56 protein-coding genes and 1 tRNA gene (2 of these 57 cut by a window edge) are annotated in these 57,671 nt (G+C 32.4%); 28 read left to right on the top strand and 29 right to left on the bottom strand.

Annotated features, from left to right (window positions below; genetic code table 11):
* The 10 genes from FUA26_RS14520 to FUA26_RS14475 all read right to left on the bottom strand — a co-directional run.
* On the bottom strand, positions 1-107 hold the 5' end (the start) of the coding sequence (locus FUA26_RS14520; RefSeq protein WP_147137719.1) for a carboxypeptidase-like regulatory domain-containing protein. Its footprint begins 1,417 nt before the window's first position; only the first 107 of its 1,524 coding nucleotides appear in the window; the start codon lies at positions 105-107; its stop codon lies beyond the left edge, outside the window.
* Between the two features lie 78 nt (positions 108-185).
* Positions 186-911 (bottom strand): TIGR04283 family arsenosugar biosynthesis glycosyltransferase, encoded by a 726-nt coding sequence (locus FUA26_RS14515; protein WP_147137716.1) that lies wholly within the window; start codon positions 909-911, stop codon positions 186-188.
* On the bottom strand, positions 904-1,755 hold the full coding sequence (locus FUA26_RS14510; protein ID WP_147137713.1) for a DUF547 domain-containing protein: 852 nt from the start codon (positions 1,753-1,755) through the stop codon (positions 904-906). The genes FUA26_RS14515 and FUA26_RS14510 overlap by 8 nt, the downstream gene beginning before the upstream one ends.
* Before the next feature lie 10 nt (positions 1,756-1,765).
* Positions 1,766-2,734 (bottom strand): arsenosugar biosynthesis arsenite methyltransferase ArsM, encoded by a 969-nt coding sequence (gene arsM / locus FUA26_RS14505; RefSeq protein ID WP_147137711.1) that lies wholly within the window; start codon positions 2,732-2,734, stop codon positions 1,766-1,768.
* A gap of 71 nt (positions 2,735-2,805) precedes the next feature.
* A complete protein-coding gene (locus FUA26_RS14500) occupies positions 2,806-3,618 on the bottom strand; it encodes a purine-nucleoside phosphorylase (RefSeq protein ID WP_147137708.1) in 813 nt (270 codons plus the stop codon).
* The gene (locus tag FUA26_RS14495) at positions 3,612-4,241 is read right to left on the bottom strand and encodes a TIGR04282 family arsenosugar biosynthesis glycosyltransferase (protein WP_147137706.1); all 630 of its coding nucleotides are present in this window, start codon (positions 4,239-4,241) and stop codon (positions 3,612-3,614) included. Before FUA26_RS14495 ends, FUA26_RS14500 begins: the two co-directional genes overlap by 7 nt.
* Positions 4,234-4,725: a rhodanese-like domain-containing protein gene (locus FUA26_RS14490; protein WP_147137703.1), complete on the bottom strand. Its 492-nt coding sequence runs from the start codon at positions 4,723-4,725 to the stop codon at positions 4,234-4,236. The genes FUA26_RS14495 and FUA26_RS14490 overlap by 8 nt, the downstream gene beginning before the upstream one ends.
* Positions 4,726-4,736: 11 nt before the next feature.
* Entirely contained in the window at positions 4,737-5,792 is a 1,056-nt protein-coding gene (gene arsS, locus FUA26_RS14485) for an arsenosugar biosynthesis radical SAM (seleno)protein ArsS (protein WP_147138295.1), read from the bottom strand.
* Between the two features lie 225 nt (positions 5,793-6,017).
* Positions 6,018-6,353, bottom strand: a complete 336-nt coding sequence (locus FUA26_RS14480; protein ID WP_147137699.1) for an arsenosugar biosynthesis-associated peroxidase-like protein — start codon at positions 6,351-6,353, stop codon at positions 6,018-6,020.
* Positions 6,354-6,596: 243 nt separating this feature from the next.
* Positions 6,597-7,739, bottom strand: a complete 1,143-nt coding sequence (locus tag FUA26_RS14475) for an acyl-CoA dehydrogenase (protein WP_147137696.1) — start codon at positions 7,737-7,739, stop codon at positions 6,597-6,599.
* A gap of 88 nt (positions 7,740-7,827) precedes the next feature.
* On the opposite strand from FUA26_RS14475, the gene FUA26_RS14470 reads away from it, so the two are divergent.
* From FUA26_RS14470 to FUA26_RS14435, 8 genes are all read left to right on the top strand, one after another.
* Complete coding sequence (locus FUA26_RS14470) at positions 7,828-8,892, top strand: anhydro-N-acetylmuramic acid kinase (RefSeq protein ID WP_147137693.1); 1,065 nt, start codon at positions 7,828-7,830, stop codon at positions 8,890-8,892.
* A 158-nt stretch (positions 8,893-9,050) separates the two neighbouring features.
* Positions 9,051-10,277, top strand: coding sequence for a Glu/Leu/Phe/Val dehydrogenase dimerization domain-containing protein (locus FUA26_RS14465; RefSeq protein WP_147137690.1), 1,227 nt, complete (start codon positions 9,051-9,053; stop codon positions 10,275-10,277).
* A 12-nt stretch (positions 10,278-10,289) separates the two neighbouring features.
* Positions 10,290-11,765, top strand: coding sequence for a sodium/proton antiporter NhaB (gene nhaB, locus FUA26_RS14460; RefSeq protein ID WP_147137687.1), 1,476 nt, complete (start codon positions 10,290-10,292; stop codon positions 11,763-11,765).
* A 50-nt stretch (positions 11,766-11,815) separates the two neighbouring features.
* Complete coding sequence (locus tag FUA26_RS14455; RefSeq protein ID WP_147138293.1) at positions 11,816-12,502, top strand: MotA/TolQ/ExbB proton channel family protein; 687 nt, start codon at positions 11,816-11,818, stop codon at positions 12,500-12,502.
* 1 nt (position 12,503) lies between these two features.
* A complete protein-coding gene (locus FUA26_RS14450) occupies positions 12,504-12,896 on the top strand; it encodes an ExbD/TolR family protein (protein WP_147137684.1) in 393 nt (130 codons plus the stop codon).
* Between the two features lie 8 nt (positions 12,897-12,904).
* The gene (locus FUA26_RS14445) at positions 12,905-13,753 is read left to right on the top strand and encodes an energy transducer TonB (RefSeq protein ID WP_147137681.1); all 849 of its coding nucleotides are present in this window, start codon (positions 12,905-12,907) and stop codon (positions 13,751-13,753) included.
* Between the two features lie 3 nt (positions 13,754-13,756).
* Complete coding sequence (locus FUA26_RS14440) at positions 13,757-14,974, top strand: bifunctional folylpolyglutamate synthase/dihydrofolate synthase (RefSeq protein ID WP_147137678.1); 1,218 nt, start codon at positions 13,757-13,759, stop codon at positions 14,972-14,974.
* Between the two features lie 83 nt (positions 14,975-15,057).
* Positions 15,058-15,132 (top strand) — tRNA-Val (locus FUA26_RS14435).
* Between the two features lie 62 nt (positions 15,133-15,194).
* Here FUA26_RS14435 and FUA26_RS14430 read toward each other — a convergent pair.
* From FUA26_RS14430 to FUA26_RS14420, 3 genes are read right to left on the bottom strand one after another with little or no spacing between them, the layout of a single operon-like run.
* Positions 15,195-16,229: an ABC transporter permease gene (locus FUA26_RS14430; RefSeq protein WP_147137676.1), complete on the bottom strand. Its 1,035-nt coding sequence runs from the start codon at positions 16,227-16,229 to the stop codon at positions 15,195-15,197.
* A gap of 5 nt (positions 16,230-16,234) precedes the next feature.
* Positions 16,235-17,170, bottom strand: a complete 936-nt coding sequence (locus FUA26_RS14425; protein ID WP_147137673.1) for an ABC transporter ATP-binding protein — start codon at positions 17,168-17,170, stop codon at positions 16,235-16,237.
* Between the two features lie 2 nt (positions 17,171-17,172).
* Positions 17,173-18,324 carry a COG1470 family protein gene (locus tag FUA26_RS14420; RefSeq protein ID WP_147137670.1) on the bottom strand — a complete coding sequence of 384 codons (1,152 nt, stop codon included), beginning with the start codon at positions 18,322-18,324 and terminating at the stop codon, positions 17,173-17,175.
* Between the two features lie 342 nt (positions 18,325-18,666).
* Here FUA26_RS14420 and FUA26_RS14415 point away from each other — a divergent pair, with 342 nt between their 5' ends.
* Positions 18,667-19,437, top strand: coding sequence for a LuxR C-terminal-related transcriptional regulator (locus FUA26_RS14415; RefSeq protein ID WP_147137668.1), 771 nt, complete (start codon positions 18,667-18,669; stop codon positions 19,435-19,437).
* A 144-nt stretch (positions 19,438-19,581) separates the two neighbouring features.
* Here FUA26_RS14415 and FUA26_RS14410 read toward each other — a convergent pair whose 3' ends face one another.
* Both FUA26_RS14410 and gldJ read right to left on the bottom strand, forming a co-directional pair.
* The gene (locus FUA26_RS14410) at positions 19,582-20,856 is read right to left on the bottom strand and encodes a UDP-N-acetylmuramoyl-tripeptide--D-alanyl-D-alanine ligase (protein WP_147137665.1); all 1,275 of its coding nucleotides are present in this window, start codon (positions 20,854-20,856) and stop codon (positions 19,582-19,584) included.
* A gap of 88 nt (positions 20,857-20,944) precedes the next feature.
* The gene (gene gldJ / locus FUA26_RS14405; RefSeq protein WP_186826925.1) at positions 20,945-22,639 is read right to left on the bottom strand and encodes a gliding motility lipoprotein GldJ; all 1,695 of its coding nucleotides are present in this window, start codon (positions 22,637-22,639) and stop codon (positions 20,945-20,947) included.
* A gap of 264 nt (positions 22,640-22,903) precedes the next feature.
* Here gldJ and porU point away from each other — a divergent pair, with 264 nt between their 5' ends.
* The 12 genes from porU to FUA26_RS14345 all read left to right on the top strand — a co-directional run bounded on the left by porU (position 22,904) and on the right by FUA26_RS14345 (position 39,224).
* A complete protein-coding gene (gene porU / locus FUA26_RS14400; RefSeq protein WP_147137659.1) occupies positions 22,904-26,788 on the top strand; it encodes a type IX secretion system sortase PorU in 3,885 nt (1,294 codons plus the stop codon).
* A gap of 34 nt (positions 26,789-26,822) precedes the next feature.
* The gene (gene porV / locus FUA26_RS14395; protein WP_147137656.1) at positions 26,823-28,028 is read left to right on the top strand and encodes a type IX secretion system outer membrane channel protein PorV; all 1,206 of its coding nucleotides are present in this window, start codon (positions 26,823-26,825) and stop codon (positions 28,026-28,028) included.
* Between the two features lie 73 nt (positions 28,029-28,101).
* Positions 28,102-28,584: a cytidine deaminase gene (gene cdd, locus FUA26_RS14390; RefSeq protein WP_147137654.1), complete on the top strand. Its 483-nt coding sequence runs from the start codon at positions 28,102-28,104 to the stop codon at positions 28,582-28,584.
* A gap of 202 nt (positions 28,585-28,786) precedes the next feature.
* A complete protein-coding gene (pdhA, locus tag FUA26_RS14385; protein ID WP_147137651.1) occupies positions 28,787-29,785 on the top strand; it encodes a pyruvate dehydrogenase (acetyl-transferring) E1 component subunit alpha in 999 nt (332 codons plus the stop codon).
* A 3-nt stretch (positions 29,786-29,788) separates the two neighbouring features.
* Positions 29,789-31,423: a pyruvate dehydrogenase complex dihydrolipoamide acetyltransferase gene (locus tag FUA26_RS14380; protein WP_147137648.1), complete on the top strand. Its 1,635-nt coding sequence runs from the start codon at positions 29,789-29,791 to the stop codon at positions 31,421-31,423.
* A 123-nt stretch (positions 31,424-31,546) separates the two neighbouring features.
* Positions 31,547-32,545, top strand: coding sequence for a M28 family metallopeptidase (locus tag FUA26_RS14375; RefSeq protein WP_147137645.1), 999 nt, complete (start codon positions 31,547-31,549; stop codon positions 32,543-32,545).
* Positions 32,538-33,221, top strand: coding sequence for an SDR family NAD(P)-dependent oxidoreductase (locus FUA26_RS14370; protein ID WP_147137642.1), 684 nt, complete (start codon positions 32,538-32,540; stop codon positions 33,219-33,221). Before FUA26_RS14375 ends, FUA26_RS14370 begins: the two co-directional genes overlap by 8 nt.
* A 147-nt stretch (positions 33,222-33,368) precedes the next feature.
* Positions 33,369-36,002 carry a T9SS type B sorting domain-containing protein gene (locus tag FUA26_RS14365; protein WP_147137640.1) on the top strand — a complete coding sequence of 878 codons (2,634 nt, stop codon included), beginning with the start codon at positions 33,369-33,371 and terminating at the stop codon, positions 36,000-36,002.
* Positions 36,003-36,006: 4 nt separating this feature from the next.
* Positions 36,007-36,642, top strand: coding sequence for an HAD family hydrolase (locus FUA26_RS14360; protein ID WP_147137637.1), 636 nt, complete (start codon positions 36,007-36,009; stop codon positions 36,640-36,642).
* A gap of 135 nt (positions 36,643-36,777) precedes the next feature.
* Positions 36,778-37,344 (top strand): RNA polymerase sigma factor, encoded by a 567-nt coding sequence (locus tag FUA26_RS14355; protein WP_147138291.1) that lies wholly within the window; start codon positions 36,778-36,780, stop codon positions 37,342-37,344.
* On the top strand, positions 37,331-38,104 hold the full coding sequence (locus FUA26_RS14350) for a hypothetical protein (protein WP_147137634.1): 774 nt from the start codon (positions 37,331-37,333) through the stop codon (positions 38,102-38,104). Before FUA26_RS14355 ends, FUA26_RS14350 begins: the two co-directional genes overlap by 14 nt.
* Positions 38,105-38,144: 40 nt before the next feature.
* A complete protein-coding gene (locus FUA26_RS14345; protein ID WP_147137631.1) occupies positions 38,145-39,224 on the top strand; it encodes a hypothetical protein in 1,080 nt (359 codons plus the stop codon).
* A gap of 69 nt (positions 39,225-39,293) precedes the next feature.
* On the opposite strand, the gene FUA26_RS14340 is transcribed toward FUA26_RS14345, so the two are convergent.
* The 3 genes from FUA26_RS14340 to FUA26_RS14330 are packed head-to-tail and all read right to left on the bottom strand — an operon-like array spanning position 39,294 to position 41,265.
* The gene (locus FUA26_RS14340) at positions 39,294-40,256 is read right to left on the bottom strand and encodes an alpha/beta fold hydrolase (RefSeq protein ID WP_147137628.1); all 963 of its coding nucleotides are present in this window, start codon (positions 40,254-40,256) and stop codon (positions 39,294-39,296) included.
* Positions 40,240-40,650: a nuclear transport factor 2 family protein gene (locus tag FUA26_RS14335; RefSeq protein ID WP_186826924.1), complete on the bottom strand. Its 411-nt coding sequence runs from the start codon at positions 40,648-40,650 to the stop codon at positions 40,240-40,242. The genes FUA26_RS14340 and FUA26_RS14335 overlap by 17 nt, the downstream gene beginning before the upstream one ends.
* Before the next feature lie 51 nt (positions 40,651-40,701).
* On the bottom strand, positions 40,702-41,265 hold the full coding sequence (locus tag FUA26_RS14330; protein ID WP_147137623.1) for a TetR/AcrR family transcriptional regulator: 564 nt from the start codon (positions 41,263-41,265) through the stop codon (positions 40,702-40,704).
* Between the two features lie 108 nt (positions 41,266-41,373).
* Between FUA26_RS14330 and dnaG the strand changes: the two genes are divergently transcribed.
* The gene (dnaG, locus tag FUA26_RS14325; protein ID WP_147137620.1) at positions 41,374-43,332 is read left to right on the top strand and encodes a DNA primase; all 1,959 of its coding nucleotides are present in this window, start codon (positions 41,374-41,376) and stop codon (positions 43,330-43,332) included.
* Here dnaG and FUA26_RS14320 read toward each other — a convergent pair.
* The gene (locus FUA26_RS14320; protein WP_147137617.1) at positions 43,327-43,959 is read right to left on the bottom strand and encodes a response regulator transcription factor; all 633 of its coding nucleotides are present in this window, start codon (positions 43,957-43,959) and stop codon (positions 43,327-43,329) included. The two genes, dnaG and FUA26_RS14320, sit on opposite strands and share 6 nt — an antisense overlap.
* Before the next feature lie 96 nt (positions 43,960-44,055).
* Positions 44,056-44,844, bottom strand: a complete 789-nt coding sequence (nadE, locus tag FUA26_RS14315; RefSeq protein ID WP_147137615.1) for an NAD(+) synthase — start codon at positions 44,842-44,844, stop codon at positions 44,056-44,058.
* A gap of 74 nt (positions 44,845-44,918) precedes the next feature.
* Here nadE and gldB point away from each other — a divergent pair, with 74 nt between their 5' ends.
* Together gldB and gldC are read left to right on the top strand one after the other, a co-directional pair.
* Entirely contained in the window at positions 44,919-45,899 is a 981-nt protein-coding gene (gene gldB / locus FUA26_RS14310) for a gliding motility lipoprotein GldB (RefSeq protein WP_147137613.1), read from the top strand.
* The gene (gene gldC, locus FUA26_RS14305) at positions 45,899-46,234 is read left to right on the top strand and encodes a gliding motility protein GldC (RefSeq protein WP_147137611.1); all 336 of its coding nucleotides are present in this window, start codon (positions 45,899-45,901) and stop codon (positions 46,232-46,234) included. The genes gldB and gldC overlap by 1 nt, the downstream gene beginning before the upstream one ends.
* On the opposite strand, the gene FUA26_RS14300 is transcribed toward gldC, so the two are convergent.
* From FUA26_RS14300 to FUA26_RS14260, 9 genes are all read right to left on the bottom strand, one after another.
* On the bottom strand, positions 46,235-46,642 hold the full coding sequence (locus tag FUA26_RS14300; protein WP_147137610.1) for a GNAT family N-acetyltransferase: 408 nt from the start codon (positions 46,640-46,642) through the stop codon (positions 46,235-46,237). It abuts the gene before it with no gap.
* Complete coding sequence (gene def, locus FUA26_RS14295; RefSeq protein ID WP_147137608.1) at positions 46,629-47,243, bottom strand: peptide deformylase; 615 nt, start codon at positions 47,241-47,243, stop codon at positions 46,629-46,631. The genes FUA26_RS14300 and def overlap by 14 nt, the downstream gene beginning before the upstream one ends.
* An 18-nt stretch (positions 47,244-47,261) precedes the next feature.
* On the bottom strand, positions 47,262-48,539 hold the full coding sequence (gene rodA / locus FUA26_RS14290) for a rod shape-determining protein RodA (protein WP_147137607.1): 1,278 nt from the start codon (positions 48,537-48,539) through the stop codon (positions 47,262-47,264).
* Positions 48,539-50,476, bottom strand: coding sequence for a penicillin-binding protein 2 (mrdA, locus tag FUA26_RS14285; protein WP_147137605.1), 1,938 nt, complete (start codon positions 50,474-50,476; stop codon positions 48,539-48,541). The genes rodA and mrdA overlap by 1 nt, the downstream gene beginning before the upstream one ends.
* Entirely contained in the window at positions 50,473-50,979 is a 507-nt protein-coding gene (locus FUA26_RS14280) for a rod shape-determining protein MreD (RefSeq protein WP_147137603.1), read from the bottom strand. Before FUA26_RS14280 ends, mrdA begins: the two co-directional genes overlap by 4 nt.
* Positions 50,972-51,784, bottom strand: a complete 813-nt coding sequence (gene mreC, locus FUA26_RS14275) for a rod shape-determining protein MreC (protein WP_147137601.1) — start codon at positions 51,782-51,784, stop codon at positions 50,972-50,974. The genes FUA26_RS14280 and mreC overlap by 8 nt, the downstream gene beginning before the upstream one ends.
* A gap of 11 nt (positions 51,785-51,795) precedes the next feature.
* Positions 51,796-52,824: a rod shape-determining protein gene (locus FUA26_RS14270; protein ID WP_147137598.1), complete on the bottom strand. Its 1,029-nt coding sequence runs from the start codon at positions 52,822-52,824 to the stop codon at positions 51,796-51,798.
* A gap of 335 nt (positions 52,825-53,159) precedes the next feature.
* The gene (gene purH / locus FUA26_RS14265; protein WP_147137595.1) at positions 53,160-54,692 is read right to left on the bottom strand and encodes a bifunctional phosphoribosylaminoimidazolecarboxamide formyltransferase/IMP cyclohydrolase; all 1,533 of its coding nucleotides are present in this window, start codon (positions 54,690-54,692) and stop codon (positions 53,160-53,162) included.
* Between the two features lie 216 nt (positions 54,693-54,908).
* Entirely contained in the window at positions 54,909-55,364 is a 456-nt protein-coding gene (locus tag FUA26_RS14260) for a GAF domain-containing protein (RefSeq protein ID WP_147137592.1), read from the bottom strand.
* A gap of 68 nt (positions 55,365-55,432) precedes the next feature.
* Between FUA26_RS14260 and xrtF the strand changes: the two genes are divergently transcribed.
* The 4 genes from xrtF to FUA26_RS14240 all read left to right on the top strand — a co-directional run.
* Positions 55,433-55,981 carry an exosortase family protein XrtF gene (xrtF, locus tag FUA26_RS14255; protein ID WP_147137589.1) on the top strand — a complete coding sequence of 183 codons (549 nt, stop codon included), beginning with the start codon at positions 55,433-55,435 and terminating at the stop codon, positions 55,979-55,981.
* Complete coding sequence (locus FUA26_RS14250) at positions 55,974-56,417, top strand: exosortase F system-associated membrane protein (protein ID WP_147137586.1); 444 nt, start codon at positions 55,974-55,976, stop codon at positions 56,415-56,417. Before xrtF ends, FUA26_RS14250 begins: the two co-directional genes overlap by 8 nt.
* Positions 56,418-56,472: 55 nt before the next feature.
* Positions 56,473-56,883 carry an HYC_CC_PP family protein gene (locus FUA26_RS14245; RefSeq protein WP_147137583.1) on the top strand — a complete coding sequence of 137 codons (411 nt, stop codon included), beginning with the start codon at positions 56,473-56,475 and terminating at the stop codon, positions 56,881-56,883.
* A gap of 69 nt (positions 56,884-56,952) precedes the next feature.
* On the top strand, positions 56,953-57,671 hold the 5' end (the start) of the coding sequence (locus FUA26_RS14240; RefSeq protein WP_147137581.1) for a TonB-dependent receptor. It continues 1,522 nt past the right edge of the window; 719 of the gene's 2,241 nt are visible here — the first part of the coding sequence; the start codon lies at positions 56,953-56,955; the stop codon falls past the right edge of the window.

Here is a 57,671-nt window from a genome sequence, read left to right as displayed (position 1 = left end):
ATGGGTTTTTGAGTAGTTGAGTCTATTAATTTAGCACTAATAGTTTGTTGAGAAAAGGAATTTGTAATGGTGATTAAGCATATAAATCCCGTAATTAAGTATTTCATGTTTTTTGATTTTGTGATGAAAATAAAACATTACAAAAACACGACTGCCTAATTAACATTTTGTTACATGCTTTTTTGCTATTTTTTAACAGCTACATGCTTTAAATAGTAGTTGTTTAACGTTTCGGCATTAGCACCAAGCCATTTTTTTAAGTGAATGTTTAAAAAATGATATTGCAAGCGCCAAACGCCATTTTTGTTATAGCGCCTTGGAGATGTTGTTAGCCATTTTTGTATAACTACAAATTGCTTTTTTTGGTAAAGTTTGGCAATAAAATCATTGTCTTCATAAACAATAAAACGTTCATTAAAACCGCCAATAGTATTAAAAAGTGTGTTAGTTACAAATAAACTTTGGTCACCACCACGGGCACTTTTCCATGAAAACTGTGTAAGCCACCCCGTAAATTTTAACCACCAATGTTGGCTGTTAAACTTCATTTTAAAACAGCCGGCTTCATTACCTTTTTCAACTTCACTTAGTATGAGTTTATCAAAGTTTTTTGGCGGAAAAGAATCGGCGTGTAAAAAATATAAAATGCTGCCTTTAGCGTGTTTAACACCTGTATTCATTTGTTTTGCACGCCCTTTGGCTGCGGTTAAAATTTTTACATTAGTTTGGTTGAAACTATTAAAATTAATAAACTGTTTTACTAAAGTAATGGTATTATCAGTGCTGCCGCCATCAACTATTAAAATGTCTTTTATGTTTTTTGTTGAAGCATTTTGAAGCAGGTGGTTTAACAATTTTTCAATAAAAGCTTCTTCGTTTAAAGTAGGTATTATTATTGAAATGTTATTCATTTAAATTCCAGTTATAATCTAAAAAACTTTTTTTGGCATTAGCCGAAATTTGCACTGTAGAGTAGGTGTTTAAAAAATCTATTAAAGAGCCGTTAGTTTTAAAATCTTTTGAAAACCACTGAAATATTTTTGAAATTTGAATAGCATTTTTTGATATAATATTTTTTGAAGTATCTAATAAAAATGCTTTTGTAGCGTTTGTTAATTGCGTTTCTAAATTTTTAGAAGTAAACGCTTTGTTTTGCAATTTAGGGCATGAAATTGAAGCGCAGTTTATAGCAAAATGAATTCTAGGTTCATCCATTTTTCGTAAAATGGCATGTTCAATCTCATCAAGATTATACCATTTGTTTCCAAATTTCCAAAGGCGTTGTTTCCATGGGTCTTTTATGTTTCTAATGCTGGTAGTTGGATAATTTCGTAAAATTAAATCTACTGTTAAAGCATTGTAGGCATTAATCCAAAAGGCCAGTTTTTCTTCTTTTGTTAGTGTTTTAAAGCTTTCATGTTTATACATTAAATTTAAAGAATATAAGTAACCATAAAAATCTTCTTGGTCTTCTTTAAATCCTATGTAATCAACATTTCCATTTGTTGAAACATGCTTTTGTAAAAGTTCATTCCATAGCTGGTGGGCACTGTATGTTTTTTTACTTAAAACCTGATTAAATTTACTTACAACAGTATCTTGATTGGTTGGGTTTTGAATATTTTTAGTAACACTATCTTGCTGTTTAGCAACTTTAACAATGGGGTTGTTAGTGTTTTTTATGGTTGTAGCTTGCTTTTTTGTTTTACAAGAAATACAGGCTACACAAAAAAGTAACATGATAATACGCGCCATAATTATGTTTTTAGCAGCAACCACCACCATCATAATGGTAAGTAGATTTGCTTATAAAAATATCATCTCTGTTAAGCTTTGCTAAAGCGCCAGCAGTTTTATCACAAATAGCCAATGGCTGATTTTTAAGTAAAATATGGCCAGCGTTATCATCAAAGAAATCATTTTCACCAAAATAAATAGCAGCTTTTCCTGTAAATACACATGGGCCGTCTGCAGGCATAGGGTCTTTTATAGCAGCCACTTCAATAGATTCAATGTAAATTAATTCATTAGTATCATAATCTTTGGGGCTTAATATTCTGTAAGGCTTTCTGGCTCTAATTTCAATAGTGCCAAAACCAGCATCGGTTAGCATTTTTACGTATTCGTTAATTGGTAAACTACCGCTTAAGCAAAGGGCTCTTAAGCGTTCGTCATTACGTAAATTGTTGTTCATGGGTTGCTCACAAGTGGGATCGCTCATTACTAAACGTCCGTGAGGTTTTAGTACACGGTACATTTCGGCAATAGCTTTTTTTAAATCGGCTTCTTTAAAAATATTGAATAAACAATTTTGCGCCGCTACATCAATGCTGTTGTCTTCAACAGGTAAATTTAGGGCGTCACCTTTTCGTAAATCTACAAACTCACTTTTAAACCAAGGGTTTTGTGTTTCGGCTTCAATAAAATTTTTTCGTGAAGCTTCAAGCATTTCATCAACTACATCTATACCAATTACACCGCCTTTTTCTCTGTTGAAATATGAAAACTGAAGTAACTCCATGCCGCCACCAACACCAACATATAACATTTTAGGATTGTTTGATAAATCACGCGCATGCACTGTTGATCCACAACCATAATTCATTTCTTGCATTATTTTAGGAATTTTTAATCCGGGTAATTCCCAAATAGGATTGGTTGTACAACATAAACCAACATCGGGCGTTAATGCGGCCTCTTTATATACGTTTTTTGTGGTTTCTAAGTAACTCATGATTTAGTGTTTTGTTTTTAAGTATGCGTTTTTTAAGTTAAACTTTGATTAGTAGATAACTGAAAATGGCGCTATAAACTATTAATAAGTTCTTTAAACAAGGTAATCATATTGGGTTCTGCTTTGGCAGCATTTGCAATAATATCATCAATGTTTACAGGTTCTAAGTTATCTGGGTCGCATTCATCTGTTAAAACTGACACCGCAGCTACTTTTAAATTCAAGTGGTTGGCAACAATAATTTCAGGCACAGTACTCATACCAACGGCATCTGCACCTATAATTTTAAGCATACGGTATTCTGCTCTGGTTTCTAGTTGCGGACCAACTACCGATGCATAAACACCTTTGTGTAGTGTAATATTGTGGGTTTTTGCTATGCTTTCAAAAGTATTGTTTAATTTTTTATCATAAGGCGCGCTCATATCAGTAAAGCGTTCTCCTAAAAGCGATACGCCCTTGAAGGCAAGTGGCGAGCTACCTTGAAGGTTTATGTGGTCATCAATAAGCATAAGTTCGCCTTTTTTGAAATTTAAATTTATGGCTCCGGCTGCATTAGATACTAAAAGCGTTTTAATACCAAGTTTTTCCATAATTCTAACAGGAAATGTAACATCTTGTAACGTGTAGCCTTCGTATAAATGAAAACGCCCTTGCATTACAATTACTTTTTTACCTTCTAAATTACCGTAAATTAGTTTGCCTTTATGAAACTCTACCGTAGCAGTAGGGAAATTTGGAATGTGGTTATAGCTAACCTCTTTTAAAATTTCAATATGATTAAGCAGTTGCCCTAAACCTGTACCTAAAATAATACCAATTTCAGGAGATTTAAACCCTTTTTCTTCAAGGTATTCTGCGGTTTCTTCTATGTATTTTAACATGATTGTTTTTTAAGTTTTTCTTGTAATTCTACATTTAATTTGTAAAAGGTTGATGCTTTTAAATCATCAAACGTATCAATGTCATTTAAAGTTTCTAAAGTACTAAATGTAATGTTATTTTCTTGTAACTCTTTGGTGGTTTCTTGTAGTAAATTTGGCTGGCTCCAAGGTTTATTTTTAAAAACTGATGGCGTCATTTTTGATAAGCCAATTAGGTAATATCCACCGTCATCGGCGGGCCCAAAAACGCATGTGTTGTTTTCTAATTTGGTTAGTGCATTTTGTATGATGCTTTTGTTAATATCGGGCAAATCAGAGCCTATTAAAACCACACGTTCATAACCGTCAGCAAATGCTTCTGTAAAGGCGTTTTGCATGCGTTGCCCTAAATTGTTACCGTTTTGCACGTAGGCTTCAGTATTAGGCCACGTATTATTTTCAATAGTTTCAGAGAAATAAATACGCTTGCTAATATTTAAGTTATTAATAGCATTTTTAGTAATGCCTACTAAAGTATTGTATATAAACAGGGCGTTTTTGTTGCCAATTGTTTTGGCAAGCCTTGTTTTTACTTTACCAAGTTGGGCGTTTTTTACAAAAACAATAATTAATTCTTTACTCATAAATTTTAGTACCTTTTTTTAACCATTTGCTCCATGGTTTTGAAAATGTATGAACGTTTTCAGTTTCTTTTTCTTCGGAATTAAAAACAGGATTTCCATTATTTTTCCATTCAAAAATGCCTCCGTAAAGGTTGTAAACATTTTTATAGCCAATTTGTTGAAGTTTTTCAGCAATATCTTCAGATCTTATTCCTAGAGAACAGTATACTACAATTTTTGAATTTTTGTTTGTAAGTTTTGCGGTAACGCTATCTAAATTAAAATTGTTGTATCCTACAAATACAGCGTTTTTAATGTGGCTTGTGTTAAACTCGTAGGGTTCTCGGGCATCTAGAAGAATTATTTTTTCAGTTGTTTTTAAACTGTCAACATACATGTAAGGTACGCTTTCAGTGTTATGTTGTTTAAGTAGTTTATCTAGTTTTTTTTGTGAAAACCCTAAACAAGAAGTTAATGTTACTAGTGAAATTAATAGCTGTTTCATGGAATAAAAAATTAAGCTACTGTGCCTTGGCAGCTGCTGCCAGCACCGGCAGTACAACCATAACAATGTTGTGAAATTACTATGTTTCGGTTTTCTAAAAGTGCTTCGTTGTATTCTGAAATGTGTTTTACTTTGCTATTAACAGGCAGTGCTAACATTTGGTTAAAATCGCAATCAAATAAATAACCATCCCAACTTACAGATAGTGTGTTAGTACACATTACATTTGAAACGGCTGAAGGATTGTAGGCATCAACTAATTGATACATGTAATCTTCATAATTGTCTGAAGCAATTAAATAATCTAAAAAGCGGCTAATAGGCAGGTTTGTAATAGCAAATAAATTATGAAATTGAATGCCAAAATCTTCTAAAAGTGCTTTTTTAAAATCTTTTTCCATAGCAGCTTGGTTACCAGGTAAAAATGCACCAGAAGGATTGTATACTAAATCTAATTTTAAACTACTATTTGGCATGCCATAACCAATAGCATTTAAGTCTTTTAAAGCCTGAATAGATTTATCAAAAACACCATCACCACGTTGTTTGTCTGTTTTTCCACGTGTCCAGTGAGGCATAGAGCTTACTATATGAACGTTGTGTTTTTTGAAGAATTCAGGTAAATCATGGTATTTTTTATTGGCTCTAATAATTGTAAGGTTTGAACGTACAATAAAATCTTTAATACCAGCTTTAGCAGCTTCTTCAACAAACCAACGAAAATTAGGATTCATTTCTGGTGCTCCGCCTGTTAAATCTAAGGTGTGGGCGCCAGTGCTTTTAATAACGTTTAAGCATTGTAGCATGGTTTCGCGTGTCATTATTTCTTGTCGGTCTGGACCCGCATCAACATGGCAATGTTCGCATACTTGGTTGCACATGTAGCCTACATTAATTTGTAGTATTTCAAGTTTTTTAGCTTTAAGCGGAAACTGATTGGTTTCAGAAATTTTATCTTTAAAAGTTGGTAATTCGCCGTTTTGGAAAATGCCATATGAAAGAATTTCTAATTGTTTATTACTTTGCGCTAAATTACTTTTGCGTTTATGTAGTGACTGTGTTTTTATATTCGTCATATTGCTGCTGTAAAATACTTTTAGTTTTGGTTCATTATATATTGATACAAAACGAACCAAAAAATGAAATCAAAAACAGGAAATTGTTAAAGCAAGATTCTCTTTCTGCGTTTTACGCTTAAAGCTGCGTTGTGGCTCTTCACGCTTTACTTTATCATTTTTCAGATTTTTGATACTTCTGACTGTATCGTAATTAGGGGTTTAACTTTTTACTATTTACCCGTCCAGTTTATTAACTTTATTCATCATTTGTACACCGTGCACTAAAGTTGCTCCGCTTTTAATGGCAGCACCAACGTGTATGGCTTCCATCATCTCTTCTTTTGTAACACCGCGTTGTAAACCGTCTTTTGTGTAAGCGTCAATGCAATAAGGGCATTGTTCGGTATGCGCTACAGCTAAGGCAATTAGGCTTTTTTCGCGTGCTGTTAAGGCACCTTCTTCAAAAACTTTACCGTAATATTCAAAAAATTTATTGCCTAATTCTTCGTTCCATTCAGTTATTTTTCCAAATTTTCTTAAATCGGCCGGATCATAATATGTTTTTTGCATAATTTTTAATTTTATCTAAAAATATAAAAATGTTTCTTTTCAGTCGGTAAATAATAGCCTTCTTACAAAATAGATGATGTTTTGTGTTTATTAAAAAGAAAAGCTTTTAGCAATAACGGGTATTACTAAAAGCTAATAATTATGGTGTTTTGAGTTTTTTATTTTAAAAACCCAAACAAAAGCAATTTACAGCACGCATCAAAACAACTAACTATTGTGAGAAATTAGTTTAGTGCTCTAGGTTTAATCTCTTAAAACGCTTCTAGAAATAACAATTTTTTGTATTTCAGAAGTTCCTTCGTAAATCTGTGTTATTTTGGCATCACGCATTAAGCGTTCAACATGGTATTCTTTAACAAAACCATTTCCGCCATGAATTTGTACGGCCTCAACGGTATGTTTCATGGCAGTATCAGAGGCGTGTAACTTAGCCATTGCCGAAGATTTATCGTAATTATTACCTTGGTCTTTATCCCAAGCAGCTTTCATTACTAGCATTCTTGAAGCTTCAATATCGGTATACATGTCTGCAAGTTTAAAAGCTATAGCTTGGTGGTTTGCTATTTCTGTACCAAAAGCTTTACGTTCTTTACTATATTTTAAAGCAAGTTCATAAGCTCCAGATGCAATGCCAAGAGCTTGAGCAGCAATGCCAATACGTCCGCCAGATAAGGTTTTCATGGCAAATTTAAAGCCAAAACCATCCTCTCCAATTCTATTGCCTTTAGGTACTTTTACATCGTTAAACTGTAGTGTGTGTGTATCACTACCACGAATGCCTAATTTATCTTCTTTTGGGCCTATGTGAAAGCCTTCCATACCTTTTTCAACAATAAATGCATTAATGCCTTTATGACCTTTTTCTTTATCGGTTTGGGCAATTACTAAATAAATGTCAGATCTTCCACCGTTTGTAATCCAATTTTTAGTACCGTTTAATAAGTAGTGATCTCCTTTGTCAATGGCAGTGGTTTTTTGTGATGTGGCATCACTACCGGCTTCGGGTTCGCTAAGGCAAAAAGCTCCAATACTTTGCCCGCTTGCTAGTTTGGTTAAATATTTTTGTTTTTGCTCTTCGGTTCCGTAAGCTTCTAGACCATAGCAAACTAGTGAGTTGTTTACGGAAACCATTACAGATGCTGATGCATCAATTTTTGATAGCTCTTCCATAATTAAAACATACGAAATAGTATCCATGCCGCTGCCACCATATTTAGGATCTACCATAATACCCATAAAGCCTAAATTGGCCATTTTTTTTACTAATTCTTCAGGGAATTCTTGTTTGTTATCTCTTTCTATAACACCGGGTAGTAATTCGGTTTTTGCAAACTCTCTAGCGGCATTTCTAATCATTATATGTTCTTCGGAAAGTGTAAAATTCATAGCTGATCTAAAAAAATTATTAACGAATATTGACAAATATACTATTTTAGGTGTGATATTTTTAAAGATAATATATATTTTTGTTAATATGATAAAAAATAGCTACCGTGTAATTGGGGTAATGTCAGGGACATCGCTTGATGGAATAGATTTAGTGTATGCCACTTTTAGGTATGATAAACAGTGGTGTTTCAATATTTTAAATGCAGATACAATACCTTATAACAGCACATGGAAATTAGCATTGAAAGATTTAGTGCAAAAAGATATTGAAGCTTTAAAAATAATTGATGCAGCGTATACCAATTACCTAGCTAACATAGTAAAACAATTTATTGAAAAATATAAAATAACTGAAGTAGATGCGGTTTGCTCACATGGGCATACGGCTTTGCATCAACCAGAAAATAAACTAACGTACCAAATAGGGAATTTACCAGAATTGGCAAGCATAATTGGTTGTAATGTTGTGTGCGATTTTAGAGTGCAAGATGTTGAGCTTGGTGGACAAGGAGCACCTTTAGTACCAATTGGCGATGCTTTGCTGTTTTCAAATTATACCTATTGTTTAAACTTTGGTGGTTTTGCAAATATATCTACACAAGTTGATAATAAACGCGTAGCTTTTGATGTTTGCCCTGTAAATATTGTGCTTAATCATTATGTGAAAACTTTAGGGCTAGATTTTGATGATAAAGGCCAATTAGCATCAAAAGGAACCGTTAATTATAATTTGTTAAATAAGTTAAATGCATTAGCATTTTACAATTTACAAGCACCTAAATCATTAGGGTTAGAGTGGGTAAATACACATGTTTTACCTTTAATTGATGCTTCAGAAAAAAGCATAAAAAATATTTTAAGAACATTTGTAGAGCACATTGCTATTCAAGTTTCAAAAGTTGTAAAAAATAGTAGCGCTAGTAATGTTTTACTAACAGGTGGAGGTGCTTACAATACGTTTTTATTGTCTAGAGTTCAGGAATTTACAAATGCAGAAATTATTATACCATCAAAAGATATAATAGAGTTTAAAGAAGCGCTTATTTTTGGTTTTCTAGGAGTTTTAAAATTACAGGGCCAAAACAACTGTTTAAAAAGCGTAACTGGAGCCAAAAAAGACCATAGTTCAGGCAAAATATACCTTTCTTAAAAATAACCCAAAATTAATATTTAAGCAGCTAAGTTTTTTATATTTGTTACTTTAATAATTTAAAGAAACATTTTTAAGATGACTCAACTTTAGCTGCACTAAATTATACTTCAAATAAAATTTACAAAACTTAAGTTGAATTCTCACACACACAAAAAATGAAAGAATTATTAAAAAAATACGAAAACAAAAAACCAGAAATAGTTTTTAATTGGAAAGACGCTGAAACTGACGCCGAAGGCTGGGTGGTAATTAACTCACTTAGAGGTGGGGCAGCAGGTGGCGGAACACGCATGAGACAAGGGTTAGATATGAACGAAGTGTTATCATTAGCCAAAACAATGGAAATTAAGTTTACCGTTTCTGGTCCTGCCATAGGAGGTGCTAAATCTGGCATAAATTTTAATCCTAAAGACCCAAGAAAAAAAGGCGTTTTAGAGCGTTGGTATGCGGCCGTATCACCATTATTAAAGAGTTATTATGGTACAGGTGGCGATTTAAATGTTGATGAAATACACGAGGTAATACCAATTACAGAAGAAAGCGGTGTTTGGCATCCGCAAGAAGGGGTGTTTACAGGTCATTTTAAGCCTACCGAAGCCGATAAGATTAACAGAATAGGCCAATTAAGACATGGCGTTATAAAAGTTTTAGAAAACCCTATTTACTCACCAAACGTAGTAAAAAAATATACAGTTGCAGATATGATTACTGGTTTTGGCGTTGCCGAAGCTGTTAAGCACTATTACAGTATTTATGGCGGAGATGTAAAAGGAAAGCGTGCAGTTGTGCAAGGTTTTGGTAACGTTGGTGCTGCTGCTGCGTTTTATTTATCACAAATGGGTGCCAAAATTGTAGGGATTATTGATATTGTTGGTGGCGTAATAAATGAAGAAGGTTTTACATTTGAAGAAATAAGTAATTTCTTTTTGTCAAAAAAAGGCAATACAATTGAAGCTGATAATTTAATACCATTTGAAGAAGCGAACAAACGCATTTGGACTATTAATACTGAAATATTTGCACCTTGTGCAGCCTCAAGATTAATAACAAAAAATCAAATAGATGAAATGATTGATAGTGGCTTAGAGGTCATTTCATGTGGTGCCAATGTGCCTTTTGCCGATAAAGAAATATTTTTTGGCCCTATAATGGAACATACAGATTCTCGTGTGAGTTTAATACCAGATTTTATTTCTAACTGCGGAATGGCACGTGTGTTTGCATATTTTATGGAACGTAAAGTGCAAATGACAGACGAAGCAATTTTTAACGATACATCAAACATTATAAAAAAAGCAATAGAAAAAGTACATGGCAAAAACCCCAAAAAAACAGGTGTTAGTGCTACTGCTTTTGAAATTGCTCTAAACCAATTAATTTAAAATAAAACATTTATGTTAAAGTATTTTTTAGGCAATAGCCCCAAGTGGTTTAAACTAACCATGATTAGTTTTTTAATATTTAATATTATTTCATATTACACTTTAGGCAAAACAATAACGTCATGGGTTTTTATAGGCGAGTTTATTTTTACACTTGCCATGGCATTAAAATGTTACCCATTACAATCAGGTGGGTTATTGGCTATAGAAGTTTTAGCATTAGGTTTGACAACACCACATAATGCCTATCATGAGGTAGATCAAAACCTTGAAGTAGTACTATTATTAGTATTTATGGTAGCTGGTATTTACTTTATGAAACCGTTGCTAATGTATATTTTTAGTAAGGTGTTTACTAAAATTAAATCTAAAATGGTACTGTCGTTACTATTTGTGTTTTTAGCAGCAGTATTATCGGCGTTTTTAGATGCTTTAACAGTAACAGCAGTATTAATTAGTGTTGCCGTAGGTTTTTATGGTGTTTATCATAAAATACATTCAAGTGAATCAACAGATTATGACGATTCTGGTGTTATAGATAGAAAAGAATTAAGTGGCGAAACATTAGAACAATTTCGTAGCTTTTTACGCAGTTTAATTATGCACGGTGTTGTAGGTACTGCTTTAGGAGGTGTTTGTACATTGGTAGGAGAACCTCAAAATTTATTAATAGGTGAACGTTTAGGATGGGATTTTATTCAATTTTTCTTACAAATGGCGCCAATAACAATACCAGTTTTAATTGCTGGCTTAATAACTACAGTAGTTTTAGAACTTACCGGATGGTTTGGTTTTGGAGAAAAACTACCACCCGTAGTGGCTAATATAATTGAAAACTATACAATTGAACAAGATGCACAACGTTCAGATAAAGAAAAGTATGGCTTAATTGTACAAGCAGTATCTGCTATATTATTAATAGCTGGTTTAGCACTACACATTGCGCCAGTTGGTTTTATTGGTTTAGCTTTAATTATTGTACAAACAGCCTTTATGGGTATTATTGATGAGCATAGTTTGGGGCATGCTTTTGAAGAGGCACTACCATTTACAGGTTTGTTAGTAGTATTTTTTGTAATTGTAGCCATGATTCATGACCAGCATTTATTTAGTCCAATAATTCAATGGGCTTTAGCACAAGATCCCGCATCGCAACCTGGCCTATTTTATGTAGCAAATGGCTTTTTATCTGCAATAAGTGATAACGTTTTTGTAGCAACAGTGTATATTGGCGAAGTACAATCTGCATTTCAAAGTGGTGCTATTGATAGAGAGCATTTTGAAAAATTAGCCATTGCAATAAACACAGGTACAAACTTACCAAGTGTGGCCACACCTAATGGTCAAGCAGCATTTTTATTCCTATTAACATCGTCATTAGCACCATTAATTAATTTATCTTATGGTAAAATGGTAAAAATGGCATTGCCTTACACTATTGTGCTAGGTGGTTTAGGCTATTTAATGGTAAAATTTGTGTTAGTATAATTTTATTGTAATACATTCGTTACTTTAGTTAAGTAAAAATATTTTTTATGATGTTACAAACCCCACAAGAAACACCTGAATTAGTTGATGGTGAATCTGTTGAAAAAACACTATCTATTATTGAATTAATAAGTAGTGGTGGTGCAGCAGGACAAATAATTATAGCTATACTTTTTGTATTGCTAATAGTTGCAACCTACATTTATTTTGAAAGATTGTTTGCTATAAAAGCAGCTTCAAAAATTGATGCTAATTTTATGAATCAAATTAAAGACCATGTAAGCAACGGTAAAATTGATTCGGCACAAATGCTATGTGCACAAGCAAACTCTCCAGTTTCAAGATTAATTGGTAAAGGAATTACCCGAATAGGAAAGCCTTTGGCAGATATTAATACTGCCATTGAAAACGCAGGAAGATTAGAAATTTATAATCTAGAAAAAAACGTTAGTGTGTTAGCAACCATATCAGGCGCAGCACCAATGATTGGGTTTCTTGGTACAGTAATTGGTATGATATTATCAATTTTTGAAATTGCAAATTCAGGAGGTCAAATAGATATTAAGTTATTAGCCGATGGCTTATATACAGCCATGACAACCACTGTTGCTGGTTTAATTGTAGGTATTGTTGGTTATATAGCTTATAACCATTTGGTGGTTAAAACCGATAAGGTGGTTTATCAAATGGAAGCTAATTCATTAGAGTTTTTAGATCACCTAAACGAGCCAACATAATATGAATTTTAGAGGAAGAAATAGAGTAACACCAGAATTCAATATGTCTTCAATGACAGATATTGTTTTCTTACTTCTAATATTTTTCATGTTAGCTTCAACATTAGTTACCACCAACGCTATAGATATTTTATTGCCTAAAGCAAGCGGTAAAACCGAAAACAAAAAGTCTGTAGCAGTAAGCATAAAAAAAGATTTAACCTACTACATAGACCAAAAACGTGTTGGTGAAAGTGTTTTAGAAAATGAATTGCTATCGGCACTTTCAAAAGTAGACAAACCAACCATTGTTTTAAGGGCTGAAAAATCAGTTCCCGTTGAAAACGTGGTTAAAGTAATGGATATAGCTAACCGAAATAAATTTAAAGTAATATTAGCCGTAAGGCCTAATTAAAAACTTAAATGAAGTACTTTAAAACAAAGCATGAAAAAGATTCAGCAAAAATTACAGCATTAATTGCTATAATTGTGCTATTGCTATTGTTTGTGGTAGGGCCACCATATCAAGATCCGCCAGAAGAGTACGGTGTAGCTGTAAACTTTGGAACTACAAATTTTGGAAAAGGTAATGTGCAACCTAAAGCGCCTGTAAAATCTGAGCCCAATGAAGTAAATAAGCCGCCACAACCTGATGTTTCTCAACCACAACCTACAAAAACTTCTGAAGTAAAAGAAGAAGTTATTACTGAAGAAAATGCTGAGTCTATAGCCATAAAAAAACAAAAAGCGGCTGAAGCTAAGGCTAAAGCTATTGCAGAAGCAAAAGCAAAGGCAGAGGCAGAACGTATTGCTAAAGAAAAGCGAGAACAAGAAGAGAAAAAGAAAAAGTTAGATGCTTTAATTGGAGGTGTAAGTAAATCTAAAGGTACTGAAACCGGTAGTGAAGGAAATGATGATAAAGCTGGCGATAAAGGACAGTTAGATGGTAACCCGTACGCACCAAGTTATTTTGGTGGGTCAGGGCCCGGTAAAGGTGGCGTAGGTTATGGTTTAGGAGGTAGAGGTAGGCCTACAAAATCTATTTATAAACAAGATTGTAATGAGTTTGGGCTTGTTGTAGTAAAAATAATTGTTAATCGTAACGGTAACGTTATTGAAGCCGTTCCTGGTGTAAAAGGAACTACAAACACAGCCAAATGCCTGCTAGATCCAGCAAAAAAAATAGCATTATCACATAAATGGCCCGCCGATTCAAAAGCACCTGCAAAACAAATAGGTTTTGTTAGTATCAATTTTGATGTAGGTAATTAATTTATGACGTATCAAGAAACGCTTAATTGGTTGTTTGCGCAACTTCCAATGTATCAAAAACAGGGCGATTCGGCCTATAAAGCAGATTTAAGTAACACGCATCTGCTGGTAAATCATTTAAAACATCCGCATAAAAAAATTAAAACTATTCATGTAGCAGGTACCAATGGTAAAGGCTCTACAAGCCATATGTTGGCATCAGTTTTACAAGAAGCGGGTTATAAAGTAGGGTTGTATACATCGCCTCATTTAAAAGATTTTAGAGAGCGTATTAAAATTAACGGTAACGTTGTTAGTAAACAATTTGTAATTGGTTTTATAAAACGAAATAAACCTTTTTTTGAAGCTAATAAATTGTCTTTTTTTGAAATGACAGTTGGAATGGCTTTTGAATATTTTGCAAAACAAAAAGTTGACATAGCAGTTATTGAAGTTGGTTTGGGTGGAAGGTTAGATTCTACAAACGTTATTACACCCGAAGTATCTGTAATTACAAATATAGGTTTAGATCATACAAAGTTTTTAGGAAATACATTAGAAGCAATAGCAGGAGAAAAAGGTGGTATAATAAAACCTAATGTTCCTGTAGTAATTGGTGAAACTCAAATTGAAACAGCTCCAGTTTTTAAAGCTTTAGCAAAGAATAATAAAGCAAAAATTACTTTTGCTGATGCTGTTGTTAAAACAAATTTGGTTAGCGATTTAAAAGGTGTTTATCAATCTAAAAACATTAAAACAGCATTACAAGCTATTAATGAGTTAAAGGCACGTGGTTTTAAAATATCTCATAAACATATAAAAGAAGGTTTATTAAGTGTTGTAAAAAACACAGGGCTTTTAGGAAGGTGGCAGGTTTTAAACCAAACACCAAAGGTTGTATGTGATACGGGGCATAATAAAGAAGGTTTGCAACTTGTAATGCAACAGTTAAAAAATGAATTATTTGATAACTTACATATTGTTTTTGGTGTTGTTAATGATAAAGATTTATCATCAATTGTAGCATTGTTGCCAAAAAAAGCTACGTATTATTTTTGTAAACCCGAAATTTCTAGAGGTTTACCAGCAAAAGATTTACAAAGTGCTTTTAAGGATTATAATTTAATTGGTAATGTGTACGGTTCTGTAAATGAAGCTTATAAAGCAGCGTTGTCTTTTGCAAAATCTACAGATTTTATATTTATAGGTGGTAGTACTTTTGTTGTTGCAGAAATAATTTAAAATTTTTTAAAAAAAGTTTTTGCAGAACGAAAAACTAGGTTATATTTGCATCCGCAATCAGGAACAATGATTGTTAAACACAAGGGCGCGTAGCTCAGTTGGTTCAGAGCACTTGGTTTACACCCAAGGGGTCAGGGGTTCGAATCCCTTCGCGCCCACAAAGGCTTCCAGAAATGGAAGCCTTTTTTTATTCATTCTTTTATTTTCAAAATATAATTGTTTACGGCCTAATTTCTTTCCTCATAAAAATATAATATGATAGTGCAAAACAGAAAATAGTAGCAGCTATTAAACCTGTTAATTGAGGCCAAACTATAATTAAACTGTCAGTTAGTGTTAAAGCTGATGGTATAGCGCCTAATGTTTCTGTAAATGATAAAGGACCTAAGCTTCTAACCGATGGCATTAATAGTGTAGTGGAAGCATCAGTAAATAATTGATTTGGAGCTATGTTTAATAAGCCTGAAAAAAACTTTTTAATATTAATTACTTTATCAAGTTGAGATGCTCTTTCAGGAATAAAGGTTTTGGCAGCAATATTTATAATTATTTGATAAAAAACTGAAAAAAATAGCCAAACACCAATACATGTTAGAGCAGAAGTAGATGCTTGTTTAAATTTAATAGAAAATAATATAGATAGGTTTAGCCAAAATGAAACATATAAAATGGTTAATGTTGTAAAAGCCATTATCCTAATAAATTCATTAAAAGTTGGTGTTAAACCAGAAAATAATATACCAAACCCAATAAAAATAAAGCTTAATGAGAAAAATAAGATTGAAATTATAGTTAATGCAGAAACAAACTTAGCATTAATTACATAATCTCTATGTATTGGTTGAGAAATTACTCTTACCAGTGATCCGCTATTGTGTTCTGAATTTACGGCATCAAAACCAAGACTAATACCCAGTAACGGACTCATAAAGCTCATAAACAATAAAAAAGAAGGTAATGAGCCATCTGTAGCTGTAAGCAGTTTTAAAAAAGCAAACATATTGTTTGGGTCTTTGGTGTTATGTAATGCTTCATTTAAATGACTCATTGCATTATAAAGGGTGCCAAAACATGTTAGAATAATTAAAACAATTAGAATAATGAAACGTAGACTACGTACATGATCTGAAATGTCTTTCTGTACCATAACCCAAAACGGATGTGTTTGTTGGGGGGTGTTTACGCCTTTAAAAGTGTATTTTAATGTTTCAAGACTTTTAAATACCGGATTTTTAAGTTTATTTATTGTTTCCATTTTAATTAAAAATAACGTTGGTAAATATCATCTAACCCATAACTTTTTACATGTAAATGATTTATATTAAAATTGGCGTTTACAATTGATTTTACAATAGGTGTTGTGTTGTCATCACTACAATTAATAATTAGTTTTTCTGAAATAATTGAAACTTTACTTGCTAGTTTATTTTGTATTAAAAGGTTTTTTATAGTGTTTAAATTACTTTCATGATTTTCTTTTAATTTAATTTCAATTGTATGGGATTCTTCATTAAATATTGATTTTGCTAATGTATTAATATCGCCCTGTGCTATTAAATTTCCATCTACAAAAAGGCCTACTCTGTCACATACCTGTTGTACTTGGTGTAAATGATGCGATGATAATAAAACTGTAATACCCTCTTCTTTACTTAGTTTATATATTAATTGCAAAAATTCTTTAATTCCTTTAGGGTCTAAGCCAAGTGTTGGCTCATCTAAAATTATAACACTTGGGTTTTTAATTAATATATCGGCTAAACCTAAGCGCTGTTTCATACCTCTAGAATATGTGCCTACTTTTTGGTTAGCATTATTGTCAAGTCCAACTCTGGTTAGTAATTCTTTAGCTTTTTTTGTAGCTATTTCTGTTGGTATGTTATTTAAACGCGCTATGTAAATTAAATTTTCTAAACCTGTTCTGTTATTGTAAAAGCCTAAGTTGTCAGGTAAGTAGCCTACGTGCTTTTTTACTTCAATTGGGTTTTTTGTTGCGTTGTAATTGCAAACCCAAGCGTTTCCGTTGCTAGGTTCGGTTAGCCCTAATAACATTAAAATAGTTGTAGATTTTCCTGCACCATTGGGGCCTAATAGTCCAAAAATTTCCCCTTTTTTTATTTCAATATTTAAATTGTTAACCGCAATAAAATCTCCGTATTTTTTTGTTAAATTTTTAAGTTTTATAATAGGTTTCATAATTATCTTCTTCCATATTTTCGTATTAAATAATAAACACACCCAATAGCAAATACTATAATTAAAATACCAAACCAACCAGAGAGTATTGAGGTGTGAACGGTTACTCTAAATTTTTGTTTAGAAGAAGTTTCAGAAGCTTTTACATTAAAATTAACTTCATAATCACCAGATAGAGCATGGTCAAAAACATTTATAGTAGCTTCAATTTCTTCAGATTTTCCTGCTTCAATTACAGGGATTTCTTCAGGAGAAAAATCTACAGTCCATTTTGGAGGTGTTAGGCCTTTAGGAACAATTTTGTTTAATGCAGAAGAGCCATTATTAGTAATTAAAAGTTTAATTTTTTTGCTTTCGCCAGCATTGGCATGGGTGCTTAATAACCCATTATGTGTTGTAATTTTAATATCATAAGAGCCAGTTATAACGGTTTCTAAATCTATTTTTTCATAAATATTACCAGATCTTATAGAAACAGGTATTTTATATGTGCCAGATTTAATAAAACTAGCAGGTTTTACTTCAATAAATACGTTTTGGGTTTGATTTGCTTTAACGCCAACAGAAGAAACTTGTTTACCATTAGCTTTAAATGTAACATACCATCCGGCAGAAGGACGTGTTGCTTTTAATGAGTATACTTGGTCTTCGGCAGTATTGTTTTTTATGGTGGCATTATATGAAAATGAAGCATCAGATGCACCCTCAATATTAGGTTGTATACAACTAAATTCAGTTTGGTAAATACCATTTTTAGAAACAATAACAGTTAAAGGAAGTGAACTGTAACCCTCAGCTATTACTTTAAATTTATAAGAACCTTTATCTACTTTTAAAGGAACTTTAATTTTTAATGAAAGTTTTTCTTGTTTTTTAGGTAAAATAGAAATTTGTTCAATATTCCAACTATCATATTTTAACTCATAACTCCAATCTTTAGGTAGGTTAACTAGCTTTATGTTTGAAGTTTTTATTGAATTGCTATTATTTATAGCAGTTAGGTTGTAATTAACATCTTGCCCTGGCGGAACTTTAATGGTTGTTATTGGGGTGTGCAATGAAACGCTTTGGGCGCAAGTGAGATTTGGAAAAAAAAAGAAGATTAAAGTTAAAAAGCTAAAAAAAGAATACAGACGTGTTTTGTGTGTAAGCATGATTTAGATTGATTAAAATTAAAAAACTAATTAAAATAGCATTTGAAATTTAGCAACCTTCTGTTCATTTTTAAGAAAAAACAAAAGATTGAGTCTTAAAAATGCCGCACTAAATTATTTAAAAAAGTAATATTGAAATCTTAAAAAAAATATAAAAGTAAGGGTGCTCTTTTTAGAAGTCCTTTTTTTTATTTAAATTATTGTAAAACAAAATTTTATTGTTTCTAATTGGTTTAGAGATGTTATGTTTTATTCTTTTTTTGAATGAAAAATTTTGATTTTTTTAACATTTTAATTAAAAATTGTTTAGTTAAAAAAGAGGTTTAATTGAATTTATAAAACATGGATATTAAGGAAATTAGAGAAGTTTATAAGCAAGTTTTTGTTTCTTATGATAACCCATCGTTAGAAAAACACATAAATAAAATCATTGAACTTGATGAATATTGGCCATATAGTTCTACGTTTTTTTGTTTAACTAATACGCAAGATTTGTCATTTGGGTATGTAAGTAAAAACATGACTGCTTGTTTAGGATTAGATAAAGAAGATTTTTATAAAGGCGGAATGAAATATTTTTGGAGTAGAATTCATCCAGATGATTTAGAGCCTTGGCTAGCTGCTTTAAATGATTTAATGGTGTTTACACTAGATTCTATTGACGAACCTGATAGAAAAAAAATGAATTATACTTGGAATTATAGGCTCAAAAATGGTAATAATCAATATGTAAATGTAATTCAAAACACAACACCTTTGGAGCTTGATTCTCATTTAAAACCAATTATTGGTTTAGCTCATTACACGGTTTTAGAGTCTGCTATTAAAATGGACATAACAGCAACAGCAAAGTTGCTAAACTGTAAAAATGAATATGAAACTAAGTATTTTAACAATTTGTCTCAAAAACTATTAACAGATAGTATTAGTAATAGAGAACGAGATGTTATACGGCTGTTGGTTTTAAGTAAAACTAGTAAAGAAATTTCAGCTAAATTAAATATAAGTTCTCATACAGTTGATACACACCGAAGGAATATATTAAAAAAGCTAAAACTATCATCTACTGGCGAATTAATAGCTTTGGTTAAGGCTAATAAAATTATAATTTAATTAATTCAGTATTAAATATACTCAAATTGAGTATTGTATTAATTGTTCAGTTTTTAGATTTTTACAGTGCTATTAATTAGTTTCTTAGGGAGAAGAACAGAAAAGTGTTGCCAAAATTGTATAATTTGAAGCAACACTTTTTGCTTACAATAAATTTAAAGTACGCTCTAAAGCCATACCTCTGGAGCCTTTTATTAAAAGTGTTGTGTTTAATTTATTATTAATTGAAAATTCAGTTTTAAAAGCATCAAAAGTTTTAAAAAATGATGCTTTAGGGTTTTTAATTGCAGTTTTAAAGAAATTTTCTCCAACAAATATAATGGTGTCAATTTGTAATGAAATAGCTAAATTGGCAATGTTTTGGTGTTCTTTTTCGGCTTCAATACCTAATTCAAACATATCTCCTAAAACAGCTATTTTATAGCCTTCTTGTTTTTCAAAATTTTGTAACGCAGCTTGCATGCTAGTAGGGTTTGCGTTGTAAGCATCTAAAATTATTTTTAAATTTTCTTTTTGTATAATTTGTGATCTATTGTTGTTAGGCTTATAGCTTTCTATAGCTTTTTTTATAGCACTATCATCTACTTTAAAATAATTGCCAATAGTTATAGCTGCGGCAATATTGTTATAATTATATGCGCCAATTAAATTGCTGTGTATTGCTGTGTTGTTATATTTAACTTTTACATTTGGTTGTGCTTCAATAAAAGCAGTTTGTACGTTTGATGTACTGTTGCCAAAGGTGAAAATATTAGTGTTGTGTGTTTTTTTAACTTGAATAGGGTCTTCAGAATTTACAAAAGCTGTTTTGTTGTTGGTAATTAAGTAATCATACATTTCGCTTTTACCTTTTATAACCCCTTCAACGCCACCAAAGCCTTCTAAATGCGCTTTTCCAAAATTTGTTATGTAACCATAGTTTGGTTTAGCAATTTCACATAAAAAGGCTATTTCTTTTTGGTGGTTTGCACCCATTTCAACAATGCCAATTTCAGTGGTTTTGTCCATTGAAAGTAGCGTAAGTGGCACACCTATGTGGTTGTTTAAGTTGCCAATAGTTGCTACTGTTTTATATTTTTCTGAAAGAACTATATTTATTAACTCTTTTGTGGTGGTTTTTCCATTGCTACCGGTTAAAGCAATAATAGGTAAGTTTAAATAGCTTCTGTGGTAAGATGCAAGTTGTTGTAAACTATTAAGTACATTGTTAACTAAAAATATGTTAGGGTGTGTTGCGTATTCAGTTTCATCAACAATGGCGTATTTAGCACCTTTTTCTATGGCTTGTTCAGCATATTTATTACCGTTAAAATTTTCTCCTTTTAGAGCAAAAAATAGTGCGTTTTTTTCAATATTTCGTGTATCTGTATTAGCCTTTGTGCATTCTAAAAAAAGTGCATGAAGTTGTTTTGTGTCCAATGGTTTGCTAAATTTTATTAAAAATAAAAGTATTAAAAAAGTCCTAACTTTTGGTTAGGACTTTTAATTTATGTTGAAAAACTATTTATTAGTTTTTACTTTTTGATTTGCTTTTTGATTTTGAACCTACACGAGACATTGCACATCTAAATCCAATATAATCTGTAGCCATATCTTCAGGGAAATAGCGTCTTTGAGCAGGGTCTAACCAGTATTCTCTATCTTTCCAAGAGCCACCTTTGTAAACTCTAACGTTATCATTAATTAAAGAAGTTCTGTTGTTGTTTTTGTCATATTCTCTAATAATGTTTCCGTCTTCATCTCTAGTTACTGAGTGTTTTGGTGAGTTATACATTAATCTGGTTTCAGATTTTGTGTTTTCACCATCTTCGTCTTCATCATTAAAGCTTTCAAAATATCTTGAAGAACGTTTATCTCCGTCTCTAAAGTTTATTTCGTTACTTCTGTCAAAGTTTGTACGTAAATATGTTTCGTTTTCATCAATAGGTACTTGTACTATTTCACCAGGTAAGTTTCTTGCAATAACTTTTCCATTAGGTAACGTGTCGTATTTAATATCATCAACAGTTACTACCTTTACACTACCATCATCATTTATAGCGTTTTTGGTGTAAACGTTTCCACGGTAGTAGTTAAAGTCGTTAAAATCATCATCAACAATAGGTCTGTAAACATCAGCAACCCATTCAGCAACGTTTCCTGCCATATCATACAAACCAAAATCATTAGGAGCGTATGATTTTACAGCGTTTGTTATATCGGCACCATCGTCTGACCAACCTGCAATTCCGCCATAATCACCTTTACCTTGTTTAAAGTTGGCTAATTGATCACCACGGTATTTTCTACTTCCGTTACGTGTGTATTGTCCGTCCCATGGGTATTTTTTTCTACCACGGTATAAATTGTAATTTCTTAATTCACTTAAACCTAAAGCAGCATATTCCCATTCTGTTTCAGTTGGTAGTCTATATTTAGGAGAAATAATACCGGTTTCTCTAGTGGCGTAAATATTAGTTTCATTACCATCGGCATCGGTTTGAACGTTTCTTCTATTTCTGCCGTCTCCGTTTATAATTTCTTCATTACCACCGTAAGTTAAAGTAGGTGCGTTAATATAGGTATCTGTATTAAAAGTAGCTTCAGCTTCAACATCAGTAATTTTAGCATCACGTTTTAAATAACCAGCTCTTTCCAGGTAGTATTCGTTAACACGATCAGACCTCCAATTAGCAAATTCAACAGCTTGAATCCAGCTAACACCAACTACGGGATACTCACCATAACCTGGGTGGCGTAAGTAGTTTTCTGTCATTACTTCATTGTATCCTAAACGGTTTCTCCAAACTAATGTGTCTGGTAACGCACCGTTATAAATGGCTCTGAAATTATCTTCAGATGGCGGATATACTCTTTTAATCCAATCTAAATATTCCATATACATGGCATTGGTAACCTCAGTTTCATCCATGTAGAATGATTGTACGTGTTGTTGCGTTGGGCTATTGTTCCAATCATGCATTACATCATCTTGTACGCGGCCTTTTGTAAAAGTACCACCTTCAATAAACACTAAACCTGGGGCAGTTTCTTGTTCTTTAAAGTCTGTGTTGTACTGAAAGCCTCCTTCTCTGGAGTTAATTTGCCATCCGGTAGCTCTAGAAGTGTTTTTAGAACTAGAAGATTTTTTACAACTAGTTGTAACCCCTACAAGGGCTATAACTAATAAAATCTTGAATGCTACTACTTTTTTCATATACATAAGTTTAAGTAAGCTAATTATATTTTTGGTGCTGCAATATAAGAATTTAACCTAATAACGCAAGCTATTTTTTGCATTTTGTCCAAAAAAATGTGTATTTCACCCTTTTTTTAATGCTTTTTATCGATGTTTTCAGCGTTTTAAACCATCGTTTTGTGTTGTAATAACGCCTATTTAACCAATTTATTATTGTATTTTTGTTTATATTATTTAAAATTGTTGTTTTTAAATACTATGGCGCTTTGCAAAGCGTTATTAAAGCGAATGAAAAAGAAAATAGCATTAATTTTTTTAGTTCTTGTAGCATACACACATGCGCAACAAAAACAGTTTACCATTAATTGGGAAGCGCCAAAAACCATTACAACAGGTAGTTTTACGTTTAAAATACCATCATTTAATGAAGAAAATTTAACGTTTAATTTTGAGGAAGGTTTAAAGTTTAATGCCCAATGGCCCGTAAACTCAGCGGTTAACGAAGCATCAGTGAAAATTACCAATATTTCGTACGCTTCAATTTCAAAAAACGACTTGTTTGATGTTGATTTAGAAACGATTCCAACTAGTTTAAAATTTTCTTTAAAAAACTCTGTAACTAGAAACAAACGTTTTGCTTTTTTTCAAATATCACCAATTATAAAAGATGTAAATGGAGCCTTGAAAAAAGTAACCGCTTTTAGTATTAATTACACTAACGGAATTTCACAAAATTTAGCATTTAAAAATAATCAGTTTAAAACATCAAAAATAGTAACCAATTCAGTGTTAAGTTCTGGTAGTTGGTATAAATTTTATGTTGATACTACAGGTGTTTTTAAGCTTTCAAAAAGTTTTTTACAAAAATTAGGGGTTAGCGTTAATTCTATTGATCCAAGAACTATAAAAATTTATGGAAATGGCGGCCGTATGATTCCGTTTTTAAATGCAGAGCCATACCCGTTTGATGTTGTAGAAAACGCCATTAAAGTAGTTGGTGAAGAAGATGGTGTGTTTGATAATAACGATTATGTTTTGTTTTACGCACAAGGGCCAAAAATGTTTAATGCAGAAAGCAATACACATATTAATTGTTATACCAATAAAACGTACTACTATATTAATGTAGGTTCTGGTTTTGGCAAGCGTATAAGTGCTTTTGTGCAACCAACAGCTGCTGCAAACCAACAAATAAACACGTTTCATGATTATAAGTTTCATGAAAAAGATGAGTATAATTTAGCTTTTTTAGGAAGACGATGGTTTGGTGATAGGTTTGATATTGAGAACACAAAAACGTTTACATTCAATATGCCAGATTTAGTAACCACGCAGCCTGTTAATTTAAAAGTTTATGTAGCAGCAGTTTCACCTGTGGTTTCAACCATGGAATTGATTGTAAATGGTAATAGTGTTACAGGCATAAATATGCCTGCAAACTCAGATAGAGTGTTGGCTACCCAAGGCAGTTATATAGGAGATGTTAATGTGAATACTAATGAAATAGAGGTAACACTTAACTACAATAACCAAGGGAATCCAAGTGCTGTAGCGTATGTAGATTATATAAGTGTTGAGGCTGAAAGACTTTTGAATTTTAACGGTAAACAATTTCAGTTTACTAATAAAAATGTAGCTATAGCCTCAGGTATTGGGCAGTATAATATTAGTAATGCTTCTGATGTTTCTGAAGTGTGGGATGTTTCTGATATTTACAATGTAACTAACTTTGTGCCTACTGAACCAGCTAATAATTTAACTTTTAAGGCTAATTTAGGTGAAGCAAAAACGTATGTTGCCGTTACTTCAAAAGACTACTTTACACCAAGTTATGATAGAAATACAACAGTTGTAAATCAAAATATTAAAGGCACTATTTTTAATGATGCTAATGGAAATTTTAAAGATATAGATTATTTAATTGTAGCACCTGCAAACATGGTATCTCAAGCAGAACGGCTAGCAGAAATAAACAGAGGTCAATATAATTTGAATGTAAAAGTATTAAGCTTAGAGCAAATTTATACAGAGTTTAGTACCGGAAACCAAGATGTTGGTGCTATTAGAAACGTGGTTAAGTATATTTATGATAACGCCAGTGCTCCTGCAAACCGAATTAAATATTTATGCTTATTAGGCGATGCTTCTTTTGATTATAAAGATAGAATAAACAATAATACTAATATTGTACCCTCATGGTATTCATACAACAGTTTTAGTTTAACAGATTCGTTTGTGTCTGATGATTTTTATGGTATGATGGATGATACTGAAGGTAACATGAACACCAGTAATAAGCTTGACATTGCAGTTGGAAGAATTTTAGCAAAAACACCACAGCAAGCCAAAGAAATGGTTGATAAAGTTGCATCATATTACACAAAAGAATCTTTTGGTGCTTGGCGTAATAATTTTGTACTTGTATCTGATGATGTAGATAAAGATTGGGAAGGTATTTTACAAGAAACTACAGATGAAATAGGTAATTTAGTGTCTAATGAAAAGTCATTTATAAATTCTGTAAAAATTCATACCGATGCTTATCAACAAGAATCATCGGCTGGTGGTGATAGGTATCCGCAGGTAAATACAGCGTTTGTAAATGCCGTAGATAATGGCGCTTTAGTTGTTAATTATTTTGGTCATGGTGGTGAAGATGGGTTGGCCGAAGAACGTATATTTCAAAAAACCGATATAGAAAGCCTTCGTAATTTTTGCAAACTAAGCTGTTTTGTAACTGTTACCTGTGAATTCACAAAATTTGATAATCCTTTTAGAGAAACTGCAGGTGAATTAATGTATTGGAACAAACAAGCAGGAGCTATTAGTTTAATAACAACTACAAGACAAATTTTTGTACCAACAGCTATTAGGTTTAATAACGCTTTAGGGCAATACCTGTTTTCTTATAGTGATGATGATGCGTACTCAGATTATGAATACCCATCAATGGCCGAGGCTTTAAGGCTAACAAAAACAGATCCGATGTTGTCAAGTGAAATTCAACGCAGACTTATTTTCTTCATAGGAGATCCTGCAATGAAACTTTCTATACCAAAACCCAATATTCGCTTAACAAAATTAAACGATGTTGATATCACTACGGCTACAGATACGCTAAAAGCTTTAGGTAGAGTAAAATTAACTGGCGAGGTTACCGATATTTCAGGTAATAAATTAACAAATTATAATGGTACGCTATCAACTACAATATATGATAAGCCAATTAGTAGGCAAACGTTGGCTAATGACGGCACAAGAAATAATGGCGAAGTTGTTAAACTAGATTTTACAACCTTAGGCGAAATAATTTTTAGAGGGCAAGCTTCTGTAACTAACGGAGATTTTGAGTTTAACTTTGTAGTGCCTAAAGATATTGGTATTCCTGTTGGTTTTGGTAAAGTAAGTTTTTATGCTAAAAATAAGAGTTTGCTAGAAGATCAAACAGGTGCAAGTACAAATGAAATAAGAATTGGAGGTATTAATGAAAATGCCGAAGCAGATAACATAGGGCCAGTTATTACATTATATATGAATGATGAAAATTTTGTATCTGGTGGCATAACAAATGAATCGCCAACCTTGTTAGCTAAATTAGAAGATGAAAATGGTATAAATACAGCAAGTGGCATTGGGCATGATATAGTAGCTATAATTGACGGTGATGAAACCACCCCTGTAGTTTTAAATGATTATTATCAAACAGAAGTAGATGATTACCAAAAAGGTGTTGTAAGTTTTCCGTTTAGAGATTTAGAACCTGGTTTGCATACCCTAACACTAAAAGCTTGGGATGTTTACAATAATTCTTCTATTGCTGAAATTCAATTTGTAGTACATAATGAAAACCAAGAATTAGTTATAGAAAACGTATTAAATTACCCAAATCCGTTTGTAAATTATACAGAATTTTGGTTCAATCACAATAGTTCAGCACCTTTAAACGTTTCTATACAAATATTCACAGTGTCTGGTAAATTAGTAAAAACCATAAATGGGCAAACAACAGGCGGTATAAAAGCAACAAGTTCACTCTCTAGAGATATTATTTGGGATGGGCGCGATGATTTTGGTGATAAAATAGGAAAAGGTGTTTACGTTTATAAATTAACCGTACATTCAAACCTATTAAATAAAAAAGTTGAAAAAATACAGAAACTTGTAATACTCTAATAAAAAATTATATTTGTTAAATAAATACTATTTCATGAAGAATACAATTTTGCTATTAGCATCATTAGCATTTGTTTTAAAGGTAAGTGCACAAAACACAGTAATTCCTTTTGAAGATGATTCACGCGTTATAACTACAGGAGTTCCTTTTTTATTAATTGCACCCGATGCCAGAGCAGCAGCCATGGGAGATATGGGTGTAGCAACATCAGTTGATGCGTTTTCGCAACAATGGAATGCTTCAAAATATGTCTTTTCTGAAACTAAATCGGGTTTTGGTGTAAGTTACACGCCGTATTTAAGTAAACTAGTAAATGATATTTTCTTAGGGAATTTAACCTATTTTAACCGTTTAGATGAGCGTAGCGCTTTTGGGGTTAGTTTGCGTTATTTCTCGTTAGGAGATATTGAGTTTATTGATAGGCCTGAAGATCCGGCTAGAATTCAAAGGCCAAATGAATTATCTTTAGATGCATCTTACGCCTTAAGATTAAGTGATCAATTTGCTATGTCTGTAGCTATGCGTTATTTACGTTCAGATTTACGTTTGCAAGTTGATGGTCAAGATGTGTCAGCAGCAAGTACCTTTGGTGTTGATATTTCAGGATACTATCAAAGTGAAGAAGAAGCCTATGCCGATTTTAATGGGCGTTGGCGTGGTGGTTTTGCAATTCAAAATATAGGGCCAAAATATAAATATGATGATGGTGGAATTGAAAACTTTCAGCCTACAAATTTACGATTAGGAGGTGGTTTCGATTTTATTTTCGATGATTACAACAAAGTAGCAGTTACTGCCGAAATAACTAAACTATTAGTGCCAACACCTCCAAGATATGGTTTTGTTGATGCTGATGATGATGGAGAGTTTGATAGAGGAGACGAAGAAGTAGTTATAGTTGAAGGTCAAGATCCAGATGTAAGCTTCCTGTCGGGTATGTTTCAATCATTTGGTGATGCACCAGGAGGTTTTAGTGAAGAACTAAAAGAATTTACTTGGGCTTTAGGAGCAGAGTATGTGTACCAAGACTCATTTGCGTTTAGAGCAGGTTATTTTAATGAAGCCGAAGAAAAAGGTGCTAGAAAGTTTTTAGCACTAGGGGCAGGCTTTAAGGCCAATGTTGTAAATATAGATTTATCGTATTTATTTTCAGCATCAAAAATTCAGAGTCCTTTAGAAAATACACTGCGTTTTTCATTAACATTTAACATAGGTGAAGGCGCATATCAAGAATATTAGTAGTACATTTAACAAACAATAAACCAAAAACTATTGCCCAAAGCAATAGTTTTTTTGTCTGTAATAATTTATTATGAAAGAAGTAAATATAGCCACCAAAATATATGTTTTTGAAAATTTAAATGCGTTACCAAAAGATGTAGTTAAGCTTATGGAAAAAGCTGCCGAAGCACGAAAAAAAGCTTATGCACCTTATTCGCAATTTTTGGTGGGCACAGCATTACTTTTAGATAATGGCGAAGTAATTACAGGTAGTAACCAAGAAAACGCATCGTATCCCTCAGGGTTATGTGCAGAACGAACAGCTATTTATTACGCCGGAGCTCAATATCCAAACGCTAAGGTGTTAAAAATGGCAATAATTGCAGGTTCGCAAAATAAAATTACAACAGCACCAATACCACCTTGTGGTGCATGTAGGCAAACTATAGCAGAGTATGAAATAAAACAAGAAACCCCAATAGAAATTTATTTTATGGGTGAACAAGGTAAGGTCGTAAAGTCAAATTCATTACAAAACCTATTACCATTAGTTTTTGATAAGTCTGTGTTATAACCCACGTTGCTAAATAAGTATTATTACTGCTTAAAATTTTAAATACTACATTATTAAGCTTAAAAAATTAAAAAATAAGCACTACAGATTGTTAACAGCCGTTTTTTTAATATTTTTTTCTACTTTACCATAATTAGGTTTTTGCAATAAATCACAAAGTATTACTTTTGTAGTCAGCTTAAGTAAAACTTAAAATTAGTCGATGCAAAAAATCACTAAAGAAACATACCTAAAATGGTATGAAGATATGCTGTTCTGGAGAAAGTTTGAAGACAAACTAGCAGCAGTTTATATACAACAAAAAGTTAGAGGATTTCTTCATTTGTACAACGGGCAAGAAGCTGTATTAGCAGGCGCGTTACATGCAATGGATTTAACCAAAGATAAAATGATAACCGCTTACCGTAATCACGTACAGCCAATTGGTATGGGCGTAGACCCAAAGCGCGTTATGGCAGAGTTATATGGTAAAGCTACCGGTACTTCACAAGGTTTAGGTGGTTCAATGCATATTTTCTCAAAAGAACACCGTTTTTATGGAGGTCATGGTATTGTTGGTGGTCAAATTCCTTTAGGAGCAGGTATAGCATTTGGTGATAAATACCATGATAAAGATGCTGTAACACTTTGTTGTTTTGGTGATGGCGCTGCAAGACAAGGTTCTTTACATGAAACCTTTAACCTAGCTATGCTATGGAATTTACCAGTAGTTTTTGTTTGTGAAAACAACGGTTACGCCATGGGAACATCAGTTGAGCGTACTGCAAACCACGAAGACATTTGGAAACTAGGTTTAGGTTACGAAATGCCTTGCGGTCCAGTTGATGGTATGAACCCCGTAAAAGTTGCCGAAGCTTTTGATGAAGCTATTCAACGAGCAAGAAAAGGTGGTGGTCCAACATTTTTAGAGTTAAAAACGTACCGTTATAGAGGGCACTCAATGAGTGATGCGCAGCATTACAGAACAAAAGATGAGGTTGAAGAATACAAGAAAATAGACCCAATTACACAGGTTAAAGATATTATTCTTGAAAAGAAATACGCATCAGAAGACGAAATCAAAGAAATTGACAAACGCGTAAAAGCTAAAGTAGCTGAATGCGAAAAATTTGCTGAAGAATCACCATTCCCAGAAAAGAATGTGATGTACGATGCTGTTTATGAGCAAAAAGATTATCCATTTATACAACACAAAATATAAACAATGGCAATAGTAGTAAATATGCCTCGTTTAAGCGATACCATGGAAGAAGGTACCGTTGCGAGTTGGTTAAAAAAAGTAGGAGATAAAGTAGAAGAAGGCGATATATTAGCTGAAATTGAAACAGATAAAGCTACTATGGAGTTTGAATCTTTTAACGAAGGTACATTACTTCATATTGGTATTCAAGAAGGTGAAACTGCCCAAGTAGATTCGCTTTTAGCTATTATTGGTGATGAGGGTGAAGATATCTCAGATATTTTAAATGGAGGTGGAGCAGCAGCTGAGGCTAATGATGAAGCCAAAGCAGAAACGCCAGCTAAAACTGAGGCTACCGAAGAAACTACTTCTGAAGAAACTACTGAAACAGCTAAAGTTGAATTACCTGAAGGTGTTGTAGTTGTATCTATGCCGCGTTTAAGTGATACCATGGAAGAAGGTACGGTAGCAACTTGGTTAAAAAAAGTAGGTGATAATGTTGAAGAAGGTGATATTTTAGCTGAAATTGAAACAGACAAAGCTACAATGGAGTTTGAGTCTTTTCAATCGGGTACATTACTTCATATTGGGTTACAAGAAGGAGAGTCTGCAAAAGTAGATGAGCTTTTAGCTATCATTGGGCCAGAAGGAACCGATGTTTCAGAAATAGCAAAAAACTACAAAGTAACCACCGAAGCACCAAAAACAGAAGAAGCGCCAAAAGCAGCTACATCAACTAAAACTGAAGCGCCAAAGGCAGCACAACCAAAAAAAGAAAGCAAACCACAAAAACCAGTAAAAACTGATGAGCGTATATTTGTTTCGCCATTAGCTAAAAAAATGGCAGAAGAAAGAAACATTAATCTTTCGCACATTACAGGTACTGGAGAAGGTGGGCGTATAGTTAAGTTTGATATTGAAAACTTTGTGCCAGGTGCTGGTGCTGGATCTGTTGGTAAATACATACCAACGGGTCAAGAAGATTTTGAAGATGTACCAAACTCGCAAATGCGTAAAGCTATTGCTAAATCTTTAACAAAATCTAAATTCTCTGCACCTCATTATTATTTAGCAGTTGAGTTTGATATGGATAACGCCATAGCATTCCGTAAGCAGTTTAATTCTATACCAGATACAAAAATATCATTTAATGATATGGTAGTTAAAGCTTGTGCTTTAGCTTTAAAACAACATCCGCAAGTAAACTCACAATGGTTTGATGATAAAATGCGTTTAAACAATCACGTACACATAGGTGTAGCTGTAGCTGTTCCAGACGGTTTAGTAGTGCCTGTAGTACGTTTTGCTAATGAGCAAAGTTTACCGCAAATAGGAGCCGAGGTTAAAGAATTAGCAGGAAAAGCAAGAAATAAAAAATTAACTCCAGATGAAATGTCTGGTAGTACATTTACTGTTTCAAACTTAGGTATGTTTGGTATAGATTATTTTACATCTATCATCAATCAACCTAACTCAGCAATTTTATCTGTTGGGGCTATTGTTCAAAAACCAGTGGTAAAAGAAGGTCAAATAGTAGTTGGCAACACAATGAAATTAACCTTGGCCTGTGATCATAGAACGGTTGATGGTGCTACTGGAGCTCAATTCCTTCAAACATTAAAAGGGTATATTGAAAACCCAGTAACTATGTTAGTATAATGTTATTTTGAAATACATTTCTTTACAGTGAAGTGTAATTCAAAACACTCTTAATAATATAATGTTAAACCTGTTTCTAATGAAACAGGTTTTTTTATCTTTAGTTTTTAAGCACTAAAACGTATGTATAAAGTATTTTTTTTAGCTATTACTGTTTTTTTTACAACTTGTAAAACCACAGAAACTGCTACCAAAGCAAACCCAATTCAAAAGAATAGTATAACACAAAATGAAACAATAAATTTAAGTACAACAATAGAAGCAGCTAGTATAAAATCAAATATGGAATTTTTAGCTTCTGACGCCTTAGAAGGCAGAAATACAGGTACAGTTGGTATTGAAAAAGCAGCTGTTTTTATTGAAGATTTTTTTAAAAAGAATAACGTAAGGCCTTATTTTGAAACGTATCGTGATAGTTTTAACCTTAAAGATATTGTTGGTTATAACGTAGTTGGTTATGTAGAAGGACATGATGATGCCCTTAAAAATGAATTTGTAATTCTTGGGGCACATTATGATCATATAGGAACAGCGCAAGAAGTAAATGGTGATGTTATTGCAAATGGAGCCAATGATGATGCATCTGGAACAGTAGCAGTTATGGAGTGGGCAAAATATTTTGCAACAACAAAAAGTAATAAGCGTAGCATTTTATTCACACTATACAGCGCAGAAGAAATGGGTTTAAAAGGCTCAGAACATTTAGCCGAAAGACTTAAAAAGATAAACTTAAACGTATACACCATGATAAATTTTGAAATGATTGGTGTACCAAGAGCTAAAAACCAAGTAATGTCGTATATAACTGGGTATAGTAAATCAAACATGCCAGAAAAGTTAAATGAATACGCCGGTGGCAGCGTTGTTGGCTATTTTCAAAAAGCAAAACAGTTTGGTTTGTTTAAACGTTCAGATAATTATCCGTTTCATAAAGCATTTGGTATTCCTGCTCACGCTATTTCAACTTTCGATTTTACAAATTTTGAATATTATCATCATGTTGATGATGAGTCAGATAAAATGGACTTTAAACACATGACGCATTTTATAAATAGTTTTATTCCGGTAATTAAAGGCATTACTAATTCAGCTTCAAAAGAAATTAAAATAAATAATGAGTAAAAATATAATTATAACTGGTACAAGTAGAGGCATTGGTTTTGAACTTGTAAAGCTATTTGCTAAAGCAGGTCATAGAGTTTTAGCGTTGTCTAGAAATGAAAAGCCAGTGTTTCAATTGGCTTATGAAAACGTTACTACATTTCCTTTTGATTTGAGTAATCCGTTAGATTATAAGCGCGTAGAAACCTTTTTAGATTTAAAATTTAAAAAAGTTGATGTGCTAATTAATAATGCAGGCATGTTGCTTAATAAACCTTTTGCAGAAACTACTATTGCAGATTTTGAAAAAATATACAAAACCAATGTTTTTGGCGTTTCTGAAATGACAAGAAAATGCTTGCCTTTTATGAGTAAAAATGGTCATGTAGTAACAATTAGCTCAATGGGCGGTGTGCAAGGTAGTATGAAATTTCCGGGGTTAGCAGCATACAGTTCAAGTAAAGGTGCTGTTATAACTTTAACCGAATTATTAGCAGAAGAGTACAAAGAAACTGGCCCAAGTTTTAATGTGTTGGCTTTGGGCGCTGTACAAACTGAAATGTTGCAAGAAGCGTTTCCCGGGTATCAAGCACCAACTACTGCATTGCAGATGGCTGAATATGTTTTTAACTTTGCGCTTTCAGGTCAAAATTTTTACAACGGTAAGCTGTTACAGGTTTCTAATTCTACACCCTAACCTCTTAAAAAAAAGCATGTGTTTTTAATCTAATTTATATAAAAGTTTAACGTGTAAGTCATTTTTTTCTTGCGGTTGTAAGTAATTTGTAGTAACTAGAGGCTTTAATAATTTGATTGTAATTTCAAATTAAGTTATCAACTGCAAATGAATAATTTAGCTATCCCTAACAAAGCTATACAAATAATTTTTGTATGCTTTACGCTATTCTTTTTTTCAAGTATATCTTTTTCTCAAACGCCAATTTATTCCAATGTATTAGTAAGTGATGTAGGCTTAAATAATAACATAGGTAGAGCAAATACTAGTAGAAATGTTGTGGTTTCTGAAAGTGGAGAAATATATGTAGTTTTTGTAGGTAGTATGGGTATTAGAGTTGCAAAAAGTATAGACAGAGGTCAAAGTTTTCTGCCAAGTGTGCCTGTGTTTGCAGGTAATAATGAGCCTGAAATTATTGTAAATAAAAGAGGCGATGTTTTTGTAAGTTGGGTGTCTTTAGGTCGTGTTTATATATCTAGAAGTACAGATGGCGGCGCAACATTTGAAGTGCCAGTAAATATAGGTACAAGTTTTTCTGAAGTTGTACATATGGCAGTATTTGATGATGCTGTGTATATTATTGATAGAATTGGAGCAAACATATACATAAACAATAACAGAGGTGAAGGCACTTTTAATCACATAATTAATTCAAGTTATGTATATGCTGATATTAGAGCAGACCAAAATGGTGTTTTATATATACCTTCAGATGATCCTGCGCTATATCTATCACGAAGTGATGATGGCGGCGCCACATTTACAAGTGTGCCTGTATTACCCAGAGGCAGAAGCGTATATTTCTCTAGTTATGCGTTAAGTGATGGGCCATGTGGCACATTTATATTTGTAGCAGGCGGAAGCCCTACTGTAACTGATGGTTTTAAAATAAACGTAGAAACAGGTGTTACAACACCTATAGTTTTTGGTAATAATAGCGGTAATACCGAAGGAAGAACGCTGTTTGCAGATAATAGAGGTACTTTGGTTGATGGTTACAAAAGCCCCTTAGGCCAATTATTTATAAACATAAGTTATGATCAAGGGCAAACATTTAGTACACCCATTTTAGTAGCTAATGGAGTTAGCCATAATGTAACAAGAAACCCTTTTCATGAAGATATTGATGTTGTTTTTGATGTTGCAGGCCAAGTATATCTTAATGTGTATGATGGCATTTTAAAAAATATAAAAATAACTAATAACAACTTGCCAGCAGTTTGCCCTGGAGACTCATTTAATGTGCCTTATGAGTTAGCGGGTACATTTAACGCAACAACAGAGTTTGTAGTATATTTAAGTGATACCTCAGGTAGTTTTGAAAATAAAACCGAAATAGGTTCAATAATAAGTAATACTAATGGGCAAATAACATGTACAATACCAAGTACCAAACCTTTCAGTGAGCTTTATAGGGTTATTATAGAATCTGCAACAGATTGCGCACAAAGTAATATAATAGATTTAAAAATTGGTTCTGTAGATATAAATACGCCAACAACAATACAAGTTTGTGATGATGATAATGATGGTTTTTATGCTTTTGATACATCAAATATTGAATCTGAAGTCCTTGGAAGCTTATCAAAAGCAGGTTTAAGCATAACATATTTTGATGGTAATGGAAACGCATTACCAAGTCCGTTACCCAACCCTTACATAAACACAATTCAGCAAGAAGAAGAAATTTTAATAAGAGTATCTAAAACAGGTACCAGTTGTTTTGCAGAAACCTCATTAAAGTTGCAAGTTTATAACACACCAATTGTAAACACACCACAAACGCTTTTTTCTTGTAATGAAGGCGGCGGTATTGCTACTTTTAATACCTCAAATATTCAAACTGAATTAATAGGCAACCAAACAAATTTAACGGTTTATTATTTTGATGGTAACGGAAACGCATTACCAAGCCCTTTACCTACAAGCTACAACAATATAATACCTTGGAGTGAAACAATACAGGTTAAAGTTGAAAATAGCGTGAATGCAAATTGTTTTGTTGAAACAAGTTTTAATTTAGAAGTTAATACAATACCTGAAATAAATTTAGAATCAAAATATTACATATGTAATCTTGAACCTTCACGATATATATCTGTGAGAGCGGATTTAGATTATTATGAATGGGCATATCAAGACGGTACCATAATTTCAAATACTTTTGAAGCAAATTTAGTTAATGAAGGTAACTACACACTTCATTTTGGAACAATACAAAACGGTATTCTTTGTCAAAATTCAACAGAAATAACATTAGTTAGGTCTGTGTTGCCATCCATTGAACAAGTAAAAACTAAGGAACTTTCCGATGACAATTATATTGAAATAATAGCTACAGGCGATGGTGATTTTGAATATTCAATTGATGGGGTAAACTTTCAAGATAGCCCTATATTTTCAGGCGTTTTAGGAGGTGTATATACAGCCACAATTAGAGATAAAGATGGTTGTGGTGAAGATTTTCAAAAAGTTATAATAATAGATTATCCAAAATATTTCACACCAAATGGTGATGGTTTTAATGATGTTTGGCAAATTAAAGGTATTGAAAAATACCCATTAGCCGATATTAGAATTTTTGACCGTTATGGCAAATTTATAAAACAAATAAAACCTAGCATTAATGATGGTTGGGATGGTACTTTTAATGGAAAAACTTTACCTTCGTCAGATTATTGGTTTACAGCTAATCTAGATGGTAATAAAACCATTACCAAACATTTTACCCTAAAAAGATAATAAAGTGAGTAAATACAAGTGTGTTATTTTTGATTGCGATGGTGTTTTAATAGACAGTGAGTCTATTGCTATTGGCGTTTTAGTTAACATGGCCAATCAATTAGGTGCTACGTTTCATTTCAAAGAGTCACTAATAGCCTTAAAAGGAAAATCGCTTAACGCATGTATGGCACTTATTTCTGAAGCTATAGGAAAACCATTACCAGAAGATTTTGAAAAACAATACCGTGCAAAAACTTTTGAAACTTTTAAAAAGGAAATTAAACCCATAAAAGGTATAAAAAGCGTATTACAAAATATAAAATTACCATTTTGTGTAGCCTCAAGCGGTCCTGAAAATAAAATACGCCTAAATTTAGAAGTAACAGAATTACTCCCTTTTTTTGGTAACAATATTTTTAGTTGCTATACAATTCAAAAATGGAAACCCGAACCAGATGTGTTTCTCTGGGCAGCAAAAACAATGGGGTTTCAACCCAAAGACTGTTTAGTTATAGAAGACAGCGTGTCTGGTGTAAAAGCAGCTTTAGCTGGCGGATTTGATGTTATTGGGTACACAGAGCACGATTATAAAAATGAATTACCTGGTTTGGCAACCAAAACCATACAAAGTATGGATGAATTATTGCCTCTGCTTTAATTTTTTTAGACTGTAAAAGTACTGTTTTTTAGGTGTTTAAATTATTTTTCGTCTTCAAAAAAAATAATTTCACATCCTTAGGCAACCATTTGTATAAAATTTGCGTCTGTATAAATAGAAAGCAAAATGAAACTTTTGAAGGTTATACAACTCCATAAAAACGAAACAGCTTTAATAAAAAAAGCATTAAAAAATAATCGTGAAGCACAACATGTATTATTTGAGTTGCATGCCCCAAAAATGTTAAGCGTTTGCAGGTATTATGTAAAAGATTTACAGCAAGCAGAAGATGTTATGCTTAACGGTTTTTTTAAAGTGTTTTCAAACTTAAAACAATTTAATGCCGATGGAAGTTTTGAAGGCTGGATGAGGCGTATTATGGTTCGTGAAGCAATTTCATTTCTAAGACAAAAAAAAGATATAGAATTTCCTGTTGATACCTTTCAGACCAATACAAATTCTGAAAATAATATAAATACAAATATTGAAGTAGCAAATATTCAGCAACATATTGATACCTTACCAAGTGGTTATAAAATGGTATTTGTAATGTATGCAATTGAAGGTTACAAGCATCATGAAATTGCAACTATGTTAAATATTACAGAAGGAACATCAAAATCGCAATTATTTAAAGCACGTAAAATGCTTCAAGAAGCTATTTCAAATTCAAATAAAATAACAAGTTATGGCACCAAATAATTTTGATAAGCATATAAAACAAGCCTTAGAAAAACGTAGCATTCAGCCATCAAATGAAGCATGGAATAAGCTATCAAATCGTTTAGAGTTTACATCAAACAATAGCACTAAAAAAGGCTATGTTTGGTTTGGTTTAGCGGCTAGTGTTGCTGCTATTTTATTGGTAGCTTTTCAGTTTATTAAAACAGATAATATAAATAATTCAACTATAAAAGTTGTTGATACTTCAAAAGAAGAAAATTTAAAAACTACCACCAATAATAAGCAAAATAAAGGCATTACAAATAAGTTTGAAACCAATACGGCCATAACAAAAGCAGCACCAGTTGTTAAAAATAATACACCAATAGCAAACAAAATAAAAAAAACTGAAGTGCCTAGTACAGTAGTTGTAGCAAGCACACAGCAACCACAATTATTACCAAAGGAAGCTGAAACTATTACAAGGCCAACAAAAAAACTACAAGAAGAATTAACGTTTGAAGACCAAAAAGTACAACAAATAGTAGCAAAGGTTAAGCAACTTAAAACCGAAAAACAACAGGTAACTGATGCTGAAATTGAAGCATTATTACAACAAGCACAACAAGAAATTGCCTTTAAAAAAATATATAATGAATCTACGGGTATTGTAGATGCTAATGCATTATTAAGAGACGTTGAAGATGATATTGAACGCTCTTTTAGAACCAAAGTTTTTGATGCACTAAAAGCAAGTTACAGCACTGTAAAAACAGCAGTAGCCAACCGTAATAACTAAAATTCATCAATCATTCATCAAATCAAATAAACGAACAGTTATGCAAACTATTACTCATTATGTAGTGTTTATAACACTATGCTTAAGTGTGCAATTAATCAATGCACAAGACACTATTAACAATCTAAACAATGCGCTTAAAATAGAAGCTTTAAAAAAAACGAAAGCGCAAATTGAAAAAGAAGAACGTGCTTTTTTAAAGGCTGAAGTTGAAGCTATTAATGTTAGATTAGATAATAACGAAATTACAAATGAGCAAGCTGAAGTATTAAAAAAAGAAGCTGCTAAAAAACGCGCTTTAAATATTGAAAACAGAATATCTATTATTAACAATAAAATAGCGCTTTTACAGCGTAATGAAGAGGGTTACAATACCGATAATAAAGTTGATGATTCTAAAATAGGGATATCAATTAGTACCGAAGAAGGTACTTTTGCTGGTATTAAAATTAATAGTAAAAATAAACCTAAAAAATATGATAAGCGTACAACCAGTGATTTAGTGGTGGCTTTTGGGCTAAATAATGCCATTATTGAGGGGCAAAGCTTAAATGATTCGCCTTATAAATTTGGTGGTTCGCGCTTTTTTGAAATTGGGTGGGCTTGGAAAACACGTGTGTTTAAAGAGTCTAATTTTTTACGTTTTAAATATGGTTACTCATTACATATTAATGGTTTAAAACCAGATGATAATATGTATTTTGTAAAACAAGGTAACCAAACTGTTTTACAAGAATTTCCGCAGAATTTAAAAAAATCAAAACTATCAATTACCAATTTAGTGTTTCCAATGCATTTTGAGTTTGGGCCATCAAAAAAAATTGAGAAAGACACCTATTTTAGGTATTCAACAAAAAAACAATTTAAAATAGGTGTTGGTGGTTATGCTGGGTTTAATATAGGAACACGCCAAAAACTAAAATATGAATTAGATGGTGAGCGTATAAAAGATAAACAAAAGCGAGGTTTTAATACTACTAATTTGGTGTACGGTGTAAGTAGCTATATTGCATTTGGTGATGCTGCTTTATATGTTAAATATGATTTATCGCCCATTTTTAAAGATCAATTAGTAGCACAAAATAACATATCAATTGGTGTACGTTTTGATATGGATTAAATTATAAGTACGCATTAGTAAAAAAAGAAACCCTCAAAATTTTGAGGGTTTCTTTTTTTAAAAAGTATACTAAGATATTCGTTTCATAAATACGCGTATTTTTTCAATTATTTCGTCACCGTCTTCTTCTAAAGCAAAATGGCCAGTGTTGTAAATATTGTAATCTATGTTTTTTACATCTTTTTTAAATGCTTCAGCACCACTTTCAGGAAAGAAAGCATCGTTTTTACCCCAAACAATTAATAAAGGAGGTTGGTTATCTCGTAAATATTGTTGCCATTTAGGGTATAATTTAATGTTATTTTGGTAATCATAAAACAAATCTATATTTACTTTATGGGCGTTAGGTCTAGATAACCTTAAGAAGTCTAAATGCCAGGTATCTGGGTTAACAAGCTCAGGGTTTCTAGTACCATGTGTATATTGCCATTTTAACCCTTCTAAGGTAAATACGGGTAAAAGTGCATTTTCAGTAGTTTTATTTCTGTTTTTCCAAAGTGCTCTTGTATCTGCCCAAGCATCACCCAAACCAGCTTCGTAGGCATTTCCGTTTTGGTTTATTATAGCTGTAATTTTTTCTGGGTTTGCAGTAGCAATTCTAAAGCCAACTGGTGCGCCATAATCCTGTATCATTATAGCAAACTTTTCAATTTTTTTTTGTTTTAAAAATTGATTGATAGTATTGGCAATATTATCAAATGTATAGGTGTATTCAGTATCTGAAGGAAAATCACTATTACCAAAACCCGGATAGTCTGGTGCTATTAAATGAAAATCGTTTGCAAGTGTATTTAATACTTTCCTGTATTGATGTGATGAAGATGGAAACCCATGTAATAGTACAATAGTAGGTTTGGTATTACTACCAGCTTCTCGGTAAGCTATATTTATGCCGTTTACATTTTCAGTTTTATAAGTTATTTGTGTCATGTGTTTTTGAGTTTTTGTGTTATTATTTTTGGTTTGAGCATTTAATAATGAAATAGCAAAAGCTATTAGTGTGTACATTAATTTTTTAAAGTTTTTTTTCATTTTCATTTATTTTTAAATCGTTAATACTAGCATATCGTTTTTTCATGAGGCCATTTTCATCAAATTCCCAGTTTTCATTGCCATAAGCTCTAAACCACTGCCCCTGTTGGTTTTTATATTCGTATTCAAACCTTACAGCAATTCGGTTATCTTTAAAAGCCCATAACTCTTTTTTAAGTTTATATTCAAGCTCGTGTTCCCATTTATGGGTTAAAAAGGCCTCAACATGTTCACGGCCATTAATAAACTGGTTTCTGTTACGCCATTCAGTATCTTTTGAATAAGCTAATGCAACTTTTTGTGGGTTTTTACTATTCCAAGCGTCTTCTGCCATTTGTACTTTTTGTAAAGCCTTTTTTTGATTAAATGGTGGTAAAGGGTGTTTTATTTCCATAATAAATATTCAAATTACCGAACATTCGGTAAAAAATTAAACTAAAATTTTTTAATGTTTCAAATAATTGTTTTCAATATGTTTTAGTGTATTTTCAAAAAGAGCAATGTTATTTAAACCTTTGCATACAATTAAACTACCTTGTATTTCTATAAGTGTTTGTATAGCTTTGGCTTTTGCAATTTCAGGCGTTAAATTTATGTCTGTACCAAATTTGGTAAAAACAGTAATCCATTCAGTCATGGCACTTTCAATATGACTGCCAAAAAGTTCTAAGCTAGATTGCATTGATAGGGCACGCAAAACACAGGTTTCATTACCTTTATCGTACAAGTTTCTAACTTCCTTTAGTGCATTTTTCAATCTAACTTCAGCAGTGTTTTCTGTGTTGTTTAAGGCTTGAAATATGTGCGCTTTTACCCATACATCAATATGGTTTAGAACGGCTTCAGCCATTTCTTTTTTTCCGTTAGGAAATCTGTGATATAAACTTGCTTTTTTTAAACCAGTAGCATCAGATAAATCTTTTAAGCTAGCGCCTTCATAACCTTTAGCCCTAAATACTTTTGTTAGGCTTGTTAAAATTTCTATATCTAATACTTTTTGTGGTCTCATGGTGCAAATATATAAAAAAATTTAATTACCGAACGATTGGTAAATTGATTTTCATTTCACAAATCAATTCATAAATAGTATTTTTACAAACATTTTAAATTTTGTGAATTGATTTCAGCAGCTTCCATAGATCATGTTTTTGAAACCGCTAGAGTAGAAGAGGTTATAGGCGATTTTGTAAACCTAAAAAAAGCAGGTAGCAATTTTAAAGGACTTAGCCCCTTTAGTGATGAGCGTACCCCAAGTTTTATGGTGTCTCCGGTAAAACAAATTTGGAAAGATTTTAGTACCGGTAAAGGCGGTAATGTTGTTGCCTTTTTAATGGAACACGAACACTTTACATATCCTGAAGCCATAAAATATTTGGCCAAAAAGTATAACATTGAAATTGAAGAAACCCAGCAAAGTAATGAGCAAAAAGAAGCCGCTAATGAGCGTGAAAGCTTGTATTTAGTTAGTGAATTTGCAAATAATTATTTTCAGCGCATACTTACCAAAACAGACCAAGGGAAATCTATTGGGTTAAGTTATTTTAAAGAGCGCGGTTTTACCGATGAAACTATAAAAAAATTCAACCTTGGTTACTCCTTAGATAAGTGGCAAGCCTTTACTGATGAAGCTTTAAAAAATGGCTACAATATTGAATATTTGGAAAAAACAGGACTTACTATTGTAAAGCCAGATAAACATTTTGATAGGTTTAAAGGGCGTGTTATGTTTCCTATAAAAAGTATGAGTGGGCGCGTTTTAGGTTTTGGTGGTCGCATACTTACTAATGATAAAAAAGCGGCTAAATATCTAAATTCTCCTGAAAGCGATATCTATCATAAAAGTAAAGTACTTTACGGTATTTATAACGCCAAACAAAGTATTTCAAAAGAAGATAATTGTTATTTAGTAGAAGGCTATACTGATGTTATTCAATTTCATCAAACAGGCATAAAAAATGTAGTATCATCATCAGGTACTGCATTAACTTCAGAGCAAATTAGGCTAATAAATAGGCTTACTAAAAATATTACTGTTTTATTTGATGGCGATGCTGCAGGTATGCGCGCATCGTTAAGAGGCATAGATTTAATTTTAGAACAAGGTATGAATGTAAAGGTGTGTAGCTTTCCTGAAGGCGAAGACCCTGATAGTTTTGCTAAACAAAATACCTTAGAAGAATTAACCGAGTATTTAACAAATAATGCTAAAGATTTTATACAGTTTAAAGCCAATATTTTACACCAAGATAGTAAGGACGACCCTATAAAAAAAGCCGAAACTGTTAGAGATATTGTAAATAGTATTTCTAAAATTCCTGATAGAATTAAAAAAGAAATTTACATACAAGAGTGTGCCAGAATAATGGATATTAGTGAAGAAGTATTATTTAGTACTTTGGCACAAATAGATAAAAAAGAACAGCAAGATCAAGGCAAGCAAGTAAAACAACAGCAAAAAGCTTTTGAAGTAATAAAGCACCAGCAACCAGTAAAAAAGGTTGATGTTCAATATTTATTAGAACGAAAAATTATTGAAATTTTATTGCTTTATGGTGATAGAACTGAAGATTTTGAAGATTTAGTTTTAAAAGAAAATGACAAAGGAGATTTAATTTTAGAACCCGTAATACAACAAGCACGCGTTTTTGAAAAGGTGTTTTTAGATTTACAGGATGACGAAATGCAATTTTCAAATGCACAGTTTAAAGACATCTATTATACAGTAATAGATAACCTTAACCAAAATGAAAATTTTGATTTAAGAACGTTTATAAACAGTGTAGATCAAGATACATCAAATGCCATTACTACTATTTTAATGGACGATGAAAAGCATGCACTTGCAGATTGGAATAGGGTTGAAATTTACCCCAAAGAAAAAAAAGATAGTGTTGCTCAACTAGTAAGTGAAACAATTTTAAGCCTGCGTTGCTTTTTAATAGACCAAAAGGTCAAAGAGTTTCAACAAGAAACTTTACAAAACAAAGGTAATGTAAACAGAAATATTCTTGAAGAGGTTAAAGAATACTCAGGCTTAAAAATGTTATTATCTAGAAAGCTAAACAGAGTTTTATAATTGGTCTGCTAGTTTAGCTTGGTTAACTAAATCAACTAAATTAGTAACTTTTAATTTACGCATTAAACGCGCTTTGTAAGTACTAACCGTTTTTTCGTTAATGTCAAGCTCTTTTGAAATTTCTTTGTTCTTTTTACCAATGGTTAAAAGTTTTAAAACTTCAGCTTCTCTAGTTGATAATTTTTTGTAAAAAGTACCACTGCTTCTGCCAACACGGTTGCCAAAGGCAAGTTGTTGTGTTAACTCGTTACTTAAATAAATACCACCATCATACACTTTGGTAATGGCTTCACTTATTGTAATAACGTTTACAGTTTTTGAAATGTAACCCGAAGCGCCAGCTTTAATGGCATTTATGGCATAAACTTCTTCTGGTTGCCCGCTAAATAGTATGGTTTTAACCTCAGATTGCTCATTTTTTAAATGGCGCAAAATGGTTAATCCATTTAACTTAGGAAGATCTGTTTCAGTTAAAAGAATATCTACTGGATTCTTCTTAATGAAATCTAATACGGCTTCGCCGTCATCAACACTACCAACAATCTTAATGTTGGGAGACGCAGAAAAAAGAACTTCAAGTCCCTTTCTGGTGATAGGATGGTTGTCTGCTATTAATAATTTTATCATAATGTGGTTGTTTTTGCATAACTTTTTGAGAGATAATAATTACATTGAGAGATTATGCATCGGTAAAAGTAGTAATTTATTTATAATTTAACAAATTTACTTCAAATCGTCAGGAATGGTACAAACTGGTATTGGTACCATTTTGTGTTTGTTACTACGGTTAAAACGTTTATAAATTTTAAAAACTTCAAGTTTTCTACCTTCAAAATCGCTATCTGTTTTGCCTTCATCATCCATTTGCATTGCCCATTCTAGTTCAGGATATGAAGCACCAATTTGGTCTTCGTCACTTCTTGCATCACCAAATAAACCATCGCTTGGTGCAGCTTTCATAATTGATTCAGGTACTTTTAAAAAGTCTCCAATGGTGTATACTTCAGATTTTAAAAGGTCGGCAATAGGGCTCAAATCAACACCGCCATCGCCATATTTTGTATAAAAGCCAACACCAAAATCTTCTACTTTATTGCCAGTGCCGGCAACTAAAAGTTTATATAAACCAGCATAGTAGTATAAGGTTGTCATGCGTAAACGAGCACGGGTATTTGCTAATGCCATATCAACAATAGCTTGGTCTCCGTCTAAAGATACTTCGGTTTTAAACTCATCAAAAACAGGTGTTAAATCGGCTCTTGTGTCGCTCACATTATTGTAGCGTTTTTTTAGTTGTGTAATATGTTCTTGTGCTCTACTTACGTGGCTTTCAGCTTGGTGTATAGGCATTTCAACAACTAAAACTTTTAAACCGGTTTCAGCACATAAAGTAGATGTAACTGCAGAGTCTATTCCGCCAGATACACCAACAACAAAACCATTTACACCAGCATTAGTAGCGTAGTTTTTTAGCCAATTTACAATATGTTTAACAACTTTTTCTGTTTGCATATTAAATGAATTTAATTCTAAGAATAGTACCTTTGTAAACAAAAATAAACCAAACACTCTATTAATAAAAATTTATGCTGCCTAAGTTTTGTAAGAATTGTTTTTTATTGATTTTACTTGTTGTAATGTTTGCTGTTTCGTGTAAACAAGAAAATGCGCTAGAAAACACCATAGCAAAAATTAATACCAATATTGAAGTTGAAAGGTTTGATACGTATTTTGCCAAAACTAATGCATCTAATTTAGGTACGTTAAAAAAGGCGTATCCGTTTATGTTTAATGAAAAGTTTACAGACTCGTTTTATATAGCAAAAGCAAACGATACTTTACAGCAAATGTTATGTAATGAGGTTGATAAAACGTTTGGTGATTTTAAAACTACGGAAGCTGAAATTGAGGCGCTTTTTAATCATTTAAAATACTATTTTCCTGAGTTTAATCCGCCACGAATAATAACAACCACAAGTGATGTTGATTATCGTAATAAAGTAATTGTTACTGATACAATTGCCATAATAGCTTTAGATAATTACTTAGGAAACACTCATGAGTTTTACACCAATATACCACGGTTTATTACAGCTAATTTAGTAAAGGAGCAAGTGGTGGTAGATTTGGCTACTGAATACGCTAAAAAGTACATTTATCAAGCGGCAAATAAAACTTTACTTGATGAAATGATTTATTTTGGAAAACAACTTTACTTTAAAGATGTTGTTTTACCTTTTAAAACCGAAGCGCAGCGTATGGGGTATACCCAAGCTCAGTTAAATTGGGCTGCGGCAAATGAAAGTGATGTTTGGCGCTATTTTGTTGAGCGTGAGTTACTTTTTAGTACCGATGCTAAATTGCCTAGTCGTTTTATAAATCCGGCGCCATTTACTAAGTTTTACTTAGAAGGTATAGACGCCAATTCACCTGGTAGATTAGGCCAATATATTGGTTGGCAAATAGTAAAAGCTTATATGAAGCAAAATGAAGTGACTTTAAAAAAAATGTTAATAACAAGCCCCGAAGAAATTTTTAATAACACAAAGTTTAAACCTAAAAAATAATGGCAAAAACACATACCTCTAAAATAGAATTGAATGTTGAATTAGACGAAAACCGTGTGCCCGAAAAACTATCATGGTCTGCGCAAGATGGCGGTATTAATAACGAACAAGCCAAAGCTATGATGTTAAGTGTTTGGGACTCTAAAGCTCAAGAATCTTTACGTATAGATTTGTGGACTAAAGATATGCCTGTTGATGAAATGAAAGTATTTTTTCATCAAACTCTAGTATCTATGAGTGATACTTTTAACAGAGCTACCCAAGACGAAAAAATGACGGCTACCATGAAAGATTTTTGTGATTATTTTGCTGAAAAACTAGAATTAAAAAAATAGCTAAAAGTTTCGTGTCATTATAACATAGGTAATGCCGCCCTTTACAAAAGTTTCACTGGTTTCTTTTAATCCAAATCTTTCATAAAAGGTAGTTTTATCTTTTCTAGCATTACACCATATTTTTTTATAATGTTTCTTATTAGCATATTCAAAAACATGTGTAAGTAATTGTGAGCCGTAGCCTTTGCCTTGGTGTGCTTGTAAGGTTGCAAATTTTCTAAACTGAAGTGTGTTTTCTTCAGTAAATAAAGATACTACCGAAACTAAGGTTTGGTTTAAAAATAATCCAAAATGTAAGCCTTCATTATCATTAGGTAATACAACGTAGGCTTGGGGTTTATTAGGCCACATAACCTCATGCCTAATAGCAATGGTGTTAATAGCTTTAATAGGCTTAATTACTATCATTTTTTAGGTCTTTTTTAAGATGATCTAAATACAAAATACCGTTTAAATGATCTATTTCATGTTGAAAAATAACCGATGTAAAACCGCTTATTGTTTCGGTTTTATGTTCGGCATTAGGCGTGTCATATTCAATGTTTATAGAAAATGAACGACTGCTTAAAGTATCAGTTCTATTGGGTATTGATAAACAACCTTCTCTAACAGTTTGTGTTTTTTTTGAGTAGTTTGTTATGCGCGGGTTTAAATATACTTCAAAAGGTATATTTTCTTTATCAAAACGTTGCACCCAAATGATGTTTTTTAATACTCCAACTTGCGGTGCAGCAATACCAACGCCTAAACTCATACTATCTCTAACGGTTGCAAACAGTCTTTTTATAAACTTTTGTTGTAAGCTGTCTTTTGGGTTAGGTTTTATATAGGTGCTTTTTGTACGTAATACAATAGAATCATTTTTATTGGTAATTTTATAAACACGCATTGGTGTTGAGCTGCTATTTTGGTTAATTAAGTATATGTCACTTTTACTAAATGTGTTTTTAGTTGTAGTGCAACTAAAAATTAACAATATAACTAAACATAGTAGGAAAAGTTGTTTCATTTTAAAATGTGTTTTTGGCTACCACTCATTAATTCTGTTAGAATCTAGTTTTATAAATATAAAAATTAGAATTGTGAAGGCCCATAGCCCAGAGCCACCATAACTAAACATGGGTAGTGGAATACCAATGGTAGGTATTAAGCCCATAACCATGCCAACATTTATAAAAAAGTGAATGAAAATAATAGATGCTACGCTATAACCGTAAACGCGGCTAAATTGAGATTTTTGTAATTCGGCTAGGTGTAATATTCTAAGTAGTAGTAATACAAAAACAATAACTACAAATGATGTGCCTAAAAACCCCCATTCTTCACCAACGGTACTAAAAATATAATCGGTATGCTGTTCAGGTACAAATTTTCCTGTAGTTCTGGTGCCTTCAAGAAAACCTTTACCTTTAAATCCGCCAGAGCGTATGGCTTTTTCAGATTCGTTTAAGTTGTATGCAAATGTTTTTTTCATAGCTTCTAACTTGGCAGGATCTTTTTCTAATCTAAGCCATAAGCTTATTCTGTCTTGCTGATGTGGTTTTAATATACTTTTGTAGAAAAAATTAATACCCAAACTTAAACCAGATGCTAAAAGTAATATGAATAATGTTTGTATTAAGTTGAAGGTTTTTTTGTTAAAAAAGTAATAGATTAAAATTAAAATAGTAGCAATTACTATAGTTGCCACGGCGCCAAATTTTAAAGCTAAAATTGCCAAAATAATAACCGAAAGGCCAATAGCTAAATAAAATTTAGGTAAACCTTCACGATATAAAACAAAAAAGAATGCACCGTAAACTATAGTACTACCTGTGTCATTTTGAAGCAACACCAAAATAGCAGGTGTAATAATAATAGCAAATGTTCTAAGTTGGTCTTTAAACCTTTTAATATCAGTATTTAAATCGCTAATGTATTTGGCAACAGCTAAGGCTGTGGCGGCTTTTGCAAATTCACTGGGTTGTAGTGTCATGCCACCAATACCATACCATGATGTGGCTCCATTTACATTTTTACCAAACAGGAATAAACCTAGTAATGATATCATTGAAAAAATATAAATAACACTAGAAAAGCGTTCATAAAATTTAGCATCAATAGCTAGTAGTAAAATAATTAAAATAAAGGTTAAAAATATAAAAGCCAGTTGTTTGCCAAAAGGTTGTGTAAAATCAAAATAGTTTATGGTTTCGCCAATATGTGAGGCTGAAAAAATGTTTAACCAACCAAAACCAACTAGTAATAAAAACAGAATAATAGTTATCCAATCAAATTTAAAATGCCTGTTAGTGTCTCTTACCATTATTGGGTGTTACTTTCTATATGGTTTAAATGTTGTTTTAAGCGTTTGTACTCATTATCATCAACTAATTGAAATGATGTTTGACCATTAATTTTAAAAGGCTCTCCAGAGTATGGTTTTGCATATTCATTTTTCAAGGTGTGTTTTAAAAGCCATTCTTCTAAATCTTTTCTTGTGGTATAGCCTTTAATGTGTTTTTCAATCATTAAACTGGCTACTTTACCAGCAAACCTGCTTCCCCAATAACCGTTTTCAACAAATACAGCTATGGCAATTTTAGGATTGTCTTTAGGCGCAAATGCCACAAAAATTGAGTGGTCTGTTAACTGTGTTTTTGTACTGTCAATTATTGCAAAATTTTCAACAGTACCAGTTTTACCACAAATATCAATATCTTTTATTTGTAATGATTTAGCTGTACCGTTTTTGTAAACTTGCAACATACCTTCAATAACAGGTTCAAAATGTTGTTTATCAATGGTGGTATATTTTCGCTCAGTAAAACGGTTTGGTACATCTTCACCTTTAATAGATTTTATAATATGTGGTGTGTAATAATAACCGCGGTTAGCAATGGCTGCTGCCATATTTGCTAGTTGTATGGGCGTAGTGGCAACTTCGCCTTGGCCAATGGCATTTGAAATGGTATATGTTGAATAAAATGTTTTAGGATATATGTATTTGTAATAGTCTCTATCTGGAATACGTCCTTTTTGCCCAACATACAAATCGTTATTTAAAAAATTACCTAAACCAAAGCTTTTAGCATGGTTGCTCCATCTGTCTATACCTTCAGAAGCGTTATTGTTTTTATCTAAAATTTTCCTATAGGTTGTTGCAAAATAGGCGTTGCAAGATTCTTGTATACCAGAAATTAAATCGTTCCTTCTTCCGCTATAGCAGTGGCATTTCATAAACCTGTTACCGTACCTATAACCTGCATAACAAGTTACTTTGTCATGAGGTGTTATAACCCCTTCTTGTAGGCCAATTAAAGCATTCATGAGTTTGAATGGCGAACCAGGTTCATATACACCTTGTAAACTTCTATTAAATAGAGGTTTTGCTATAGAGTCGTTATATAGTTTTGTGAAATTTTTTGAGCGTTTTCTGCCAACTAGCATGTTGGGGTTGTAGGTTGGTGCTGCAACCATGGCCAAAATTTCACCCGATGCAGGTTCAATAGCAATAACACCACCGCGTTTGTTTTGCATAAGAAGTTCTCCGTACTCTTGCAGTTTAGCATCAATGGTAATGTGTATGTCTTTACCTTGTTTTGGTAGTGTATCAAACTTACCATCTTTATACGGGCCTATGTTACGGTTAAACCGGTCTTTTTGAATAAACTTGATGCCTTTTACGCCTCTTAAAATTTCTTCGTATGAAGCTTCAACACCTTGTTTACCAATAAGGTCGCCCATTTTGTAGTAGGGTTGTTGTTCTATAATACGTTGGTTAACTTCGCCAATATCACCTAAAACGTTAGCACCTATAGAACGTTGGTAGTGGCGTAAAAAACGTTTCTGAATATAAAAACCTTCAAACTTGCGCATTTTTTCTTGTAAAACGGCATAGTCTTCTTTTGATAAATGCGATAAAAATACCGATGGCAAACGTGGAGAATAGTTTCTTGCTTTTTCAAATGTTTTTAAAAAGCGTTCTTTATCAATTTTTAAAAGTTTGCAAAATTCTGTAGTATCTAATGGTTTTACCTCTCTGGGTATAACCATAACGTCATAAGAGGGTTGGTTTGAAACTAGAAGTTCACCGTTTCTATCATATACAAAGCCTCTCTTGGGGTAATCGTATACTTTTCTAATGGCGTTGTCACTATACAAATCTTGACCATTAAAGGAATAAATTTGTAAATAAAACAGCCTTGAAATAAATACTAACCCAACAAGAATTACAGATCCAAAGAGTAAAAATTGCCTCATTTAGTTTTTCTACTAAAAATGATAGATAAAATTATACTTAAAATTACAGTAAATATACCACAGAATAACGTTTTTTGAAGTATTAAAATTGTTTTAGATATGCTAAAAAATTCTAAAGTAAATAAAACTAAGTGGTGTGCAAATGTTAAAAGTATTAAATAACTAATTTTTGGACCAAAATCTATAGTGGTAAACCGTATGGTTTGGTGCTCATAGAGTGTGCCAAATGACCACCTTAAAAGCAAGGGCCTCATGTAGGCTATAAACACACTGGCTGCTGCATGCATTCCACCAGAATCTAAAAACATATCAATAGTTAAGCCTATTAAAAAACTTACAAAAATAAGTGTTAATCTATTATCTCTTACAGGAAAAAATGCTATAAATAATATATAAATGTACGGGTTTATGTAGCCGTAAAAATTTACATTGTTAAAAATAATTACTTGGGCTAGCACCAACATAATAAACCTGCTTATATTTAGTATTAAAGAGCTATTCATCTAACAGGTTATTAATTTCTTGTTTGTGTACGTTTTCAATAATATAAACATGCTCAAGGTTGGTCATGTCATTAAACAAGCTAATATTTATTTCATAAAAGTTTTCGGCAACATCTTTTTCAAAATCTTTTACAACTCCAATGCCTATGTTTTTTGGAAATATTGATGAACGCCCCGATGTAATTATAGTATCACCAACTGTTACTTTTGCGTTTACAGGAATATCAATTAATTGAACAGTTGCAGGGTTTTGCCCGTTCCAAGTTAATGTACCAAAGTGGTTAGATTTTTTTAACTGAGCACTTATTTTGTTTGTAGTGTTTAAAATAGAAATAACTGTTGCAAACCTATTACTGGTTTTGTCAATTATACCAATAACGCCCTTTGAGCTTATAACACCGTAATCTTGTTTAATACTATCTTTTTCACCTTTATTAATAAGTAAAATATTATCTTTTGTAGTGTAACTATTTTTTATAATACTAGCAGAATAAAACTTATAAGCTAAGCCAAACTTTGTGGTATCAATAAAGGTAGAATCTGCATTTACATTACTATTAAAAAGCAAATTTCTAAGGCGGTTATTTTCTTCGGTTAACAGTTGGTTTTGCGATTTTAAATGTAAATATTCGCTAATGTTATTAACTGAATTATAAACGCCTCCGCTAACAAAATTAGCAGAATTTACAAACTTACTTTTATGGTAAGAGTGTGATTGAATTGTAAACACCAAAGCTAACAAAAATAGCAACAAGAACAACAGAAAGTTTTTGTTCCGTATTATAAAATTTATAATTTGTTGCATGTGTTAACCTCCTATTTTATCAATACACTTTTGTATTTAGGTAAGTTTTTTAGTGTAATACCAGTACCTCTAACTACAGCACGTAAAGGGTCTTCAGCAATATAAACAGGTAAATCTGTTTTTTGTGATAAGCGTTTATCTAACCCGCGTAGCATAGAGCCACCACCGGCTAAATAAATACCAGTATTATAAATATCTGCAGCCAACTCAGGCGGTGTTTGCCCAAGTGTTTCCATAACGGCATCTTCAATTCTTAAAATAGATTTATCTAAAGCCTTAGCAATTTCTCTATATGAAATTGATACCTGTTTAGGTTTACCAGTTAATAAATCACGTCCTTGAACGCTCATATCTTCAGGAGGCAATTCTAAATCTTCGGTAGCAGCACCAATTTGAATTTTAATTTTTTCAGCAGTACGCTCACCAACATAAAGGTTGTGTTGTGTACGCATGTAGTAAACAATATCATTGGTAAATACATCACCTGCAATTTTAACAGACTTATCACACACAATACCGCCCAAAGCAATAACCGCAATTTCGGTAGTACCACCACCTATATCAACCACCATATTACCTTTAGGTTGCATAATATCAACACCAATACCAATAGCAGCGGCCATAGGCTCGTGTATTAAGTATACCTCTTTACCATTAACGCGTTCAGCACTTTCTTTAACCGCGCGCATTTCCACTTCTGTAATGCCCGAAGGAATACAAATAACCATTCTAAGCGCTGGGGTAAAAAACTTCTTTTTTAAAGCCGGTATGTTTTTAATAAACATACTAATCATTTGTTCCGAAGCATCAAAATCTGCAATAACACCATCTTTCAACGGTCTTATAGTTTTAATGTTTTCATGGGTTTTACCTTGCATTAAATTAGCCTCTTGCCCAACCGCTATTATTTTGTTATTAACCCTATCTCTTGCAACAATAGATGGTGCATCAACAACAACCTTGTCATTGTGAATAATAAGCGTATTTGCGGTACCTAAGTCTATAGCAATTTCTTCGGTTAAGAAATCAAAAAATCCCATGTATTTTCTGTAGTTTTATTGAGTTAGTATATGAAATCTTGTAAATGTACTAAAAGTTGATAAAAGATTGCATTAGTTAAGTGCCTAAAAATAATAATATTTTTAGGCACATGATTGTTATACGTATATAATCTGTTTTCAGGTTTTATTGTGTGTATAAATTGGGCGTTACCTAAAGGTCGGGCTTTTCACTATATCTTTTTAAAACACCTTATTGTTAAGTGCTTTTTACATACAAAAGCAAACTTTAACATGTAAAAAAGTAACACAATGCAAAGGTTTTAAAAAGGATGCCGTTGCAATCCCTAACGCGGTGTATTTGCAGTGGTTTGTGCTTAGTGTTTAAAATGGCGTGTACCCGTCATAACCATAGCAACATCATTATCATTACAATAATCAATACTCAATTGGTCTTTAATAGATCCACCAGGTTGAATAACCGATGTAATACCAGCATTTTTAGCAATTTCTACACAATCAGGAAACGGAAAAAACGCATCACTAGCCATAGCAGCACCATTTAAGTCAAACTCAAAAGAGTTGGCTTTATGAATGGCTTGTTGTAATGCATCAACACGACTTGTTTGCCCAGTGCCACTAGCGCATAACTGTTTACCTTTAACAAGTACTATGGTATTAGATTTTGTGTGCTTACAAATTTTTGAAGCAAATAATAAATCTTCAATCTGAGCATCTGTAGGCGCAAGGTTTGTTACGTTTTTTAAATCTTCGGCCGTATCAGTTATGTTATTTCTATCTTGTAATAAAACGCCATTTAAACAGCTTCTTACATTCATTTTTGGCATGTCTATGTCATGAATTTCAAGTAAAATTCTGTTTTTCTTTCCTTTTAATAATTCTAAAGCTTCAGCGTTAAATGAAGGGGCAATAACAACCTCGCAAAATAATTTATGAATTTCTTCGGCAGTAGCTAAATCAATTTCAGTATTGCTAATTAAAACACCACCAAATGCTGAAACAGGATCGCCGGCTAAAGCATCAACGTAGGCTTGTTTTATGGTGTTGCGTTGTGCTAAACCACAGGCATTATTGTGCTTTAAAATAGCAAATGTAGGAGCGTCATTTTTAAATTCTAACATTAAGTTTACGGCAGCATCGACATCTAAAAGGTTATTGTAGCTTAATTCTTTACCGTGTAGTTTTGTGAAAAGCTCATCAAAATTGCCAAAGAAAAAGCCTTTTTGGTGTGGGTTTTCGCCGTAGCGTAATACTTTACCTTTAGTTTCGCTTACTTTTAAAGCAGCTATTTCATGGTCTTGGTTAAAGTAATTGAAAATAGCAGAATCATAGTGCGAAGACACGTTAAAAGCTTTGGCTGCAAAACGTTTTCTGTTTGCTTCGGTTAGTGTGCCGTTTTTCTCAGTAATTAATTCTAAAAATTCAGCATAATCATCAACCGAAGATACACAAATTACATCTGCATAATTTTTTGCGGCAGCTCTAATTAAAGAAATACCACCTATATCAATTTTTTCAATAATATCTTGGTTGCTAGCACCCGAGGCTACAGTTTTTTCAAAAGGGTATAAATCTACAATTACAACATCAATTTGCGGAATATCATATTCAGCTAATTCAGCAACATCAGAGTCGTTGTTTTGTCTGTTTAAAATACCGCCAAAAACCTTTGGGTGTAGTGTTTTTACACGTCCGCCAAGTATTGATGGGTACGATGTTACATCTTCAACAGGAACAACATTTATTCCTAAGTCATTAATAAATTTTTCAGTACCACCTGTAGAGTAAATGGTTACACCTTGCTCGTTTAATTTTTTTACAATTGGCTCTAAACCGTCTTTACTAAATACAGAAATTAAGGCAGACTTGATTGTTTTTTCGTTGCTCATTTGTGTTGTGTTGTTTAAAAAAATTGAGTGTTTTTAGTTAGTTTTTGTAATAAATTGCAAAAGTACTCAAAATCATTAAATAACAAACTAAAGCCTAATTTAAAATAGGCTTATTTCTTAACTAAAACAACAAGTTGTTAACAGTTGTAACGTATTAATTACTGAAATTTAAAATTTTAATAAATTGACTTTTTAATAAGGTTTAGCTGTTGTTTTTTAAAAAAGCGTAGCTACTTTTTGGCAAACATATTCTAAAAAGCGTTCATCTGCTTCTGTAAAAGGGTCGGCAGTGTTAGAGTCTATGTCTATTTGCCCTATATTTTCACCGTTAACAAAAATAGGTACTACTATTTCTGCTTTTACGGTTATACTACATGCTATATAATTATCTTGCGCCATTACATCGGGCACTACAAAGTTTTGATTGCTAACAGCTACTTGCCCGCAAATGCCTTTGCCAAACGGAATTACTGTATGGTCTGTTGGTGCACCTACGTATGGGCCCAAATGCAGTTCTTTTTTATCGGCTTTTGCAAAATAAAAACCAACCCAATTGTAATATGTTATGTGTTTTTCAAGTAATTCGCAAATGTTTAATAAACGTTGGTCTGTTGTTTTTTCAGTGTTAGAAATTATAGCGTCTACTTGTGGTTTTAAAGTTTCAAAAATCATAAATAAAAAAGTTTTGGCAAAAGTATTTAAAAAGGCGTAATTTCGGTATTTAGTATTCGTAATTTTTTGTGAAAACACTTTTGTTAAAATACAAGTCGGTTATTATATTCATCCTTACGTTTTTAATGGTATATGTAGGGTTTTCATTTTTATATAATTGGTATTTAAGCGTTTCAGAAACTTTAAATTATTACCCAGACTACATTACACATTTAGTAGCAAAACAAACCGAGCAATTATTAGCTACTTTAGGTTATAATGTGCAAATGTTACCACACCCCAATGAGCTATCAATTAAAGTTATTTTAAATGGTAGGTATTTAGCACGTATTATAGAAGGTTGCAATGCTATAAGTGTTATAATTTTGTTTGTTAGTTTTGTTATTGCGTTTTCAGGAAAATTAAAAACAACGCTAGTGTTTTTATTAGCTGGTAGCGTTTTAATTTATATAGTTAATTTGTTAAGAATTGTGTTGTTAAGCATAGGTTTGTATCATTATCCTGAATATGAGCATGTGTTACACACCGTAATATTTCCGGCTATTATTTATGGTATGGTGTTTTTGCTATGGGTGTTTTGGGTAAACCGTTTTTCAAAAACAAACACGCATGTATAAAATTGCAAAATATTTGATGTTATTTATGCTCTTTACGTTGCTTATTTTAGTAAGAGCTTTTGAAGAAACGTTGTTTTACGATCCGTATTTACAGTTTTTTCAAAACGATTATTTGTACATTGATAGCCCCAGGCGTGAAATTGCAAAGCTTTTAATATTTACAGCATTGCGGTACACTATTAATACCACGATATCAATAGCCATTTTATATGTGATTTTTAAAGATATAAATGTGGTTAAATTTTCTGGTTTGGTATACGCTGTAGCCTTTTTAGTGCTTATGCTGTTGTACAGTTACTTTGTAATTAACCCCAAGCAAGAAGATTATTATATGTTTTTCAACATACGCCGTTTTTTAATTCAGCCTATTTTTTTAATACTTCTACTACCCGCATTTTACTATAACAAGCTTAAAAAGCAGACTTTAAAATGTTAATCATTTAATAAAAACAAAACGGTATCAGTATTGTTTTGTATTTTTGTGATAGTATATGGTAAAACAGTTTTTACATAAAGGTTTTTGTGCAGTTTTAGCATTGTTAGTGTTGATTTCTACAGTATCTTTTACTGTTGAAAAACATTATTGCGGCGATGTTTTAATTGATGTGTCTTTATTTGCCGATGCCAATAAATGTGGCATGGAAACACAAGGGCAAGATTTAGAAAAAACCACCAAAAAATCGTGTTGTAAAGATGAAGTTCATGTAGTTGAAGGGCAAGATAAACTTTTAAAATCGTCAAACAATTTAGAGTTTCAACAGCAATTATTCATAACATCATTTGTTTATACTTTTTATAATCTTTTTGAAAGTTTACCAAAGCAAACCATACCGCATAAAGATTATTCTCCACCAAAATTAACAACCAATATTTTAGTTTTAGACCAAGTTTTTTTGATTTGATTTAATAGCGTTTTTTATTTCTATAAAACAGAAATACCAGTAAAAAACTATTCTTAAATTAAATTGAAAATGAAACAAATATTATATGTATTGTTTCTACTACCGTTATTAGTTAGCTCACAAGAGCAAATTAGGGGTGTAGTTTTAGAAGCAAATACACAAAATAAAAATATAAGGCTAGCCGGCGCAAATGTATATTGGTTACATACTGATGTTGGTACTGTGGCCGATATTGATGGTAAATTTACCCTTCAATATAAAAAAGAATACAGCCAATTAATTATAAGTTATGTAGGTTACAAAACAGATACTTTAACAGTAACGGCACCAAAACCTATTAAACATTATTTACAGCCAACAGATAATTTAGAGGCTGTAACTGTAACTTCAAGAAAACAAGCAACAGCTAAATCGTATATGCAAGCAACCAATACCTTTACCGTAAGTAGTGATGAGTTGCTAAAAGCAGCCTGTTGTAACTTATCTGAAAGTTTTGAAACCAATCCATCAATTGATGTAAATTTTGCCGATGCTGTAACAGGAACAAGGCAAATAAAAATGTTGGGTTTAACAAGTCCGTATATATTAATAGCTACTGAAAATATTCCTTCTATCCGTGGGGCTTCACAAGCGTTTGGGTTGAGTTTTATACCAGGTACTTGGGTAGAAAGTATTCAGGTAACCAAAGGAGCGGGTAGCGTTGTTAATGGGTTTGAAAGTATTGCGGGGCAAATAAATACAGAACTTGTAAAACCATCTACAGATAATAAATTGTTTGTTAATTTATA

Origin of the sequence: Seonamhaeicola algicola, assembly GCF_007997385.1 — a bacterium.
Lineage (GTDB): Bacteria > Bacteroidota > Bacteroidia > Flavobacteriales > Flavobacteriaceae > Seonamhaeicola > Seonamhaeicola algicola.
This window is presented reverse-complemented; position numbering and strand designations above follow the sequence as displayed.

Bases quoted from the DNA above. Each gene is read 5' to 3' on its own strand.
- FUA26_RS14340 (WP_147137628.1), bottom strand. From the start codon at position 40,256: ATGAAAAAAAACTTTAAAAAATTAATGTACACACTAATAGCTTTTGCT.
- FUA26_RS14480 (WP_147137699.1), bottom strand. From the start codon at position 6,353: ATGCAAAAAACATATTATGATCCGGCCGATTTAAGAAAATTTGGAAAA.
- FUA26_RS14345 (WP_147137631.1), top strand. From the start codon at position 38,145: ATGCAAACTATTACTCATTATGTAGTGTTTATAACACTATGCTTAAGT.
- FUA26_RS14455 (WP_147138293.1), top strand. From the start codon at position 11,816: ATGTTACAAACCCCACAAGAAACACCTGAATTAGTTGATGGTGAATCT.
- FUA26_RS14450 (WP_147137684.1), top strand. From the start codon at position 12,504: ATGAATTTTAGAGGAAGAAATAGAGTAACACCAGAATTCAATATGTCT.
- FUA26_RS14250 (WP_147137586.1), top strand. From the start codon at position 55,974: ATGTATAAAATTGCAAAATATTTGATGTTATTTATGCTCTTTACGTTG.
- FUA26_RS14430 (WP_147137676.1), bottom strand. From the start codon at position 16,229: ATGGAAACAATAAATAAACTTAAAAATCCGGTATTTAAAAGTCTTGAA.
- FUA26_RS14375 (WP_147137645.1), top strand. From the start codon at position 31,547: ATGTATAAAGTATTTTTTTTAGCTATTACTGTTTTTTTTACAACTTGT.
- gldJ (WP_186826925.1), bottom strand. From the start codon at position 22,639: ATGTATATGAAAAAAGTAGTAGCATTCAAGATTTTATTAGTTATAGCC.
- purH (WP_147137595.1), bottom strand. From the start codon at position 54,692: ATGAGCAACGAAAAAACAATCAAGTCTGCCTTAATTTCTGTATTTAGT.
- FUA26_RS14510 (WP_147137713.1), bottom strand. From the start codon at position 1,755: ATGGCGCGTATTATCATGTTACTTTTTTGTGTAGCCTGTATTTCTTGT.
- FUA26_RS14280 (WP_147137603.1), bottom strand. From the start codon at position 50,979: ATGAATAGCTCTTTAATACTAAATATAAGCAGGTTTATTATGTTGGTG.
- FUA26_RS14380 (WP_147137648.1), top strand. From the start codon at position 29,789: ATGGCAATAGTAGTAAATATGCCTCGTTTAAGCGATACCATGGAAGAA.
- FUA26_RS14365 (WP_147137640.1), top strand. From the start codon at position 33,369: ATGAATAATTTAGCTATCCCTAACAAAGCTATACAAATAATTTTTGTA.
- FUA26_RS14475 (WP_147137696.1), bottom strand. From the start codon at position 7,739: ATGAATTTTACACTTTCCGAAGAACATATAATGATTAGAAATGCCGCT.
- FUA26_RS14420 (WP_147137670.1), bottom strand. From the start codon at position 18,324: ATGCTTACACACAAAACACGTCTGTATTCTTTTTTTAGCTTTTTAACT.
- FUA26_RS14415 (WP_147137668.1), top strand. From the start codon at position 18,667: ATGGATATTAAGGAAATTAGAGAAGTTTATAAGCAAGTTTTTGTTTCT.
- FUA26_RS14350 (WP_147137634.1), top strand. From the start codon at position 37,331: ATGGCACCAAATAATTTTGATAAGCATATAAAACAAGCCTTAGAAAAA.
- FUA26_RS14470 (WP_147137693.1), top strand. From the start codon at position 7,828: ATGATAAAAAATAGCTACCGTGTAATTGGGGTAATGTCAGGGACATCG.
- rodA (WP_147137607.1), bottom strand. From the start codon at position 48,539: ATGGTAAGAGACACTAACAGGCATTTTAAATTTGATTGGATAACTATT.
- pdhA (WP_147137651.1), top strand. From the start codon at position 28,787: ATGCAAAAAATCACTAAAGAAACATACCTAAAATGGTATGAAGATATG.
- FUA26_RS14320 (WP_147137617.1), bottom strand. From the start codon at position 43,959: ATGATAAAATTATTAATAGCAGACAACCATCCTATCACCAGAAAGGGA.
- FUA26_RS14465 (WP_147137690.1), top strand. From the start codon at position 9,051: ATGAAAGAATTATTAAAAAAATACGAAAACAAAAAACCAGAAATAGTT.
- FUA26_RS14300 (WP_147137610.1), bottom strand. From the start codon at position 46,642: ATGATAGTAATTAAGCCTATTAAAGCTATTAACACCATTGCTATTAGG.
- FUA26_RS14270 (WP_147137598.1), bottom strand. From the start codon at position 52,824: ATGGGATTTTTTGATTTCTTAACCGAAGAAATTGCTATAGACTTAGGT.
- FUA26_RS14330 (WP_147137623.1), bottom strand. From the start codon at position 41,265: ATGAGACCACAAAAAGTATTAGATATAGAAATTTTAACAAGCCTAACA.
- porV (WP_147137656.1), top strand. From the start codon at position 26,823: ATGAAGAATACAATTTTGCTATTAGCATCATTAGCATTTGTTTTAAAG.
- FUA26_RS14245 (WP_147137583.1), top strand. From the start codon at position 56,473: ATGGTAAAACAGTTTTTACATAAAGGTTTTTGTGCAGTTTTAGCATTG.
- gldC (WP_147137611.1), top strand. From the start codon at position 45,899: ATGGCAAAAACACATACCTCTAAAATAGAATTGAATGTTGAATTAGAC.
- FUA26_RS14440 (WP_147137678.1), top strand. From the start codon at position 13,757: ATGACGTATCAAGAAACGCTTAATTGGTTGTTTGCGCAACTTCCAATG.
- FUA26_RS14490 (WP_147137703.1), bottom strand. From the start codon at position 4,725: ATGAAACAGCTATTAATTTCACTAGTAACATTAACTTCTTGTTTAGGG.
- FUA26_RS14425 (WP_147137673.1), bottom strand. From the start codon at position 17,170: ATGAAACCTATTATAAAACTTAAAAATTTAACAAAAAAATACGGAGAT.
- FUA26_RS14335 (WP_186826924.1), bottom strand. From the start codon at position 40,650: ATGGAAATAAAACACCCTTTACCACCATTTAATCAAAAAAAGGCTTTA.
- FUA26_RS14260 (WP_147137592.1), bottom strand. From the start codon at position 55,364: ATGATTTTTGAAACTTTAAAACCACAAGTAGACGCTATAATTTCTAAC.
- FUA26_RS14370 (WP_147137642.1), top strand. From the start codon at position 32,538: ATGAGTAAAAATATAATTATAACTGGTACAAGTAGAGGCATTGGTTTT.
- arsM (WP_147137711.1), bottom strand. From the start codon at position 2,734: ATGAGTTACTTAGAAACCACAAAAAACGTATATAAAGAGGCCGCATTA.
- cdd (WP_147137654.1), top strand. From the start codon at position 28,102: ATGAAAGAAGTAAATATAGCCACCAAAATATATGTTTTTGAAAATTTA.
- mrdA (WP_147137605.1), bottom strand. From the start codon at position 50,476: ATGAGGCAATTTTTACTCTTTGGATCTGTAATTCTTGTTGGGTTAGTA.
- mreC (WP_147137601.1), bottom strand. From the start codon at position 51,784: ATGCAACAAATTATAAATTTTATAATACGGAACAAAAACTTTCTGTTG.
- FUA26_RS14500 (WP_147137708.1), bottom strand. From the start codon at position 3,618: ATGTTAAAATACATAGAAGAAACCGCAGAATACCTTGAAGAAAAAGGG.
- porU (WP_147137659.1), top strand. From the start codon at position 22,904: ATGAAAAAGAAAATAGCATTAATTTTTTTAGTTCTTGTAGCATACACA.
- FUA26_RS14495 (WP_147137706.1), bottom strand. From the start codon at position 4,241: ATGAGTAAAGAATTAATTATTGTTTTTGTAAAAAACGCCCAACTTGGT.
- gldB (WP_147137613.1), top strand. From the start codon at position 44,919: ATGCTGCCTAAGTTTTGTAAGAATTGTTTTTTATTGATTTTACTTGTT.
- nadE (WP_147137615.1), bottom strand. From the start codon at position 44,844: ATGCAAACAGAAAAAGTTGTTAAACATATTGTAAATTGGCTAAAAAAC.
- def (WP_147137608.1), bottom strand. From the start codon at position 47,243: ATGAAACAACTTTTCCTACTATGTTTAGTTATATTGTTAATTTTTAGT.
- FUA26_RS14445 (WP_147137681.1), top strand. From the start codon at position 12,905: ATGAAGTACTTTAAAACAAAGCATGAAAAAGATTCAGCAAAAATTACA.
- FUA26_RS14515 (WP_147137716.1), bottom strand. From the start codon at position 911: ATGAATAACATTTCAATAATAATACCTACTTTAAACGAAGAAGCTTTT.
- nhaB (WP_147137687.1), top strand. From the start codon at position 10,290: ATGTTAAAGTATTTTTTAGGCAATAGCCCCAAGTGGTTTAAACTAACC.